We start from the raw sequence: 57671 nt of genomic DNA, 5'->3' as shown, positions 1-57671 counted from the left end.
CGTGGTGATCACGGTCATGTGATGCCTTCCTCGAACGGCACGTCGCAAAGAAGGCACGGGCCGCAGGCCACGGGACATCGCAAGAACGAACCTGATCAAATGATGATAGATGAAACGCCGAACGGCGGCCTGCTGAACCAGTCAGACCGCCGTTCGGGAAAGCGTGGATCAGAGCGAGCGGATGGCCGACGCCTGGGGGCCCTTCGGGCCCTGGGTGATGTCGAACTCCACGCGCTGGTTCTCGTCGAGGCTGCGGAAGCCGTTTGAGGAGATCGCCGAGAAGTGGGCGAAGACGTCGGCGCCGCCGTCGTCCTGGCTGATGAAGCCGAAGCCCTTGTCGGCGTTGAACCATTTCACGGTACCTGTAGCCATGTCTGCTCCTTCGCAGGCTGTTGGGGCCGCACTGTGCGGTCCCACGCCGCCGCGTTGATCACCCGCGTCGGAAACGACACAAACGAAAAAAGCGCCTGTATGGTCTTGGTTAGACCACCAGGCGCCGAAACGTCTACGGAAATCAAAACTGCAACTCGGTTACCGTAGCACACGATCGTTCGTTCGTCAGCACCATGCGCGCTGCTCCGTCACAGCACCGCACCGCGAGGCGCGACTTCGATGGCTGCGACTCCTCGGCCGTAGAGCACGACAAGCCGATCACCGTGTTTGGTGAGCAGCACTCCCGAATCCTGTGCCAGTGTCGAGGTCACGTGTTTCACCAGCTCGTCCACGTCGGGCAGGTCTGGGTTGTCGTACGTGACATCCACGCGGTCGCCGCCGATTAGCCGTACGCGTAGCACCGTGGTTGCCATGTCATAGACGCTAGTCGAGTGAGGATGCCGGCGACAGTCGAGCTTTCGCGGCTCCTCGATCAACTCGCGCAGCCGGACGTACCAACGTGCAACCGCCGCTGTAGGTCGCAGGTCGCCGACACCTGCGAGGCGCCTAGATGGGTCACACCCGGACGCGCATATGACACGAGACGGGGTCGAGTCGGTCCTTGCCGAGTGGGAGCCAGGTCCATCGCTGGCATCGGCTTGCAGAGTCGGCGGCGTCAGCGCTGCGTTCAGTGCGCGTAGAGTGGGCGGCGGATCATTTCGTCAACATCGTTGGCGGGCCAGCGCCCACAGGGCGCGCTGCCAGTCTCGGCAGTGTCCACAGGACAACTCCGAGGTTGGAGGGCCGAGCGTTGGCAGACCACCACCCGATCGCCCCCCCGACACTTCAGTGTGCGGACCGACAACGCCGCGTCCGCTACAGGCGACGCCCAGCGCCGCCGGGCATCCGATCATGATCGGAGCGTAGCGGGCGTCCGATGGCAGATCTTCCCCCTCGGTCGGCAGCCCTTCGAGAAACGTCCGCCCCGGGCACAACCAGGCGCGGCGTCCCGCCAGCGATCAAGCCAGGGTCATCAGCTTTACCCTTGCTGGGAGCAACAGCCGATTCCGCAGGGCTGCGCAGGAAGGCCCCAATCCGGCTGGCCCGATCGGGCACGCCGACACCACAGAAGAAGGACAAGACATTCGTGTTAGCCCCGCCCACGTTCTCTCCCCCACTGTTGCGTGAGCCCGTCAAGACCCTCCGCGAAAGAGGGGCTGACAGTTTCCACGCCTCGCTCGCCGCGGTCTTGGCCACCGGACTGGAGAATGCTCTTGAAGCGGGTGACCACCCGAGAGCAATCAGCTTCATCAACCGCGGCTTCGCGGAGGGAAGTCCGCAGCTGGGCTGCGAGCTGCTCTGCCGGGCAATGGCGGTCGTCGGGACAGCCCGGACTTGGACCGTACAGCTCGCGTCCCTACGGTAACCGTGGCTGCCTGGATTGACGCAGACCGCCGTGCTGTGATCGCTGCGGCTGCACGAATAGCGTCCGGCGTTCCACGACGCCCTCACCGATCTTAATCTTCAATCGGGTGTCGATGCTGTCCAATGCCGCTCAATGCATCGAGTGCAGCTGGAACGCGGCCGGAGCTCCTCGTTCTGCTACACGCCCCACCCGGTGGGGCGTGTAGCCGGACCAGTCGACTTGATAGTCCGGCTGTCAGCTGGCGGCGACGTCGACAATCCGCACCCCGTAGGCCCCACCGCGTCCGCCCCCCGGCTCAGCTCACGGTCGACGCCATCCGCTCGCTACTGCGCCGATGATGATCGCTATGCCGTGACGGTACGGTCGGCTCGATGACCCGCGGACACGGATGCCTACCTGGCCGACGTCCGCCAGACGCGCCGCGGTGCTCACCCGGAGCCGGGACCTTGGGCCCGGTTGAGGCGCAAGGCTTCCTCGAGCTGGTCTTCGAGAATGATGATGCGGCAGGCGGCGTCGAGGGCGGTGCCCTGGTCGACAAGCTCGCGGGCGCGGGCGGCCAGGCGCAGCTGGTAGCGGGAGTAGCGGCGACGCCCCCCGGCGGAGCGCTGCGGGGTGATCAGTTTCGCCTCGTCCAGGCTGCGCAGAAACCCCGGTGTGGTGCCGAGCATCTCCGCGGCCCGGCCCATGGTGTAGGCGGGGTAGTCGTCGTCGTCGAACATGTCCTGCGGTTTTGACTCATTCACACCTTCGTGACGAGGGCCCCGGCGCGGAAGCGCCGGGGCCCAGGGTTACGGGGTAGAACACCATCACCGGCTAACAGCGCCGGTCTGTCGTATCCGCACCGGCTGCCGTGAACGGCGCCAGGCGCGAGGATCGCGTAAGCGTGACCGAGACCACCTTTCGTACGGATGGAAACAGCGGCGACCGGCAGACTCAACAAACAGCCTGCAACGGGCGATCCAACGGTGTACCTGCCCTCCCTTTCCTCTGCTTTCCACTTACCTTGCTGTCGTGCGATCCGCCGGCGCTGGAGCCCCACGCAACTTCATGGCCCCACCACGTACGGCGGACTGTCGAACCCAGGCGAAGCCCCAAACCGCTTCCTGGCCTCGCCTGCTGACACCCGGTGGTACTACCCGGGCTGTACCCGTACTGCCACTTGCCTACTTCCGCCGGTGCCGGAGCCCCACTCGACTTCGTGGCCCCACGCACGTACGGCCCATCTCTTGCCCCGGTGAAACCCTGAAAAACCTGGCCTCACCGGCTACACCCGGGCCCAACCGCGACCCGGTACTGCTGTTCGGTACTGCTCGGGCGGTGCCGTGAACGTGCTCGGCGCCAGCTCCGCGTTGGTCCAGTACCCGCATGGGCGGGCAATGTTTCGTCGGCGTCTTTATGTTCCTTCGTTGACTCCAGGAACTCTAACGAACGACTCTGCGGATGTCTACTACGGCCACCACATATTTTCTGGCGGCCTGCCGTGAAGGTCGTTGCGACTGGTGCGCCACGTTCTCGGTCCTGCGTGTTCCGCTGGCACCGAGGGCCACGTCGTCAGCGAGCACGTCACCGGCACTGAGCCAGATGATCGAGGGCCGGTGCCGCGATTGTGACTCGTGGACATGATCCGCAGTTCCTGCGTACGACGTCTGTCGGCCCGCAGCAAGGGCCGGGACCTCGTAAGCTTGCCTGCTGCGGGGTCGACGGCGTCGGGGCAGACCCGGCCGCGAAAGAGCGCGCCATCCGGCGTGGTCTGACGCCCGTCCGTAACGGGTAGGACTGCGGCGTGGCCAGCGGCGATCGTGATCCTGCCAGTTGACGAGCGGCCCGGAGACGGCCGAGAACTTGACGGCGTCCTGGATCGCTTCAAGGAACTCACTACCCGCGCCGGACGGGAGATCGCCGCACTACAGGCCACCATTGCGCAACTCGCCCGACTTTGCGCGGAGATCGAGCAGCACGGCCGGCGCTGGAATACGGCGCCGGCGTCCACTGGCCCGGCAATTCGCTCGCCGCAGTCCCGCGGGGCCGAGGGTCGGGCGGATCGCCACAAGGCACTGCGTCGAGATCAGGAGGCCCTGAGCAATCGGGTCAGGAGTGCTGCAGGTGGCGGCGGGCTTCCTGAAGTTCGTCTTGTAGGGCGATGATGCGGCATGCCGCCTCCAAGCCGATACCCTGGTCAACCAGTGCGCGGGCGCGGGCAGCCAGGCGCAGTTCGTGGCGGGTGTAGAACCGGTGTCCGGCGGCGGAGCGTTGTGGATTGATCAGGTTCATCTGGTCGAGGCTGCGCAGAAAACCGCGCGTCGTGCCGAGCATCTCGGCGGCCCGGCCCATCGTGTAGGCGGGGTAGTGCTCGTCTGTCAATCTGTCGTCCGGGTTTTGGCCCATTCTCACCTCCATGACGAGGGCCCCGGCGCGGAAGCGCCGGGGCCCAGGGTTACGGGTCGAACACCATCCACCGACCAACCGCGTCGGCTTGTCGTCACGCACCGGCCGACCAGCGGCTCATAGGGTGCGGGGATCGCGTAAGCGTGACCGCAGACCACCTCCGACACGACGGGGTGCTGCGGTAATCCGCCCGACCAGGATTCAGGTCGATCGCGGGCGATCCAGTGGTGTTACGGCCCTCCCTTTCCTCTGCGTCCTCTGCCACTTGCTTCTCGATCCGCCCGCAGCGCTCTGGTGGCCACCGGCCTCCGGACCTGAGGCGGATCTGCGTACTCAGGCGGAGACCTGAACCTGCTTAGTCCCCACCTGCCGTGCTGGAGCTTGATCCGCGTCCTGCGCACTGCCGTGGTGTGTGGCAACTGGTTCTGCCTCACGTCTGGCGCCGTAGGACGGGCCGTCGCCGCCGTCTCACCGACTCAATTGATAGCAGCAGAAACGTTAGCCAAGAATGGAGAGCAAGTCTAGTGTGGCCAGGCTAGATTTTTTGCACTGCCGCTCGTAACCTGTGCATCCGTGACACGACGCGCGGGAGGGTGGTTCGGGTGACACTGCAGATCACGACGGACGTCGACCAGAGCGGCGTCGCCATCCTCGGCGTCGTCGGGGACATGGAGGACGGTGCCGACCTCACCGCTGCCATCACCGCAACCCTCGACACACACCAGGTCACACAACTTGTCGTCGACCTCGCACGGGTCTCGTCGCTCGCCACGGCAGGCTTGGACGCCCTACTGCGCGGCCGGGCAGCAGTCCTGCAGGCCGGCGCGGCCTTCCGGGTCATCCGCCCCCAACACCCGGTGCGCCGAGTTCTGGACCTCACCGGCACCTGTCAACTCCTCACCCGCGGACTCGCGACCGCATCCGAACCGACCGGCGCCTAGCCCCCACCTCGCGATGGAACCCCCGAGGCTGTCCGGGTTCTGGCAGACGAACCACTCGTGCCTGGCGGTCGCCTGCCGCACGCTGCCGACAGGGTCGTCGGTCATCCACCGCCAACCAGGCCACGCCGACCACGGCCGTGGCACCCCTCGCCAAGGCGATCCCGAGGACTCCGGAGCCTCCAGCGTCGCCATCACCATGGGCTGCGGCGACGGGAGCCCTACTTCTCCCGCCAGACTCACCTGGATTGGGAAGTCGATGACCCTGCCGGGCAGAGGGTCGATGCCGTGTGCCCCATCTGCGACGAGATCCGAAACAGGCCGAGGCACTGGTCATGGATCTCCTCCTGCCGGCACGCATCTCAGGACATCCGCTTAGGGGAGCAGGTTGGTGCCAGCCTCCACCCGCCTGGGTGTACCGAGACGCGACCCCACGAGCCGGAGAAATCGGCAGCTGAACAGCGGAAACACGGTGGAGGCGCAGGTCCATCTCGATGGCGGGATACATCCTTAAACTGCTCCCCATTCGGTCGCCTGGTCATAGCCGCTGACCTGCCCATCGGCTAGCGTCCAGTCGTCACGACCTGCTAGTCGCGCTGGCGTTCCCACGGTCTATCGGGATGCCAGCGTGGTGAAGATCCTGGGAAACACCCAAGTTACGATGCGAGCGTGCCAGCTTTCGAGAAGTTGGACGACGTCCTGTCCGTGGTTTCGGTCGGCACGTCGGGCGGGATCGTCGGTCAGGACCAGGTTGAACTCTTACGACAGCTAACCTCGCTCTTTCATGAGCGCCGGGCCGCATAGCCGATCATGAAAGCGAAAGTGCCTCTCATCTGGAACGATAGGACCGGTCTAGGGTTCACAACCGTTGCAGGAGAGGCACTTTCCGCGTGCACACTACTTTTGTCTCGCCTCAAGCTCGCCGTCACGGCCGACTGGCTCTGTTGGTGAACGATGGCCCCATCTACGTGCCATCGCTGGCCCCACGGTCTCGACACTGGGATTCGTGCGAGCGAGAACTGGCCCCACCGAGGCCAGCAGGCATCGCCGACATTTCGACGTTACGCACGGTGACGACCGAGGTTCCTGGTCGGCGATCGGTCGTACCAGACTGCCCACAGGATCGCGACAGCTCCGTATGTACGTGGCGGTCAGTTCGGCGGGCTGACCCGTAGGATCCCGGACGTGTCCGACCTTGCAGCCCGGTTCGCCCAGCTCGCTTCCGAGTACCACTCCCGAAAGAGAGCGGCGACCGCGCTCGTTAGGCGCTGGGAATGGTACACCTGGCCAGGCCTTGATCTTCGGCCGTTGCACTTCGAACGGGAACTGCTCAAGGCCGGCCGCCGCCTGGACGCCCGACCGCCGGTCGATCGGGATGTACTGCGCATCGGGTTCGACGCCGAGGGCCGTGCGGCGGTGACCGAGCGGTACAGCGGCTTTCTTCACGGCCGTCTGCACTACGAGACGTTCCTCCGCCACGACGGTGACGTGGTCGAGGCGGCGCACTTCGACACGGACGGGCCAATCTACCTGCACGAGTACCGCTTCGTGGACGGGTCGATGCGCTCGGCCGACATGGTCGCGCGGCGCGGTTCAGGGCGGGAGGCGTACGAATATACAGACGGGAGGATCAGCCGCGTCGAGATCGAGCACGACGGCCGGGCGCGTTCGGTCCTTACGGCCGAGCACGATGACCGCGGCCTGGTCCGTGTCGTCGAGGTCATGGGGCGTCGGTCGGAGGTGCGCTATGAGCGGCCGCCGGCCGGATTCGACCTCGTCGCGGCGTGCCGCACTATCGAGGATGCATTACTTACGCTGATCCCGGACGCCGTGGCGCGCCTGGCGGTCGATGGCCCCGCCGCCTGTGTCGCGCTTAGCTATACCCGATCGAACGCGCTGTGCTTCGATGTAGCCGCAGCCACGGAGGACGAACGCGGCGCCCTGGCGGCGATCGACGTCCATGCCGCATGGTCGCCGGAGGACTTCGATGCCAGTACCTACGTCGACATCGACGACGCAGGATCGGTGCAGCTGGTACGACAGGAACTCGCCCTGCTCGATGCCGACGACCTCGCCGCCGCCGCCGGATCAGAGGTCGGCCGGCGGCTGTTGTGCGCGGCGGCGGCACGGCTCAACCTCCGCGACTGGTCAGACACCCTGCCGATCGCCGACGACTTCGTGGTGTACCCGGTAGACCTTGAGCTGGTCGACCTGGAGCGGAACCTGGCCGACTGCCTGCCGCCAGACCGACTCACCCGGCTACGCAAGCGCGGCCTCCTGTGACCGACCTTGGCGACGCCGGACCACCGTATCCGCGCATCGGCACATCCGAAGGCGCTGGCTCTCGGCAGTAACGCCACCCCCGCGAGCAGTCACCGTCAGTAACTAGCGCCCGCGTCGAGGACCGGATCCGCTGCGGCAAGACCACCGGCATCGGCCGCCTGCCCTCGCGCGTGTTCGCGATCAACGCCGCCTGGCTCGAACTGGCATTGACCGGCTGCGACCTGCTCACCTGGACCCAGCGCCTACTCCTGGACGGCGAAATCGCCCGCGCCGAACCCCGCAGGCTGCGCTACCAGATCCTGCACGTCGCCGCCCGCATCACCCACGGCACGCGACGCGTCTACCTGCGCATCCACGCAACCTGGCCCTGGGCCGCCGACCTGGCCACGGCGTTCGCCCGCCTGGCCACACTCCCCAGACCCGCGACCTGATCAACGCCATTCAGATCTCGCCCCCGACAGGACACGGAGAAACCCGGCCGTAGCCTAAAGGAAGCCAGCGGGGGCGCCTTCCCCGCGAATGTCGGCCTCTGTCGCGATCCGCAGGACTTCCTGGAGCGCGGCCGCGACCGCGATCTGGAAGGACTCTTTCGGAGGTAGCGGCTGCGGGTTCAGCTCTGCCAGGCTGCGGGAGAGCGGTTCACGCTGGATCTCATTCCAAGGCGAGAGGATTTCTTCTCCGACTGGAATGTCGGAGGTTTTCGGTAGCTTCCCGGTCTGTGACGACGGGCAAGAGGCACAGGATCACGGCGGCCGAAGCTGAGGCTGCGGCAGCAAGAGCGGGCCTGGAGCCGAACTCGCCATATCCCGGCCATACGAAGGAGTTGTGGCTCTGTCGGTGTCGGTGCGGCGGCGAGATCAGAACGTCGTATAACAAGGTGCTGCGCGCGTTACGTGAGGAGCGCCTTCTAGGATGCCGTCCATGTGGCGACGTGAATATGCGTACAGCGAGGCGGATCGCGCCAGATGTAGCTGAGGCTCAGATGATTGCAGCTGGCGCCCTCCCCTTAGTCCTGTATCCGGGATCCGACACACCCTGGCTGTGCCAGTGCATGACCTGTCGGCGAGAGATCACTCCAACTTTGCACAACGTCGCACGCCAGAGTGCGTGCGCGTACTGCACGGGGCACAAGGTAGACGTCGACGAGGCATACGAGCTCATGATCGCGTTTGGCGGAGTGGCGCCAGTCGTGGCGTTCCCCGGCTCCGACGAGCGGTGGACGTGTGAGTGCCTACGGTGCCACCGCCACGTAGAGCCGTCGTACACGAGCGTGAAGATGGGCCGGGGCGGGTGCCGCTTCTGCGCTGATCGCGCGGTCGACCCTGCGGTAGCGGACAACGTCATGCGCTCTGCCGGCCTGATTCCGCTTGTCGATTATCCGGGGTTCAACAAGGCGCCGTGGAAGAGCGAGTGCACCGGCTGTGCAGAGATTGTCTTCCCTTGCTACAACCTTGTTCAGCAGGGAGGGGGCGGCTGTCGGAGCTGTGGCATTGTGCAGTCAGGTCTCTCCCGACGCATACCTGAGTCGCGAGCGCGAGCTGTCATGCTCGCCGCCGGTTTAGAACCTCTGGATCCCTATCCGGCAGGTAGATTTCCATGGCGAAGCAGGTGTCAGGGCTGCATGAATGTGGTCCGGCCCACATACCACAACGTGAGCCACGGCCAAGGCGGATGCTGGTATTGCTCGCCGCGGTCCGACCCGAACGAGCCGGGCATCGTCTACCTCGTTTACTCCACGCTGCACGACGCGATCAAGGTCGGAATCATGGCGGCGAGATCGGGTCGCCTCGATCAGCATCGGCGAAATGGCTGGATGCCGTGGCGCGACGACGACGCCGTCACGGGCATCTGGAACCTGCCCACAGTCTTGTTAGCGCGGACCGTCGAGCGGGAGATCCTCTCGTGGTGGCGTGACGACATGCAGATACCTCCAGCCGTCTCCTGGTCTGATATGCCACAGGCCGGAGCGACAGAAACCGCCTCAGCGACCCTCGCGGACCCGGCAGGCACCGCTGGCCGCATCGCCCGCCTTGTGGCAGCTATCGTCCATAACAGACGATGATCTCGCGATAATTCGTCGATATGACCTTTCGGATGACGAGTGGCAGTTGCTGGCCAGGTACCTGCCACGTTCGGTGACCGGTGGTAGCCGCAGGTCGGAGGATCGGCTCGTGCTGAACGGGATCGTGTGGACGATCCGTGCGGGTGCGGCCTGGCATGACGTACCGGAGCGGTACGGGTCCTGGCAGACGCTCTACACCCGCTTCCGCAGGTGGGCGTTGGACGGCACGTTCGCGGCGAAGGGAACCGGGGTCGGCGCGTCCCGCCCAAGTTGTCTATCCTGACTCGCGACGCGGGGTCGGCCTTCCGACCAGGAGCGGCGACGTCCCCGTGCGATACCGACCACGGGGAGCAGACATGGCACGGCAGCAGCCGCGCACCCGCGCGACGCGCCCTCGGGCGCTCCTCACGACGCTGGCGGCGGCCGTCGCCGTCTCGCTGGCCGCCTGTGGCGGCCAGTCGCCCGCGGCGGACCCGGTGACCGAGCCCTCGCTGTCCACCCTCGCGGGCACGCCGCAGCAGCTCGCCGGCGGCTGGCAGGTCGTCGCCGGTACGGGCACGGTGCTCGACCGGGCGCAGCGCCGCTACGTGCCGCTGGACCTGCCCCCGAACAGCCAGCTCGACCCGACCGGCCGGCGTTATGCCGTCGAGGACGACACCGGTGTGACGATCGTCGAGCTCGCCGCGGGCGCGCAGATGTTCGTCGACCACCAGGGCGCCAACCTGCAGCTGTGGCTCGAGAGCGGCCTGCGCTGGTCTCCGGACGGCAACCGCCTGGTCGGCATGCTCCTTCGCAAGGAGCCCTTCGCGATCGGATTCGCGGTGATCGACGCGAAGACGGCGAAGCTCACCGAACACTGGATCGATCACAGCGCCTACGACTGCAGCTTCTGCGCTTTCACGTTCACCCGGGACGGCCGCGAGGTCGCCCTGTCGCTCGCCGACCGGTCCGGCGGCGAGGCACACGAGTACACGCGAGCCGTGCAGCTGTTCGACGCGGCCACCGGCGCACCGACCCGCACGGTGCCCACGCGGGTCTTTCCCGACGGCCCGTTCGCCTGGTCGCCCGACGGCACCCGGCTGGTCGGCCGCCGCGACGTCCACGTCTCGGCATACGAGCTGGTCGACACCGCCACCGGCGAGGGCCGACCGTTCCCGGGCGCCGCCGTGTGGGCCACCGACGGCCTGCTGCTGTCCGGCACCGGTGACATGGTGGAGACGCTGCGCCCCGACGGTGGCGTCGTCGCGCGGGCCACCCTCGCGGACCCGCTGCACGGCCCGGTCACCCTCGGTCCCTCCCCGTCCTGAGCCGCGGAACTCGTCTGATCGCGGAACTCATCTGATCGGCGTCGTCCTGGCTGCTGGACATCGGCGGATGAAGCTTCCCCGGCGTGCTCGGTCAGGACAGGATCTCGAGGTATCCGTGGGTTCCGTGCACGCGGATCCGCTGGCCGTCGAGGATCAGCCGGGTGGCGTCCACCACGCCGACGACAGCCGGCAAGCCGTACTCCCGTGCGATCACCGCGCCATGGGTCATCAGGCCGCCCACCTCCGTGACCAGGCCTGCGATCGCCACGAACAGCGGTGTCCAGCTGGGGTCCGTGTACGCCGTGACCAGGATGTCGCCCGCTTCGAGGTCGGCCTGCGCCAGGTCCAGGATGACGCGGGCCCGCCCTTCGACGACCCCGGCGGAGACCGGTAGGCCGACCAGGGCGCCGGTCGGCACGTCGTCGCGTCGGTACGCCCCGGTGACGGCCTCGCCGTCCGAGGTGAGCACCCGGGGCGGCGTGAGCGCTTGATACGACGTGAACGCGTCCTTGCGGCGGCGGATGAGCTGATCGTCCACGTGATTCGTCCGCGCGACGTCGCGGAGCTCCGGGAACGTCAGGTAGAAGAGGTCTTCCCGCTCGCGGAGCACGTCGGCCCGCACGAGGCGGTCGGCCTCATTCAGCAGGGCCTGCTTGTACACGAAGTAGCGGCTGACCATGCCGTACTTCGGGTACTCCCGGTACCCGATGAAGGTCCGCACCCGGTCGATCATCCGCTTGGCCTCTTCGGACTTGCGCTCCCCGTCCGGCAGGGCCCGCAGTCGCCCCAGCACGTCCTGTTCCTTCGCCCACGCCTCCCGCCGCCCCTGCTCGAAGCGCCGCGCGCCGGCGCCGGGCTCGAAGTTCTTGATGTTGCCGAGGATCAGGGGCACGAGCGTGGCGGGGCGCTCGCGCCAACGCGGCCGCGTGATGTCGATCTCGCCGACGCAGCGCATGCCGTACTTCTCCAGCCACGCCTCGATGGCGGCTCGCGCTTGCGGCCCGCCCGAGAACTCGGCCAGCCCGTCCAGGAATCCCCCGTCCTCGACGTGGTGTAGAAACGCGACCACCTCCGGGTGCGGGCGGATCGCGTCCGCGACGTCCAGCAGCGCCAGCCCCATCTCCGAGGTGACGTTGTGGGGAACAGACTGCGTGAGCGTGTCAGCAGCGTTCTTCTCCCCCAGCCACGCCTGCAACCGATCGTTGAGCCACCACACGGCCTCCATCGCCGACATGAACACCTGATGGCTCCGCGGATCGAACAGGATCCGCCGCAGCTCCTGCAGGTCCGCCTGGATGAAGTCGAGCAGCGCCGCTCCGGACAACGTCGCGATGTCGCGTTCCAACGCCGCGATCGATGCCTGGCTGTGCTCGATCAGCTCGGTGACGATGGCCGGATCGGTCTCGATCGGATCCGGCGCACCGCCGAACAGCGGCCCGGGGGCACCCTCGTCCGGCAGCGTCCGGATGAAGCCGTCGCGCTCGAGGATGGTCTGCAGCGCGTCCCCGGTCAGCGGATCGGATCTCCCCAGGGCCTCCAGGAGACCGGCCCGGCTCGCCGGGGTGGCCAGCCTCTGGGTGACGTCGACGAACAGGCGGCCGCCTGCCTCGGCCATGGGCGCGGGGGTCGTCATCTGCCAGAAGGACAGCCCGAGGGGCCTCATGGGGTCGGTCATCATCTGCTGGTGACCGACCGAGACATAGACGTGGTTCTCCCGGTCGCGGGACTCGGGGATGGGAAACAGCGTGGTGATCGGTCGGCTCTGCACGATCCGGAAGTCGTCGTCGATGAGGCACCATTCGATGTCCTGGGGGCGGCCGAAGTGCGCTTCGATCCGCCGCCCGATGCGCACGAGCCGCACGGCCTGCGCATCCGTCAGCGCCGGGTGTTCCTGCCGCCGCGCGTCGATCGCCACTTCCCGCGTCCCGCCCGCCGGCAGTGCCTGAATGGCACGCTCTTTGGTGGCGATCACCTTGGCGACGACTTCGTCGTCGCGCACCCTGAAGACGTCGGGATTCACCCGGCCGGAGACCAGGGCCTCACCGAGGCCGAAGCTGGCGTCGACGGTGGCGACCCTCCGGTTGCCCGTCACCGGGTCGGCCGTGAACAGAATGCCCGCCGCGTCCGGGAAGACCATCTGCTGCACCACCACGGCCATGTGGACCTTCCGATGGTCGAAGCCGTTGCGCAGGCGATAGGTCACGGCCCGCTCGGTGAACAGTGACGCCCAGCACCGGCTGACATGCCGGAGGATCGACGACGGCCCCACGACGTTCAGGTACGTGTCCTGCTGGCCGGCGAAGGAGGCCGTCGGCAGGTCCTCGGCCGTCGCACTGGATCGCACGGCGTAGGCGGCCTGCTCGCCGAGCCGGGCCAGGGCGCGGGTGATCGCCGCCGCGAGATCGTCCGGGATGGCGATCTCCTCGATGGTCCGGCGGGTCTCCGCGCTGAGCGTGCGGATCGCCTCCCGGTCGTCCGGGTTCAGGCGCGACAGCCGATCGAGCCGGTCGTCGATCGAAGGCGCTTCCGCCACGATCCGCCGAAACGCGCCGGTCGTCACGCAAAAGCCGGACGGCACGCGGACGCCCTCGATCCGCGACAGCGCCCCGAGGTGGGCGGCCTTGCCGCCAACGACGGCAACCTGCGTCTGGTCGACCTCTTGAAGACCCAACACGTGCTGTTCAGTCACCGCGACACCGCCCCGGCGGTCATGCTCCATCGCACTGCGGCGGCCGATCCGAGCACCGGCTCCGTCCGCCGCATCGCCAGTCCCACCAACGGTTCCTCACCGTGTCCCGCATAGGTCGACAACAACACACACACGACGACTGCCCCCATGTCTTGGTCCGTTCCTGGTCCGGCCGCCGATTCTGCGGCACCACCCGGGTCTTGCCACAAGCCCCCCAGCCTGCTATACGTTGAAGGTGGCAAGGAGTGAACTCTCCTTGCCATTACCTTTGTCGTCACCGGGCACTGACGACCTGCCAGCCGCAGCGTCGCCCAGGGATCAGCGGGTACGGGTGCGGAACGTGCGGCGGTAGGCATCCGGGGGCACGCCGACCGTGCGATTGAAGTGCCTGCGTAGCGTGGTGGCGGTGCCCATGCCGGTCGCCGCCGCGATGGCGTCCACCCCGGCGTCGGTCTTCTCCAGCAGCTCCTGCGCGTGGCGGATGCGCTGGTGCAGCAGCCACTGCAGCGGGGTGGTGCCGGTCGCCGCCTTGAAATGGCGGCCCAGGTGGCGGGAGCTCATCCGGGCCTGACGGGCCAGCTCCGCCACGGTCAGCGGCTGGTCGAGCCGCTCGACGATCCACGGCAGCAGGGCGGCCAGCGGGTGGTCGTCCCGGGCGGGCACCGGGGTGGTGACGAATTGGGCCTGGCCGCCGGCTCGGTGCGGCGGCACGACCAGGCGGCGGGCGGCGATGTTGGCGACCGACGAGCCGTGGTCGAGCCGGATGAGGTGCAGGCACAGGTCCAGCGCGGCGGCCTTGCCCGCGGCGGTGAGCACTCGGCCGTTGTCGACGTAGAGCACGTCCGGATCCACTTCCACCAGCGGATGGCGGGCGGCCAGCTCCTCGGTGTGCGCCCAGTGCGTGGTCGCCCGTCCGCCGTCCAGCAGACCGGCGGCGGCCAGCACGAACGCGCCCGTGCAGAGGGACGCCACGCGGGCGCCCGCCGCGTGGGCCGCGCGCACCGCGTCGACCAGCTCCGCGGGCGGGTCCACGGCGACATCGGCCCAGCCCGGCACGATCACGGTATCGGCGTCCCGGAGCCGGTCGAGCCCGGCGTCGGGCTCCAGCAGAAACCGGCCGACCCGCACGGCGGCCGGACCGCAGACGGTGACGTCGTACCAGGGCACTGTCACGCCGTCCGGCGCGGAGCCGAAGACCTCGTACGCCAGGGACAGCTCGAACTGCAGCATCCCCTCGGTGGCGGCCAGTGCGACAGTGCCCATGTCCGAAATTGTATGGGAGATGGCGTTCCAGACACTCACCGGCCGTGCTCCCCGCCCACCAGAATGTCCGTAGTAGATCTTCCGAGCGCCGAGGAGCGGTCATGAATGCAGGTCAGACGGTCGCGGTGTACGGGGCGTACGGGCACACCGGCCGGTTCGTGGTGGCGCAGCTGCGCGAGCGCGGGTTCGTCCCGGTCCTGTCCGGACGGGATGCCGGGAAGCTGCGCGCTCTGGCGGCCGAGACCGGGTACGAGGCCCGGCCCGCGTCGATCGACGATCCGGACGCGCTCGACCGCGTGTTGGCCGGTGCGGCCGCGGTGGTCAACTGCGCCGGACCGTTCGCCACCACGGCCGCGCCGGTGATCGAGGCGGCCCTGCGCGCCGGGATCCCGTACGTAGACGTGGCGGCCGAGATCGAGGCCAACGCTGACACGTTCGCGCACTTCGCCGACCGGGCGCGCGCCGCCGGGGCGGTGATCGTCCCGGCCATGGCCTTCTTCGGCGGTCTCGGTGACCTCATGGCCACCGTGGCCATGGGCGACTGGACGGCGGCCGACGAGGCACACGTCGCGTACGGGCTGAGCAGCTGGCAGCCCACCGACGGGACGCGCGTCTCGGGCACGGTCTCCCGGCAGCGGCGCGACGGCGCGCGCGTGGTGTACCGAGACGGACGGCTGGACTACCGCCGCGACGCCGCGGCGACCCTCGACTGGCACTTCCCCACGCCGCTGGGCACCCGGGCGGTCATCGGCGAGTTCACCATGGCCGACGTCGTCACCATCCCCAGCCACCTGCCCATCCCCGAGGTACGCACCTACATGACGGTCGAGGCGGCCGGCGACGTCGTCGCGCCGGACACCCCGGCACCCACCGCGGTCGACGAGCACCGGCGGTCCGACCAGACCTTCCTCGTCGACGTCGTGGTCCGCTCCGGCGGCGCGCAACGGCGCGTCGTGGCACGAGGCCAGGACATCTACGCCGTCACCGCGCCGCTGGTGGTCGAGGCGGTCCACCGGATCCTCACGGGACAGACCAGCAAGGTCGGCGTGCTCTCCGCCGGCGAGGTCTTCGACGCGCCCGGCTTCCTGCACGCGCTGTCCCCGCACATCACCGTGGACTCCCGTGCCTAGGTGCTGCTGGTTCGGTGCGGCCCGCCCGGGTTCAGTGCTCGGTCGGGTGGATGACCGCGACCGGGCTGTGGGCGTGGTGGACCAGCGAGCCGCTGACGGAGCCGAGCAGCAGTCCGGCGAACCCGCCCCGGCCGCGGCAGCCGACGACGGTCAACGCCGCTGCGCGGGAGGCCTCGACGAGGCTGTACTCGCTGTTGAGGCTGCGGATGGCGCGGGTCTCCAGCTTCAGCCGCGGGTGAACGGTGCTCAGCGCGGAGGTCGCGTCGGCCAGCAGCCGCTGAGCGCGGTCCTCGGCGGCGCGTTCGGCTTCGGCCTGCCCGGCGCTCTCGTCGGCACCGAGCTCCAGCCAGGGCTGGGGCCAGTACACGTGGGCGACGACCAGAGTCGTGTCGCGGCTGACGGCTTCGTCGGCGGCGAAGGTCAGGGCGGCCTGCGCGGCGATGGAGCCGTCGATCCCGACCACGACCGGTCCGCGCGGCGGGTCGGCGCGCTTCGGCGCGTCCGGGCCGGGCGCGGTGGTGCCGTCGGGCACCGGCGGGCGCACGACGATGACCGGGCAGTGGGCGTGCGCGGCGACCTGTGCCGACACGGAGCCGAGCAGCAGTTCGGCGAACCCGCCGACGCCGCGACAGCCGACGACCGTCACCGCCGCGGTGCGGGACTGCTCGATCAGGACCGGGGCGGGGCCGCCGGTGATCTGCCGGGCGTGGATCTCGCCGAGTTCGGGGTGCTGCTTGCGTAGGGTCTCGACAGTGTCGGTGAGGCCGCGGTCGATCGCGGCGCGGGTGTCGGCGTCGTCGTAGTAGGGTTCGGCCAGCCCGACGGTGCCGTACCCGAACAGGGGGCTGAGGTAGCCGTACACCAGGTGCAGCGGCGCCTGGCGGTGCACGGCGAGGTCGGCGGCGTAGGACGCGGCGGCGAGGCTTGACGGTGAGCCGTCGACGCCGACGAGGATGGGCCGGTGGGCGGTCATGTCGATCTCCGGTCAGGGTGCGGGATTGATGGACTCTTCGTATGGCCGCCGCGTGCTCGGCGCCGGTGGACTCGGCTGGGCGTAGCCGACGCGGACGCAGACCTGCGGCTCGCCGAGGCCGGGCAGCAGGCTGCGCAGCTCGTCGCGGGTGCCGGGCACCTCGGTGACGTCGCTGATGGGTGCGGTGCCCAGGCCTTGGCTGGTCGCGGTGAGCAGCACTGCGGACAGGGCCTGCCCGGCGTGCAGCCAGGCGGCCGGGGTGTCGTCGTCGGTGAACACGAGCAGGTAGCGGGCTCCGGCGTCGGTGTCGCGGCCGGGGTGCATGGTCTGGCCACCGAATGGTGCGTAGTCGCGGATCGGGACCCGCCGCGGCACGGCCCGCACGGTGGTGTCGCTGGACACGCCCTCGCCGCTCCATGGCGGCCGGTGCGTCCAGTCGGCGAGTTCTGCCCGGTAGTCGGAGTCGGACAGCTGCAGCGCCCCGGCACGGACCGCCGCGAGGGCGAGGACCGCGACCTGTCCGTCGCCGACGAGGTGGACGTGGGCGTGCTCCAGTTCACCGGCGACGATCAGCGCCCGGCAGGTGGCATCAGCCACCGGCTGCGGGGTGAACGGCCGCCGGTCGGTGTGCCGCCGCGTGATCGCCGCGCATCCCTGCAGGTCTGCCAGGGTTGGTTCGTGTGGCTCAGCAACGCGGACCTCGGCAAGCAGGTCCGGGTTGGCGGGGTCGGGCAGTTCGCGGACGTCGGCCTGGTGACCGGCGGCGGCCAGTGCGGTGCGGGCGTGGTGCAGTGCCGCGCCGCAGCTGACGGTCAGGAGCCTGCCTTGCGGGTCGGCGGTGGGCAGTTGGCGCTGCCGGTCGGCGTACAGCCGCAGCACGTCCGGGCCAACCTGCCAGCGCCACGGCTGGGTGTTGAAGATCGACGGCGCGGCGAGCGCGGTGCGGGCCGCGTCATACAGCGCCTGGACGCCGATCGTCTCGTCTGCTGTCATGACCTCACTGTCCGCCCGGGTCAGCGGGTTGGGTCAGTGCCGGCGGGCCTGGCCGGGCCGGGGCGGGGGTCCTGTCCTCGGACGGGTCTTTGGTCCCTTCCCCACCGCGCCCGGTGGGCGGAGAATCCCGGTGTGATCCGTGTCTTTCTGCTCGACGACCACGAGGTGGTCCGCCGCGGCCTGTGTGACCTGCTCCAGGCCGACGGCGACATCGAAGTCGTCGGCGAGTCGGGTTCGGCCGCCGAGGCCACGCGGCGTATCCCGGCGCTGCGTCCGGATGTCGCCGTGCTGGACGGGCGGCTGCCCGACGGCAGCGGCATCGACGTGTGCCGTGACGTCCGTTCGGTCGACCCGCAGATCAAAGGCCTGATCCTGACCTCGTACGAGGACGACGAGGCACTGTTCGCCGCGATCATGGCCGGTGCGGCGGGCTATGTCCTCAAGCAGATCAAGGGCACCGACCTCGTCGACGCCGTACGCCGGGTCGCGGCCGGGCAGTCACTGCTCGACCCAGCCATCACCCAGCGGGTCCTCGAGCGGATCCGCAATCCTCAGCACGAACCTGATCAGCTCAAGTCGCTGACGGAGCAGGAGCGGAAGATCCTGGCCCATGTCGCCGACGGGTTGACCAACCGGCAGATCGCGGCGCAGATGTTCCTGGCCGAGAAGACGGTCAAGAACTACGTGTCGAGCCTGCTGGCCAAGCTGGGGCTGGAGCGGCGTACCCAGGCCGCCGTGTTCGCGGTGAAGCTGACCGGGCAGCCGCCCCATTAGACGGTGGGCACGCTCCAGCGCAGCACCGTGCCGGTGGGGTCGCCTGCTTCCAGCGTGAGCCGGCCGTCGTGCAGGGCCGCGCGCTCGGCGAGGTTGAGCAGTCCACCGCGCGGGGTGGCGCCACCGGTGCCGTTGTCGGTGACGGTGACGGTGAGCCCACCGCCGTCGACCGCGATCGCGACCTGGACCCGGCCGGCGTGCGCGTGGCGTACCACGTTGGACAGTGCCTCGCGGACCACGGCGAGCAGGTCGGCGCGCAGCTCGTCGGGCACCGCGCTGTCCAGGGGCCCGTCCAGGACTAGGTCGGGCCGGAACCCCAGCGATTCGGCCGCGCCGTCGGCGAGGGTGCGCAGCTCGGCGCGCAGCGACTGCCCGGCCGGGCTGCGCAACTCGAAGATCGCGCCCCGGATGTCACGGATCGTGCTGTCCAGCGCGTCGACCGCAGAACCGATCTTGTTCGCCAGTTCAGGACGGGTGGCCGCCATCGACGCGGCGGTCTGCAGCTGCAGGCCGGTGGCGAACAGCCGCTGGATGACCACGTCGTGCAGGTCGCGGGCGATCCGCTCGCGGTCGGACAGCACCAGCAGCTGCTCGCGGTCCTCCCGGGCCTGGGCGCGCAGCAGCGCCAGGCCTGCCTGTCCGGCGAACGCGGTCAGCAGCAGTTCGTCGTCGGCGCGCGTCGGACCGGCGTAGGCGACCAGTAGGACGCCCTGACCGGCGGCAAACGGTGCGGCGATGCCACGGATGTCGGGCACGGCGACCGGCCAGGGCGCGGCCTTGCCGAGCTGCTCGAGGGATACGACCTGCTGGTTGGCCAGCACCGGTGCGAAGCCGGTCTGCGCCACCGGCAGGATCGCGCCGGTCAGGCCGGGCACGGGTTCGGCCGCGTCGACGACTGCCACGGTCAGGGTGGCGTCATCCTGGTCGTGGAGCAGAACGGCGACGAGTTCGGCTTCGGCGACCTCGCGGGCGCGCCGGGCCACCAGTTCCAAAGCTTCGGCGGTCGAGGTGTCCTCGCCGAGCGAGTTGATGATCTCCGCGGTGGCCGCCAGCCACCGCTGCCGTCGCTGCGCCACGGCGTACAGGCGGGCGTTCTCGATGGCGGCGCCGGCGGCCGCCGCCAGCGCGATGGTGATCTCCTGGTCGTCGTCGGTGAACTCGGCCACGTTGCGTTTGTCGGCCAGGTACAGGTTGCCGAACACCTGGTCGCGGATGCGGATCGGCACGCCGAGGAAGCTGTGCATCGGCGGGTGGTTGGCCGGGAAGCCGACCGAGCGCGGGTGGGTGGAGATGTCGGGCACCCGGACCGGCTCGGGATGGCTGATCAGCAGGCCGAGCACGCCGTGACCGGTCGGCAGGTCGCCGATGGCGGCGTGCTGCTCCGGGGAGATGCCGTGGGTGATGAACTCGACCAGGCGGTCGTCGGGGCCGAGGACCCCGAGCGCGCCGTATTGGGCGTCGGCCAGGTGGCAGGCGGCGACCACGATCCGTTCGAGGGTGGAGCGCAGGTCCAGGTCGGTGCCGATGCCGACGACCGCGTCCAGCAGGCTGCGCAGCCGCTCGCGGCTGGCCATCACCTCGGACACCCGGTCCAGCAGCTCCTGTAGCAACTCGTCGAGTTGCACGCGGGAGAGGGGCGAGAGGCCGAGCGATGCCCACTGTTGTTCCACGGCCACGATGGTATGCCCCGGTCAGGGTGCGGCCGTGCCAGGTTCGTGGTGCGGCCGGGCGCAGGCCTCTGGCACACTTCTCCCACCGGATATCAGCGGGTGAGCAGGGTGACGAGGTCGCTGCCGGTGATTATGCCGATGGCGCAGCCGCGGCGGTCCACCACCGCCACCGCGTCGACGTGGGTGCCGCACATGAGCCGGGCCGCGTCGACCACGGCGGCGTCCGCGCCGACGGTGGCCGGGGTGGTGTCCAGCACGCTTGATACGCGGCGTTGGGACAGGCAGCCTGGTTCGGCGGCCCACGCGGCGACGATCGTGCGGTCGCCGAGCACCCCGGCGCAGCGACCGGTGTCGTCGACGACGACCAGGTGGCGCAGTCCGGTCCCGGCCATCGTGGCCAGGGCCTGTTCCAGCGTCGCCGATGCGTTCACCTGCGTCGGCGGTCGGCTCATCACCTCGCGGACCGCGCGTTGCGGCAGTGTCCCGGGTGCGGCGGGCCGCTGGGGCGGATCGGGTGTCTCGGTCATGGTGCTCCCCCGTGTTCAGGCGCCGTCGGTCAGGACGTGCGGTCGGGTCGTGGGTCCGGGACGACCAGGACGGGGCAGGCGGCATGGTGCAGGGCCTGCTGGCTGACCGACCCCAGCAGCAGCCCGGCGAAGCCACCGCGCCCACGCGTACCGACGACCACCAACTGCGCCAGCTCGCTGAGCTGCACCAGGGTGCGTCCCGGACCGCCGTATACCAACTGCTCACGCACCTCGACCTTGCGATGGCCGTCCAGCAGCGGGGCCATGGTCTCGGTGAGGATCCGACCTTCGGCCTGCTCGACCGGTCCGAGGTCGGACGGCACGGGCGTGGTGTAGGGCGTGGCCATGGCCGGGTGGGTCCAGGAGCGCACGGCGAGCAGTTCGGCGTGGCGCTGCTCGGCGGCGGCGAAGGCGGCCTCCACCGCGGCCGTTCCGGCGGGCGAGTCGTCGATGCCCACCACGACCGGGCCGTCGGTGTGTTCCTCACCTCGGGAGACGAGGACCGGGGTGGTGCTGTGCGCGGTCGCCTGTACGGCGACCGAACCCAGCAGCAGTCCGGTGAAGCCGCCGAGTCCACGGTCGCCGAGCACCAGCAGGTCGGCGTCGCGTGCCGCGGCGAGCAGCACTGCGGCGGGTGCTCCGGTGACCAGTTCGGCCACGGTGGTGACGTCGGGCTCCGTCGCGGCGGCGGTCGTGGCGGCCTCGGCGAGCAGCCGTTCGGCGTCGTGGCGCAGACCGCCTTCGGGTACGGCGTCGGAGGGGCCGACGTCGACGTTCAGCAGCGGCCAGATGAACGCGTGGACGATCCGCAGGCGCCGGCCGCGGCGGGCTGCCTCCCGTGCGGCGAGCCGGACGGCGCTGAGAGCGGCGGCCGATCCGTCGACACCCACCACCACGTCGGGTGCTGTGTGCGAGGTGCGGCTGTCCATGGCTGACTCCTGTCCGTTGTACGAATTATCGACCGATACCGGCGCACCGGTGGACGGTCTGCCAGATGGCGGCGAGGGTTCCGGGCAGCAGGGCGGCCGCGGCGCACACGGCGAGTTGGGTGGGGTCGAGTGCAGCGGTGCCCAGCAGCGTGCGCAGTGCCGGGACGGCGACCGCGGCGAGTTGGGCCAGCGCGGACAGGGCGACGGCGGCGAGCAGGCCGGGGTTGGCCCACCGGGTGCCGCGCGGTCGGGTGGCCCGCGAGGCCAGGGCGATGCCGAGCTGGGCCAGGCCGAGCACGACGAAGACCATGCTCTGCCACGGCCAGCCCGCGGCGGCCGCGTAGCGGCCGGTGCCGACAGTGACCGTGGTCAGCAGCGCCCCGAGGGCGAGGACGTCGCGCAGCAGGCCGCCGCCGAGGATCTGCTCGTCCGGTGGGCGAGGCGGGCGGCGCAGCACGTCGGGTTCGGCGGGTTCGGCGCCCAGGGCGAGGCCGGGCAGGCCGTGGGTGAGCAGGTTGATCCACAGGATCTGACCGGGCAGCAGTGGCACCCCGAGGCCGAACAGGGGGCCGACGAGCATGACGGCCAGTTCGGCGGTGCCGCCGGCCAAGCCGTAGCGCAGGAAGCGGCGGATGTTGTCGTACACGCGGCGGCCCTCGGCCACGGCGTGGCTGACGGTACCGAGGTTGTCGTCGATGAGGACGAGGTCGGCGGCCTGCCGGGCGACTTCGGTGCCGCCGCCCATCGCCACGCCAATGTCGGCGCGGCTGAGCGCGGGGGCGTCGTTGACGCCGTCGCCCGTCATCGCCACGACGTGGCCGTGGTGCTGGAGTTCGGCGATGATGTCGAGCTTCTGCTCGGGCTGGGTGCGCGCGAACACCCGGACCTGGTGGGCCTGTTCGGGCCGGTCGCCGGTGGCGATCGGGTCGCCGGGCCGCCAGATGCCGACCTGGGCGGCGATGTGCGCGGCGGTGCCGGGGTGGTCACCGGTGATCAACATGAGCCGGATGCCCGCCTGGGCGAACTCGGCGGCTGTCGCCGCGGCGGAGGGCCGCAGGGGATCCTCGATGCCGATCACGCCGAGGGGCCGCAGCCCGGTGGGTGCGATGGGATTGGTCGGCTCGGCGGTCGTGGCCGCCGCGATCACCAGGACACGAAGGCCGGCAGCGGCCAGGTCGGCGGCAGCCTGCCGGGTGGCGGCCACCACCGGGTCGGCCGGGTCGATCACAGGCGCGGCCAGGACGCTCTCCGGGGCGCCTTTGCAGATGGTCAGGAAGGCGCCGCCGTCGCGGTGGACTGTGGTCATCTGCCGAGTGGCCTGGTCGAACGGGTGCTCGGCCCAGCGGGGCGCGCTCGCGCGGGTCGACGCGGGGTCCAGGCCGCACCGGGCCGCGAAGGTGACCAGCGCGGCTTCGAGCGGGTCCCCGACGGCGGTCCAGGCGGGCCGGTCGACTGTCGGGGCGAGAACGACGGCGTCGGAGCACAGCAGCCCGGCGCGGGCCAGATCGAGCAGGGGTCGCGGTAGTGGCCGGTCGATGCCGTCGACGCGCCCGGCGGGGTCGTAGCCGGCCCCGGTGACCGACACCGCGACGTCGGCCGCGACGGCCCGACGCACGGTCATCCGGCCTTCGGTCATGGTGCCGGTCTTGTCGGACGCGACGACGGTCACCGAACCCATCGTCTCGACCGCGTGCAGGTTGCGCGGGATCGCCCGGCGGCGGGCCATCCGGCGGGCGCCGAGTGCCAGCGACAGGGTCACCACGGCGGGCAGCGACTCCGGGACCGCCGCGACGACCAGGCTCACCGCGGTCAACGCCATGAACAGCAACGGCCGACCCGACGCCAGCCCGACCGCGAACACGACCAGGCACAACCCGACCGCGGTCGCGCCCAGGACGCGGCTGAGGCGGGTCAGACGCCGCTGCAGCGGCGTCGGTCCGGCGTGGGTGTTGGCGACGAGTTCGGCGATGCGGCCCAGGGCGCTGCGGGCGCCGGTGCGCAGCACCGTGCCCACCGCGCGGCCGGTGACCAGCACCGTCCCGGCGGACAGTTCGTCACCGGCGGCACGGGACACGGGCACGGACTCCCCCGTCAGGGCCGCCTCGTCGGCCTGGCACCGGTGCGCGTCGTACAGCAGCAGGTCGGCCGGGACGATGTCACCGGCCTCGACCCGCACCACGTCACCGCGCGCCAGGTCGGCGGCGGGCAGCACCAGCTCCGCCCCGTCGCGGGTGACTCGCGCGGTGGGCGCGGTGAGGGTGTCCAGCGCCGCCACGGCGTCGTCGGCACGGACCTGCTGCGCGACGCCGATGGCGGTGTTGAGGACGACGACCACGACGATGATCGCCGTGTCGGCCCAGTCGCCGAGCAGGCCGGTGACCGCACCGGCGACCAGCAGCAGCGATACGAGCGGATCGGCCAGCTGCGCCAGGATCCGCCGCAGCAGGCGCGGCGGATGCGGGCGGGCGACGGCGTTGGGGCCGTCCTGCGCCAACCGTGCCGCGGCCTCGCCCATGGTGAGGCCGCGCAGCCGCCGCCCGGCGTCCGTGGCGAGGGTCTCGGTGAGGGTCATGTGCTCAGACTCCCGCCATTGCCGAGCAGCGGCCCAGAGCAGATCGCCCCGCCGCGGCGGGCCCCTGGGGCATGGCGACCGGGTCGAAAGTCCCGAGCTCACGGCCGGTCGCGACGGCGCGCCCAGCGTACGGCCCAGGCCCGCCTCACGACGGGCCGAAGGTCCCGGACCACGCGGGCTGCCGGACCCTACGCCCCACCGGCCACAGTGGCCACGCTGATGAACATGCATATCGCGCAGGGCGCCCCGCTGGGCGCGCAGGAACTCGCCCGCCTCGACGCGCACTGGCGCGCCGCCAACTACCTGTCCGTCGGTCAGATCTACCTCATGGCCAATCCGCTGCTCACCGAGCCGCTACTGCCCGAACATGTCAAGCCGCGGCTGCTCGGCCACTGGGGCACCACCCCCGGCCTGAACCTGCTCTACACGCATCTCAACCGGATCATCGCCGCCCGCGGCCAGGAGACGATCTTCATCACCGGCCCCGGCCACGGCGGCCCCGGCCTGGTCGCCAACACCTGGCTGGAAGGCACCTACAGCGAGGTGTACCCGCACATCGGCCTCGACGAGCGCGGCATGGGCCGGCTGTTCAAGCAGTTCTCGTTCCCCGGTGGGGTCCCCAGCCACGTCGCGCCGGAGACCCCCGGGTCCATCCACGAGGGCGGCGAGCTCGGCTACAGCCTGTCCCACGCCTACGGCGCCGCACTCGACAACCCTGATCTGCTCGTGGCGTGCGTGATCGGTGACGGCGAGGCAGAGACCGGCCCGCTCGCGGCCTCCTGGCACTCCAACAAGTTCCTCGACCCGGTCGGCGACGGGGCGGTACTGCCGATCCTGCACCTCAACGGCTACAAGATCGCCAACCCGACGGTGCTGGCCCGGCTGTCCGACGAGGAGCTGACCGCGCTGCTGACCGGGTACGGGCACAAGCCCTACCTGGTCGCGGGCGACGACCCGGCGATCGTGCACCAACTGCTGGCCGCGACCCTGGACACCGTCTGCGACGAGATCGCCGCGATCCAGGCCGCCGCCCGCGCCGGTGAGCTCGTCGACCGGCCCCGCTGGCCGATGATCGTGCTGCGTACCCCGAAGGGCTGGACCGGACCGAAAGAGGTCGACGGGCTGCCGGTCGAGGGCACCTGGCGGGCACACCAGGTGCCGCTGTCGGCCGCCCGCGACGACACCGACCACCTGGCCATGCTCGCCGACTGGATGCGCTCCTACCGGCCTGACGAGCTGTTCGACGCCACCGGCGCACCACGTGCGGAGGTCGTCGGCTGGCTGCCCGCCGGGCCGCTGCGCATGGGCGCCAGCCCGCACACCAACGGCGGGCTGCTGGTCCGAGACCTGGAACTGCCCGACTTCCGGGCGTACGCGGTCAAGCCCGGCCCGCTCGCCGAACCGACCCGGGTGCTGGGCTCCTGGGTGCGCGACGTGATGGGCGCCAACGCCGCATACCGCAACTTCCGCATCGTCGGGCCTGACGAGACCGAGTCCAACCGGCTCGGTGCGGTGCTCGACGTCACCGGCAAGGCCTGGCATGCCCGTACCGTCGGCACCGACCTGCACCTGGATCCGCACGGCCGGGTCATGGAGATCCTGTCCGAGCACACCTGCCAGGGCTGGCTGGAGGGCTACCTGCTGACCGGCCGGCACGGGCTGTTCTCCTGCTACGAGGCGTTCGTCCACATCGTCGACTCGATGGTCAACCAGCACGCCAAGTGGCTGAAGGTAACCCGGGAACTGGACTGGCGCAGGCCGATCCCGTCGCTGAACTACCTGCTCACCTCGCACGTGTGGCGCCAGGACCACAACGGCTTCTCACACCAGGACCCCGGGTTCATCGACCACGTCGTCAACAAGAAGGCCGACGTCATCCGGGTGTACCTGCCGCCGGACGCCAACACGCTGCTGTCGGTGGCCGACCACTGCCTGCGCAGCCGCGACTACATCAACGTCGTCGTGGCGGGCAAGCAGCCCGCGCCGACGTTCCTCGACATCGACGAGGCCGTCGCGCACTGCACCCGGGGGCTGGGCATCTGGGAGTGGGCCGCCGACGATGGCGGCGACCCGGACGTCGTGCTGGCCGCCGCGGGCGATGTGCCCACCGTGGAGGTCCTGGCCGCGGCCGACCTGTTGCGCGAGCACCTGCCCGAGCTGCGGGTCCGGGTCGTCAACGTCGTCGACCTGATGCGCCTGCAGCCGCGGACCGAGCACCCGCACGGACTGCCCGACGCCGAGTACGACGCCATCTTCACCACCGACCGGCCGGTCGTGTTCGCCTACCACGGCTACCCGTGGCTGATCCACCGCCTCACCTACCGCCGCCACGGCCACGAGAACCTGCACGTGCGCGGCTACAAGGAGGAAGGCACCACCACGACCCCGTTCGACATGCTGGTCCGCAACGACATGGACCGGTTCCACCTGGTCATCGACGTCATCGACCGGGTGCCGGGCCTGGCCCGCAAGGCCGCCGCGCTGCGCCAGGCGATGGTCGACAAGCGCACCGAGCACGCCGCCTACATCCGTCAGACCGGCCAGGATCTGCCCGAGATCCGCGACTGGACCCCGACGCGCCGCTGACCGGCCGTCATCGAGGAAATGGGGACATCGTATCCAGGGACGTCATGGGGCAGGTGCCGACCGGGGTCGACGACCTCGCCGGCACCGCCCCGGCCGTCGAGGCCGCACCGGCCACGGGACGCCGTACCGGTGCGGGGGATCGCCCGGGGGACACGCCTTCGCCGACCCGTCCGCGTCGAGACCAGCCGGTGGAGGCTTCCGGGTCGAGCGCAGGTCCTGCGGACACGGGACCAACGGCACTGACCCGCTGCACCTGGGGCACGGACAGTGGAGTGCATGATGACGCCAACAGCCCTGCAGGCGGCCCTGCCGACGGCGGTACGCGCCGCCGTGCGGGCGCCGTCGGTGCACAACACCCAGCCGTGGCGGTTCCGCCTCGACGCCGACACGATCAAGGTCTACGCCGACCCGGACCGCCTCCTGCCGATCGCCGACCCCTCCGGCCGCGCTCTGCGCGTGTCATGCGGCGCGGCGGTCTTCAACACCCGGATCGCCCTGGCGCACTCCGGCTGGGCGAGCGAGACGGTCCTGCGACCGGACCTCACCGACCCGTTGCTGCTGGCCCGGATCCGCGTGACCGCCCCGCATACCGCCACACCCGGCGACGAGGAGCTCTACCGCGCGATCGAGCGCAGGTCCAGCAACCGTGGCCCGTTCATGGACGCCGCCGTCCCGCTGGACGTGCGGGCCAGGCTCGTCGCAGCCGCCCGCGTCGAGGGGTGCTGGCTTGATCTGATCCTGGGACCGTTGGCCCAGCAGCTGGTCGCCGAACTCGTCGACACCGCCGACCGGCTGCTGCGGGCCACCCCCGGCTACGGCGCGGAACTCGCCTGCTGGGTCCGCGAGCAGGCAAGCTCCGACGGGGTGCCGCGCGACGCCGGCGGCTTCAGACCCGAGCCCCAGGACCTGCTCACCCGCCGCGACTTCGGCGGACCGCCCCGCCAACCGGGCCGCGACTACGAGAACGACCCGTTCCTGGCGGTGCTCGGCTCGTACGGCGACACGCCATACGACGACCTGCAAGCGGGCCAGGGTCTGCAGCGGGTCCTGCTCACCGCCACCTCCTGTGGCCTGGCCACGTCGCTGATGTCGCAGCCGGTCGACGTGCCCGCGATCCGCGAGCAGCTGCGCTTGGGTCTGCACCGCGGGGCACCGCCGCAGATCCTGCTCCGTGCCGGGTACGCCGTGGCCACCGGGACGACACCGCGCCGTCCTCTGGCGGAGGTGATCGCTCCCGTGCCGGTCGTCTCGCCGGGCGCGAGTCCTTAGTCCCGCCGGGAGGCCGACCGGTGCCGACGTCGTCGGGCGACACGCGGGCGAATGCCGCGTCGCCGAAGCCCCGCCGTCCGCGGGCGGCCGCGGTGGTCGGCAGGGTCGAAGGTCCCGGCCGGAAGGATCCTTCGCTCCTGGCCGCGGCAGCACGCACAGCGTGCACTGGACGAGACGACTTCTGGAGGCACACCATGACCACGCCCACCGGCGAGCAGGACCGGCCCGCAGCGGCGTCCTACGCCGAGGCCGCTGAGGCGGCGCGGCGCGCACCCTCGATCCACAACACCCAGCCCTGGCACTGGCGGATCCACCCGGACCGGCTCGACCTGTATGCCGACACCACGCGGGCGCTGCCCCACACCGACCCCGACGAGCGGATGATGCTGGTCAGCTGCGGGGCGGCACTGCACCACGCTCAGGTCGCCCTGCACGCCGAAGGCTACGACGCCGCCGTACATCCGCTGCCCGACCCGGCCCGCCCGCACCATCTGGCGACCGTCACCATCACGGGTGTCACTCCGGTGACCGCGGACGCCATCCGACTGGCGCAGGCGATACAGCTGCGCCACACCGACCGGCGGCCCACCGTCGATGTGCCGATCACCGTCGACCAACTCGAGGAGCTGCGTCGGATCGCCGGCGCTGTCGGCGTCCACCTGCACCGGCTCACCCCGGACCAGGTCACCGACCTCGTCGTCGCGGTCTCGCACGCCGAGGACGCCGCCGCGGCCGAACCGGCCGTCCTGGCCGAGACGCACCTGTGGACCGGACCGAGCCGCCCGCCAGGCACGGGTCTGCCACCGGAGGTCATCCCGGACCGGCGCCCCGAGACCGACGTCGGCGAGCGTGAGTTCGGCTCGCGCGGCACGCTCACGGTCGGCGGCGGCCACGACAAGGCCTCCACCTATGTCGTGCTGTTCGGCGCCGAGGACGACCGCGCCGCCTGGCTGCGGGCCGGGCAGGCCCTGTCGGCGGTGTGGCTGCACGCCACCGTGCAAGGCCTGGCTGTGCTGCCGTTCAGCCAGGTCATCGAGATCGACGGCACCCGGACCATGATGCGCCGCATCCTGTCCCACCTCGGCCACCCCTACCTCGTCCTGCGCCTGGGCGTGGCCGACCCCGAACACGCGCTGCGGGGGCACACCCCACGACTGCCGTTCGACGCCACCGCCACCATCGACCAGACCGGCCGGTGACCCGCGGGAAATCCGGCCCGTCGGAACAGGGATCCGCCATGATCCGAGTCTTTGTCCTCGACGACCACGAAGTGGTGCGCCGCGGCCTCATCGAACTGTTGCAGCAACCAGGCGACATCGAGGTCGTCGGCGAATCCGGGTCGGCCGCCGAGGCCACCCGACTCATCCCCGCGCTGCGCCCCGACGTCGCGGTCCTCGACGCCCGGCTGCCCGACGGCAACGGCATCGACGTGTGCCGCGACATCCGCTCCGTCGACCCCGGCATCCAGGGACTGATCCTGACGTCGTATGAGGACGACGAAGCGCTGTTCGCCGCGATCATGGCCGGTGCCGCCGGATACGTCCTCAAACAGATCCGTGGCATCGACTTGCTCGACGCCGTACGCAGCGTCGCCGCCGGGCAGTCACTGCTCGACCCGGCGGTGACCACGCAGGTCCTCGACCGCATCCGGCGCGGCGTGCACCAGCCGCCCGAATTGGCCCAGCTCACCGAGCAGGAACGGCGGATCCTCGGCCACATCGCCGACGGGCTGACCAACCACGAGATCGCCGAGAAGATGTTCCTGTCCGAAAAGACGATCAAGAACTATGTCACGAGCATCCTGGCCAAACTCGGCCTGGAACGCCGAACCCAGGCCGCTGTGCTCGCCGTGCGGCTGCTCGGCGGCACCCGGCCCTGAACTCTCCCGGCGCGCGATCGCCGGTGTGCCCACGTCGCTGCGGCGGGCCGACGCGGGCACAAAGACGGACCGGCAGGAGACCTTCGACCCTGCCCAGATCGCCGTGGCAAGGCCGAGTCTGGCGACGCACCATCCATCCCCGCGCCGCGACAGCGGCACCGAACAGAGGTGACACCATGGCCACCGTCGTCATCCAAGCTGGACGCGAAACTGCGAGTGGCCATGCGCGAGGAACTGATGCGAGGCCACCGCCACGGCCGCGTGACGGGCGCCCGCGCGTCGGCATTCGGCCCCTACCGGGACGAACGTCCTGTCGGACAGGTCCACCGCCTCATGACCGCTGCCCCGCCCGGGACGAGGCTCGGAGGTGAAGCCACCGAGAGATGATGAGGAAAGGAGCCGTCATGCGCGCCTGCGTGGTCACCGACTTCGCCGCCCCGCTGACCGTCGGCGAGGTGCCGATCCCCCAGCCCGGCCCCGGCCAGATCCTGGTCCGGGTTGAGGCCAGCGGGTTGTGCCACACCGACATCCACGCCGCCCGCGGCGACTGGCCGGTCAAGCCGGCGCTGCCGTTCATCCCCGGGCACGAGGGCGTCGGCATCGTCGAACGCCTCGGACGCGGTGTCACCGAGGTCGCCATCGGCGACCGCGTCGCGATGCCGTGGCTGGGCTACACCTGCGGCACCTGCGAGTACTGCGTCAGCGGACGGGAGACTCTGTGCGAGTCGCAGCGCAACACCGGCTACGGCTTCGACGGCGGCCACGCCGAGTTCGCCGTCGCGTACGCCCGCCACGTGGTGCGGGTCCCTGAAGGCGTCAGCCCGTTCGATGCCGCGCCGCTGACCTGTGCCGGCGTCACCACGTACAAGGCGATCAAGGTGGCCGGGGTCCGTCCCACCGAACGGGTGGCGATCTTCGGCATCGGCGGGCTGGGGCACCTCGCCCAGCAGTACGCCCAGCTCTTCGGCGGTGACGCCATCGCCGTCGACGTCACCGAGGAGAAACTGTCGCTGGCGCGAAAACTCGGCGCCGCCCACACCGTCAACGCCGCCCGCACCGACCCGGTGGCCGCGATCCAGGCTCTCGGTGGCGCCGACGTCGCCGTCGTGCTCGCCGCCAGCCCCACCGTGCTGGAGCAGGCCCACACGAGCCTTCGCCGCGGTGGCAGGCTCGTACTGGTGTCGCTGCCCAAGGACAACATCATGCGGCTGCCGGTCTTCGAGACCGTCCTCGGCGGCCTGACGATCATCGGCTCGATCGTCGGCACCCGCGCCGACCTGGCCGAGGTGTTCGCCCTGCACGCCGCCGGACGTACCACCGTCCAGTACGAGATCCGCGACCTCGAGGAAATCAACGACGCCATCGCGGAAGTCCTCGACTCCCAGGTGCCCGCCCGGATCGTGTTCCGCGTCTAGCCCCACCCGGACGGGCCGCCGCAGCGCGGCCCGTCCGGCCATCACCGCACCTGATCCCGCATCGGCTTCGACCAACGGGCCGGAAAGCACACTCAGCCGACCGGGCACCGTGGATGATCAGGACAGGCCACGAGCCGGCCACCGCGGGTTACCTCAGGAGACCGTCATGACCACCGCGCTGACCCTGACCGACACCGCGTTCCGCGACGTCGTCGCCGCCGCCGTCCGGGCCCCGTCCCTGCACAACAGCCAACCCTGGCGTTTCCGCAACCGCAACGGCACGATCGAGGTGTACGCCGACCCCACCCGGTCGCTGTTGGTCGCCGACCCAACCGGCTGGGCGCTGCGCATCGCCTGCGGGGCCGCGACCCTCAACGCCCGCCTGGCACTGGCAGCCATGGGCCTGGCCGCACACGTGCGGCTGCTGCCCGACCCGGACGACCCGCTACTGCTCGCGCGGCTCACCCCGACCGCGGCCTGGCAGACCACTCCGGCCGAGGAGGCGCTGTTCGCGGCGATCGAACGCCGCTTCAGCAATCGGGAACCGTTCCATCCCGCGCCGGTGCCCGTCCACGCCATCGTGCGAATCGAGAACGCCGCCCTGGCCGAAGGCGCCTGGGTCGAACTCCACAGCGGCCAGGCCTCCCTCGAGGTCATCTCCGAGATCGTCCGCGCGGCCGACAGCGCCTTGCGCAGCGACGGCTCCTACCAGGCTGAACTGCGCGCCTGGACCCGATCCGACCGTGATGACCGCGACGGGGTGCCCGCCCCGGCCGGCGGCCCTGTCCCGCAGGCGGACGACCTACTGCCACGGCGCGCCTACGGCAGCCGCGAGCCCTCGCCCGGCGGTGACTTCGATCCCGAACCGCTGGTCGTCGTGCTGGGCACGGCCGCCGACAGCCCTGCGCAGCAACTGCAGGCCGGTATCGCCCTGCAGCGGGTCCTACTCACCATCACCGACGCCGGCCTGGCCGCCTCGATGCTGTCGCAGCCGATCGAGAACCAGGCCGAACGGGACAGGCTACGGCTGGCGTTGGGCCGCTCCGACGTGCCGCAGATGGTGCTGCGCGTCGGCGTCGGCCGGCCAGGTTTTCCCACACCCCGCCGCGACCTGGCCGAGGTCATCGACGAGTCCTGACCGTGGGGCGGTCATCCGTGCGCTCCGGGCGCACGGTGATCGACCCGGCCGAGGGCGCCGCGACTGTTCGGGCCGCGCCCGACGGATGGCGCGCCGTACCGGCCAGACGGCATGCAGACCGGGAGCCTTTGGTCCCGTGACGACAGGTCCTCCAACTCTGCTGTGACAGCAGAGGCGCACGGGATTCTTGGTGCAGACCCCGATCCCCCCACAGGAGACCACCATGAAGCGCAGGACCCTCGACCTGATGTTCAGCCTCGGCGGCGTCGCCATCGCCATCCTGCTCACCGTCGCCGGCGTCGTCCTGACCGCCAACGCGAACTTCGCCACCAACTACGTGAGTTCGCAGCTGGCCGAGCAGAACATCACGTTCAAGACCCTCGACACCCTCACCCCCGAGGAGCGGACGCAGCCCGGCCTCGTCGAGTACGCCGGCCAGAAGCTGACCACCGGCAAGCAGGCCGAGGTGTACGCCCTGCAGTTCATCGGCCTGCACCTGAAGAACACCGCCGGCGGCCAGACCTACGCCGACCTGGGCGTGCCGCAGAGCCGACTCCGGGCCCAGGTCGCCGAGGCGACCAAGAACAACGACCCGAACCTGACCGCCCTGCAGCAGCAACTGACCGACGTCACCGCCCAGCGCGAGACCATGTTCAAGGGCGAGACCCTGCGCGGCCTGCTGCTCACCACTTACGGATTCAGCGAGTTCGGCGTCAAGGCCGGCCAGGCCGCGCTGGTCGCCTACCTCGCCGCGCTGGTGATGGCGCTGCTGTCGATCGCCGGCCTCGTGCACGCCTACCGCACGCCCCGCACCGAGGCCTTCGCCCCGGTCGAGGCGGGCCCGGCCCGCGAGAAGATCAACGCCTGACAGTCCAACCCCCTGTGGGGCGGCACGCCGGGAGGCGAGCCGCCCCACAAACCATCGATGCCGCGGAGCTGGCTGGCCGCGGGTTTGGCGAGCTGCCCTGACCGCCCGGCTGCGCCGCCGCCGGACTGTGACGTTCAGTACCGGCGCGGGCACATCCTGCGAGCTGCTCCGGCAACTGGAGCTGGACCAGGCGGAGAAGATGGTGTCACCCGCCCCAACCGAAAATCTCCAGTGGCGCTGATAGACATCCGCTCTCGCGATGTGTAGTGTTCCAGTTGTTGCGAACGAAGATCTATTGAGTGCGGCAGGCGAACTGGCGCATGAAGTAGGAAGCAAGACCGCCCGACAGGTTCGGGTCGCGAGGCCAGGTAGTTGAAAGGGGCTTCGGGGCCGCAGGTCGGGCGAGGGACCACATCGATTCCGGTCCCCGCAGTTTGGCAAGTAGCACGACCGCAGTACCAGTAGTTGATCAGTGACAGGTGAAGGCGAGAGGAGTAGTGCCATCGGATCCCCGCCCGGCATGCATGCCGGCGGGCCGCAGACCCCGAACGGAAGGTGGTCCCCGGTCGTATCCACGAGATGCTCGTACCCCGTGCTGGCTGGCGGGTGCGAGAAGACGGTAAGCCGGTGTACGTGACCGGCGATGGTATGTAACTCGTTTCTCCCCAAGGATCCCGGCGCTTAAGCGCCGGGATCCTTACCTGCGTTCTAGGAAAGGTGCCTATGACCTCAGCTGACAGGGTCCCGGCCGACAAGTTCGACGACGACGACTATCCCGCGTACACGATGGGTCGGGCCGCCGAGATGCTGGGCGTCACCCAGGCTTTCCTCCGCTCGCTCGAAGGCGGTCTGTTCGTCCCGGCTCGCTCCGACGGCGGCCACCGCCGCTACTCGCGCTACCAACTGCGCCTGGCGGCCCGGGTCCGTGAGATCGCCGACCAGGGCACACCCGTCGATGCCGCGTGCCGCATCATCATTCTCGAAGACCAGCTCCAGGAAGCGCTCGAACTCAACCGGCGCTACCAAGCCGAAGGCCGACCCACCCCGGGCGGCGCCGAATAGCGCCCCCGACCGCGAAGGTCTTGGAGCGGCGCGCTGGGATGCTACGGCGTCCCACTGGCCGCCGCAGCATCTCGCTCAGCTGTTGGTGCCGGTCACCGAGGTGCCCGCCTTGGTGATGCGGTAGGTGACCTGTGTGCCGCTCCAGAAGTGGAACGTCAGGGTGACCGTCCCATCGTTGACTTCGTCGAAGAACTCGGGCTTCAGCAGGATGGTGTTGGCCGTGTAGTCGGGCTGGAAGTGGGTCCAGAACTCTTTGTACGAGGTCCAGTTGGCCGGTCCGGCGTTGGTGCCGTCGGCATACCTGGCCTCCATGGTGGCGAGTTGGTCGCCGCGGAACTGGGTGGGGATGGCGAACGAGCTCGTCGTGCCGGTCGCTGCCGCCTGGGTCGGCGGGTCGTAGGTGATGATGTTGATCAGCCACGGTTCCCCTTGCGAGAACCTGGCCTCGATGGTCGCGTTGACGCCGTAGGCGCGGTTGCCGACCAGTCGCGTCACGGCCGCCGCGGTGAGCGTGAGCGTGTTGCCGGACACGGTGTAGTCGCTGCCGCTGACCAGGTCGGTAGTGCCTTGGCGCAGGCCCCGGAAAGCGGTGCCGTTGAGGTTGAGCGTGAGGGTCTTGCCGGTGATGGCGGCGTTGCGGGCGACGTAGACCTGGTCGGCGGAGGCGGTCGCCGATCGGGTGGTCCAACTGGTCTTCATCATCGCGAACACGCCCGGGTCGCGCCAGCGCAGCTCACCGCGGTTGAGGAACTGGCCCGCGTCCCAGAGCATGGTGGTGAGGTTCCTGATCCGGGCGTGGTAGCCGACGGCTTCGAGATATTTCAGGAACTCGCCCCGTTCGATGATGCCGGGCCGGGTGTGGTCCCAGCTGAGCAGGGCCCATTCGCCGATGATGACCGGGATGCCGCGGGCGACGAAGGCGGCGCGTACGCGGTCGAACGAGCCGACCAGGTCCTGCTCGACGGCGGCGTCGTAGCGGGTGCCGCCGGCGATGTTGACGCTGAACGGCCAGTATCCATAGAAGTGGACGGTGGCGGCGAGGTTGCGGTCGTTCAGCTGGTTGAACGTGGCCGTCAGGGCGTCGAGTCGGCCCTGGTCGGCGTTGGTGTAGAGGGTCGGCAGGACCAGCAGTCGGGTCGCGTTGTTGCCGCCCGACTGACGCACGGTCCGCACGAAATCCGTGTTGAGTTCCTGCAGTGCCTGGTAGTTCTGCTCGTCGCCGGAGGTGCCGGCGAACTGCGGTTCGTTGATGCTCTCGAACACCAGGCGGGGCGAGTGATCGCGGAACGTGGCGGACAGCTGGGCCCACAGGGCGTGATAGCGGGCCAGCACGTTGGTGCGGTCGCTGGGGTAGGTGTTGATCCACTGCCAGGAGTCGTGATGAAGATTGATCATCACATAGAAGCCCTCCGACAGCGACCAGTCGACGATCTGGCGTACGCGGCTCAGCCAGGCGGTGTCGATGGTGTAGGCCGGGCCGGGGCCGTGGTGGTTGCTCCAGGTCACCGGGATCCGGATGCTGTTGAAGCCCTGCTGCCGCACGTGGTGCAGCAGCGCCTGGGTGGTCAGCGGGTTGCCCCAGGCGGTCTCGTCGGGAATGGCATCCAGGGTGTTGCCGAGGTTCCAACCCGGTTGCATCGCCGCGACGGTCGCCATCGGGTCACCCGGCTGCCCGGACGGCGACGGCGATGGCGATGGCGATGGCGATGGCGAGCTGGATTGTGATGGGCGGGTGGACGCGCTGACCGACGCCGAGGGTGTGCCACCGATGCCGCCGGTGCACGTCACGCCGTTGAGGGCGAAGGAGGCGGGTGCCGCGTTGCTGCCCGACCAGGAACCGTTGAAACCGAAGGAGACGGTGCCGTTCGTGCCGATGGCCGGGTTGTAGCTCGCGTTCACGGCGGTGTGCCGGCCACCACCGGAAGCCGTGACGGTGGCGTTCCATGCCTGGGTGACCTGCTGGCCGGAGGTGAATGTCCAGGTGAGGTTCCAGCCGTTGACGGGGTCGCCGAGGTTGGTGACGTCTACGTTGGCGGTGAAGCCACCGGGCCACTGGGCGGACACGGCGTACCCCACCCGGCAGCCAGCCGCCGCCTGGGCGCTCACCGCCGCGGCCATTCCGGCCGTGAGCAGCGCGGCGACGCCGGTCGCCACGACAGCGGCGCGCCAGCGGACTCTTCGCATTCTGTGCAGACTCATCGTGATCATCCTTGCGAGGTCGAATTGTTCCGGTCGTCCAGCCGCGCGTCCCGTAGCGGCGTCGCGATACAGCCGATTCGGGGTTCACCGCTTGTGCCGAGCCGAGAATCGAGCAGGGACACCGCTTGCGCGTGTGGGTGCGACGTGCGGCGCGGCTCGACGGATCGGCCTGCGTATGCCGCGCGCCCGGCGCGGACGGTGTTTCGCGGACGCTGCCCTGGCCTCCGCGACGCTGCTTGGCTCCCGCAGCGTGATCTACTTTCGCCTTCACAACACGAAAGTTTCGCGCCGGACACTACTCCCTTAGCCATCCCTCGTCAATGGAATCAATCACCGTGCCCTCGCTGAACGGGCCCATGGTGGAGGACGCCATTCTGTCCCAGACCTGGCGACAGGGGATTGACCGAATCGCCTGCCCTAACTACGCTCCGGCCGAAAGTGTCGTTCGAAGTAGAGAAAATTTCCGCACAGCCTTCGATCTCGACCGGCCGCCGCATGACGCCACACCTGCCCAGCCGCCCCACCGACGGAAGTACCCAGATGAACTCAGCTCATTGGCACCCCGGCTCCCCGATCACCGGCTCCGGTCCGGACGGCTGGGCCGAGGGCGCGTTCGCCAATCCGGTGATACCCGGGTTCCATCCGGATCCCAGCGTCTGTCGGGTCGGCGACGACTACTACCTGGCCTGCTCCAGCTTCGAGTACTTCCCCGGGGTGCCGATCTTCCACAGCCGGGACCTGGCGCACTGGGCGCAGATCGGCAACGCCCTGGACCGGCCGAGCCAGCTCACCCTGCCCATCGAGACACCCTCGTCGGCCGGTGTGTACGCGCCCACGCTGCGCCACCACGACGGCCGCTTCTGGCTGATCACCACCAACGTCGCGCCCGGCGGCGGGAACATGCTCTTCACCGCCACCGACCCCGCGGGGCCCTGGTCCGATCCGGTCCGGCTGCCCGACGTCGGCGGCATCGACCCGGACCTCGCCTGGGACGAGCAGGGCCGCTGCTGGTGCACGGTCGCCGGAATCTCGCAGGTCCGCATCGACCCCGACACCGGGCAGACGATCGGCGAGCCGCGTGGGTTGTGGTCCGGGAAGGCCGGTGTGCAGGCGCCGGAGGCCCCGCACCTGTACCGGATCGGCGAGTTCTGGTACCTGATGATCGCCGAAGGCGGGACCGAACGCGGTCACGCCGTGTCCATCGCACGTGGACCGGCTCCGGACGGCCCGTTCGAGCCGCACCCGGACAACCCGATCCTCACCCACCGCGGCACCAACCATCCGATCCAGAACACCGGCCACGCCGACCTCGTCCAGGCACCCGACGGATCGTGGTGGATGGTGTTGCTGGGCGTCCGGCCACGTGGCGGCACACCGGGCTGGCACGTGCTGGGTCGGGAAACGTTCCTGACGCCGCTCACCTGGGCCGACGGTTGGCCCGTCGTCGCCCCGGTGGAGACGGTCATGGCCGCACCCGCTTGGCCGTCCTGCCCGGTGGCGGTGCCGGAGATCAGGGACGACTTCGACCATGACCGGCTGGCGCCACAGTGGGTCTCGGTTCGGTCCAGGCCCGACGAGCTGTGGTCGCTGACCGACCGTCCGGGCTGGCTCACCCTGCGGGCGCGCGGCGCCTGCCTCGACGACCCGGACGTGATGTTCGTGGGCCGTCGCCAGCAGCACCACTCCTGCCGGGTACGGACGTTGCTCGACCCCGCCGCCGGACGCGGCGGACTCGCGGTACGCCTCGACGAGGCGCACCACTACGAGCTCGAGGTAGGCGACAGCCAGGTGCGGGTCCTCGCGCGGACGTCCTCGCTCCGGTCGACCGTCGCCACCAAAGCCGTGCCGGACGGACCGGTCCGGCTGCGGATCGATGTGCTGGCCTCCTCCCCCGACCGCTGGGATCCGCGCAAGGAGCCCGACACGATCCGGTTCGGCATCGAGTCCGACGACGGCACGCTCGAGCTGCTGGCCGAACTCGACGGCCGCTACCTGTCGACCGAGGTCGCCGGCGGCTTCACCGGCCGGGTCATCGGCGTGTACGCCGCCGCCGGCACGGTCGGGTTCGACTGGTTCGACTACGAGCCGACCGAGTAGCACAGCGACGTTCGACTTCTGCCCCAGCGGCTATTCTTGCGCCTGGAACGCGGCTCGCTCGCATCCGCGTCAGCACGCAAGCAATGCGGGATCGTCGAGGAAGGAGCCGGGTTTTGTCGCACGTCGAATCGGATGAGCCGGTCGCCGACAGCGAAGGCGCCCACGACGACCCGGCCGGGCCGGTGACGATCTCCTACATCGCCGAGTCCGCCGGGGTTTCGATCCCGACGGTGTCCAAGGTGCTCAATGGTCGCTCCGGCGTGGCCGCCGATACCCGCGCCCGCGTCGAGGCACTCGTCCATCAGTACGGCTACCGCAGGCCCACCCCGGCGATCCGCAGCAACATGATGGAGTTGGTCTTCGAGGACCTGCGGCACATGTGGGGCCTGGAGATCATCCGCGGCGTGGAACAGGTCGCGCGGGAGAACCGGATGGGCGTGGTCCTGACCGAGTTCGGCCCCCAGCGCAGCGCGATCCGGTACTGGATCGACGACACCCTCGCCCGCAGGCCCGCATGTGTGGTGACCGTGGCGCAGCTGTCGGACAGCCAGCGCAGCCAGCTACGGACCAGAGGCATCCCGTTCGTGGTCATCGACCCTCCCACGGAACTGCCTGACGACGTTCCGTTCGTGGGCGCCACGAATTGGGCCGGTGGCCGATCGGCCGGTCGCCACCTGATCGAGCTCGGCCATCGACACATCGCCATGATCAGCGGCCCCGATCGCCTCCTGTGCTCCCAGGCCCGGGCGGACGGCTTCCGCTCTGCCATGGTCGGCGCCGAGCTGCCCGCCGACCTCGTCGTACGCACCGACCTGACGCAGGAAGGCGGTCGGCGGGCGGCCATGCTGCTGCTGGACCGGCCGGACCGGCCGACAGCCATCTTCGCCGGCAACGACCTGCAGGCACTCGGCGTCTACCAGGCCGCCCGATCGCTGGGCCTGCGTATTCCGGCGGATGTGAGCGTGGTCGGCTTCGACGACCTGCCAGTCGCCGCACTGGTCGATCCGCCGCTGACCACGGTGCACCAACCACTGACAGAGATGGCCGTGGCCGCCACCGAGATGGCCCTCGCGCTCGGGCGTGGGGAGAAGGCGCCGCAGCCGGGCCTCGAGCTGGCGACCACCCTCACGGTGCGGGGCAGCACAGCGCCACCGGTCGACCAACCCCGCAGGTGACCGCGGACCGCCGAACTCGACTGGATCGCACGCTGCGCGGCGTTTCAGTACGCGTTGGACGCGCAGCTGCCCGCGTACCTGCCGCTCTTCGTCAACGTCGAGCCGGTGTCGATGCGTTCTGCCTGTCCGACGGATCTGACGGACCTGAACGAGCGAGCCTACCGAGAGCTTCAGGCATAGGCCACCCCGGCGACCGGTCAGGCGACGAGTCGACCAGTGCTCACCATGCGGCGGCTGGCGGGGACATCGCTGTCACCGCCAGCCGCACTCCCTGCCCCAAGTTCACCTGACGTCAGGCCGCGAACCCGGCGCGGTCACATTGCCGCGCCAGGCGCCGGTCTCCAGTCCTCGCTGCTCGATGAACTCCTTGAACCGCTCGGTGTCCTTCTTCACCTGACGGCTGTCGGCGCCGATCGCGCTGCCGACGTTCTCCACCAGGCCCTCGGGCTCCCAGTCCAGCTGCACGGTCACCCTGGTGTCGGTGTCGCTGAGCCGGTGAAAGGTGACCACTCCGGCGTGGCGCGTGTCGCCGCTGGTGCTCTTCCACGCGATGCGCTCATCGGGATGCTGCTCGGTGATCTCGGTGTCGAACTCGCGCTTGGCGCCGGCGACGCTGACGACCCAGTGGCTATGGGTGTCGTCGACCTGCCTGATCGAGTCGACCCCGCCCATGAAGTTCGGGAAGGATTCGAACTGAGTCCATTGGTTGTAGGCGGTGTGCACCGGGACGTGCACATCGACCGATTCGGTAACCGTACTCATCTGCAACCCCCACAAAGTCGGACGAAGAGCTGATACCCCGCCGGGTAGCTGCTTCAAACGGCTTCGAGCCGCCGTACCGACGCCATCGCGGCTCAGCTGATCCGGTCGATCAGTCCTGCCAGCAGTGCGACCCGCGGAATGACCGAGCCCAGGTCGAGCCACTCGTCCGGGCCGTGGTCGCCGCCCCCTACCGGGCCGAGACCATCGAGCACCGGCGCCCCGGACTCGGCCAGCAGGTTGGCGTCGGCGCAGCCGCCGGTAGCGGCGTGGGTGACAGTCAGGCCGAGTTCGGCACCGACCTTTGCTGCCACCCGCAGCAGCGCCGCGGTGCCTGGACCGCCCGGCCAGGGCGGGGTCGGCGCGACAATGCGGATGGTGGCGGTGACCCCGTCGACGAGCGGTGTTTCGGCCAGTCGGGCGATGTCGGCCAGGGCCGCCTGGTACGCGTCTGGCTCGGCGGCGCGGACGTCGACGACCAGGCGGGCGTGCCCGGCGACGACGTTGGGGCGGGTGCCGGCCTGAAGGACGCCGACGTTGACGCTGTCGAGGCCCTGCGAAGCCCTGCGCGACGGCGCCAAGCCCGGCTACTTCGCCGACCCCGACCTCGGCGGCTACTGGCCGGCCGGCGGCTTCGGGCTGCTCACCTCCGGTCTGATCGACACCCACGTCTCCGCATACGGCCGCCTGGGCCGCGCCGTCGAACTGGCCAGCCGCACCGGCCACGAGCGCGTCTACGGCCTCGACCCCGACACCGCACTCCGGTCACCTCGCCCGCAGCCCCGACGAGCGCGGCCGCGTCATCGGCACCGGCGGGGTCAATATTCTCGACCTGCGCGAAGGCGTGCGCTGGAGCCACCTGGCCGCAGGCTTCACCTACCGGCCACGCACCTGGCAGGAGTACCCGCCCGACGACATCCACCGCCTGCGCGAGGGCCGCAGCGGCCCTGTCGCCGCCGCTCGGCCGCCTGCCGACTGTGCCCGCGCTCGTGGCGACCACCCGCATCACCATCGTCGAGCGCAGGACGGCTCCGTTCAGACCCGGGTGTCCGACGAGGCAGTGGTGCTGCCAAGCCGACCGGCGGCGTTCGCGTCGAGCATCGCCGGGTATCGGGCAGAGTCGGGCGACCGCCACAGTCCGGCGGCCAACCAGGCGCAGCCGATCAGCATCAGGCCCCCGTGGGCGATCCGAACCGCCTCGCCCGCGAAGAACTGCGGTATGAACAGCACGAACCCCGCCGCGAACGCGATGGCGCCGAACCGGGTCAGGGTGGCGGCTCGCCATACCGCCACCGCCGCCCAGACCGCCCCTAGGCCCAGCATCAGCAGCCCGGCGAGGAACGTGACGGCGGCGGCCGGGTGGTAGCGGACGCCGTCGGCGATGTCGAGCAGATCGATCTGCCGGCCGGCCGCGACTTTCGTCGCCACGGTGTTCAGCGCGAAGTCCTCGGCGCCGTAGTACGGCAGGGTCAGTCCGGCACCGATCCACATGATGGCGGCAGCGACGGAGTTCACTCGCAACAGTGCCAGTGGGACGAGGATGAAGCCGATCATCGCGAAAAGATGGGTCGCGACCCACCACGGTGACGCCATCGCATGCAGCGCCCCCTGCGCCGTGGACTCGTCAGCCCAGGGGCGAAGTGCCGGATACAGCAGGAAGAGGACGCCTGACGCACCGAGGGCGGCAGCGGCGACACGGTTCCGTGAGAGCAGCATCGGAAGCTCCATTGAGGATCGAGGAGTGGAGACAGTCGGCGAGGACAGCCGCAGCACGTCTCGCGTCGACAAGAGGCTATGCTCCATAGCCGAAAAGCTACTGTCATTAGCTTAGGAAGTCAACGACGGAGTAGGCCAGATCTCGTGCCGGCGCACTATGCCGTTGCGGCGTCGCGACGCCGGCCCTAGGCTTGCGGCCAGCCCCGACGACATACCGGGCAAACAGGAGCGACCGTAGACATGGCACTTCCCGCCTCATCAGCGCCGGACCCATTCGGCGTACACCTCCCGACACCTCGAAGTTCAGGCGGCACGTGTCCGACGGTCTGAGTATTCGACTACGCACGCTGGCCGGTTCCCTCAACCTGATCGTCACAGGCGAGGTCGAAGCCTCCAGCGTCTATCTGCTGGCCAAAGTCGCCGACGCGGTGATGCGGACCAAGGCCGCCACCGAACTGACCCTGGACATGTCAGCGGTGACATACATCGACCGCGCCGGAGTCGCCGGAGTGGACGCGTGCCGCCGCCAGGCGACCGCCCGCGGCCTCGGATTCCTGATCGTGAACCCGTCGGTCGCAGCGGGAGCGGCCCTGAACGCCCATGCTGGCCGAGCAGCGACGAGCGAGCCGCCTGGCCTCCTGGCGCCTGCCACCGCCCGCCCCGGCAGATCCCGGGCACGCGGCCAGGGCGGCCGATCGCGGTGCGCCCGGCGCGGGCCGCTGCCACCGCACTGACAACGGCCGACGCGCGCCGAGGTCGAAACCGTCGGGCGTCGTCTCAAGTCGCTCGACGTCCCGGCGCAGGCCTCCCGGGCAGTCGGCATGCCGAGGGAGGCGCGGAGCCGAACCGTCGCCTCCAGCATCGCCGCGCCCTTCACCGCGCCGACATCCCGCGTGAGCAGCTGACTCGCAGGCGCACTGCGCGTGCCCGACCCCACCGGCCCCGTCCCCGGCGTGTTTGCGGGGCCGCTCGATGGGAAGCTAGTGACTCGACCGGCCGGACCATTGGAGGGACTGCTCATGGCTGATGCGGTTACCGTGGATCAGCTGAGGGTTGGTGATCATGCATGTCTGACGTTCACCGAGCCGGAGGAGCGGTGGGATCTCGTCGCGGAGTTCGTGGCCGACGGCTTGAACCTGGGCCAGCGGATCGTGTGCTTCACGGACCTGGTCGCTCCGGATGACGTCACGGGAGAGCTGGTGGTGCGCGAGGTCGCCGCGGGCGCGGCCCTGAAGCGGGGTCAACTGGTACTGCGCGGGGGTCAGGATTCGTGGCTGGCGGGCGGGCCGGTGACCGCGGAGCGGATGGTCGCGGCGATCGCCGAGGAGATCGAACGTACGACGTCGGGTGGTTTCACGGGCCTGCGGATCACCGCTGACATGTGTTGGGCGACCAGGGCTGTGGTCGCGGCCGATCAGCTGGTCGCGTTCGAGCGGCAGGCTGCGCGGCTGTTCAACGCGGGCGAGCTGACGATCAGCTGTCAGTACGACCGGGACAGCTTCGATCCGGTGACGCTGGCGTTCGCCGCCGACGCCCATCCCAAGACCGTGGCGGCCGTGGTGTACCACGACACCCCGATCCTGCGGATCTGGCGCCAGCATCGCCCAGCGGGGGTCCGGATCGCAGGCGAACTCGACTTCACTCAGCTGGAGCCGCTGCAGCAGGCGTTGGCTGAGGCCTTCCGCCTTGACGACTCGATCCACCTGAACCTGACGAAACTGCTGTTCATCGACGGAGCTGCGGCGATGGCCGTCGCGAAGGCGGCGCTGACGTTGCCGCCGGACCGAGAGGTGATCGTGGAGTGTTCGCCTGAGGTGGCGATGGTCTTCGACGCCGTCGGGGCGTCCGACGTCGAACAGCTGCGGTTCAGAGCGCGATGACCGGCGCTGAGCGACCGACGACAAAGCCGGAGTCGGGTCCGGCGACCGATGCGGAACTCGTCTGCGAGTTCACCGCACCGGACCTGTACTCGCTGCGCGCAGCCGTCGGCGCACACGCCGCCGCGCACGGCATGGTCGATGGCCAGCTGAGCAAACTCCTGGTCGTGGTGACGGAGCTGGCCGCCAACGCGATCCGCCACGGTGGCGGGAGGGGCCGTCTACGGCTGTGGCGGGTCGGGGACGCATTGCGTTGCGAGGTCACCGACGGCGGCCCCGGCATCGGCGACCCTGACGCAGCCGGTGTTCGGCCGGTCCCGGTCAGGGCCGATGGGGGTCGCGGTCTCTGGATCGTGCGCCAGTTCAGCGACCAGGTCACCATCATCAGCGATCTTTCCGGTACTGCGGTCACCGCCGTCCTGCACCTTTGACGGGCGGTCTGCCCCACCTGGCCCCTCCCCACAGGCTGCGTAAAGTCGCGCCGGGCCGCTGACTGCCACCGCTCGGACGGCATGCTTCTCGCCAATCGGGGTATGTACGTCCGTGGTGCGGCGTGGCGACCGTGCCGAGGACGACATGGTGATGGCACATCGGGGGATCACGTGACAACCGATGACATACTCCGCGACACCGAACTCGGGCCGCAGGACGGCAACCGGAGCTTCGTCCGGGACAACCTGCTGTCCATCGTCATGTTCGGGGCGTTCGTCCTGTTCATCGTGCTGCAGAGCATCTTCGGGTGGCAGGTGCGCAACGAGGAACTCGCCGAGTTCGGCCAGGCCGCCGACTCGTACTGGCACTACCTGACCACCGGGCACTTCGCCGAGGCCGTCTTCGAGAACTGGGAGTCGGAGTTCCTCCAGATGGGCGCGTACGTCCTGTTGACAGCTTTCCTGGTGCAGCGGGGCTCGGCCGAGTCGAAGAAGCCCGAGCAGAAGGACCGTCCCGAAGACGAACCCGACAACGCCGGACCCGACTCCCCAAAGGCGGCCAAGGGCCACGGCATCGCCCAGGCCCTGTACCGCAACAGCCTCGCCATCGTGCTGCTGGTCTTCTTCGCGCTGTCGTTCGTCAGCCACCTGCTGGGCGCCACCGCCGACCACAACGAACAGCAGGCGCTGCGCGGGCAGCCCTCGGTGCCCGCGTGGGAGTTCCTGGGCACCTCCGACTTCTGGTTCCAGTCCATGCAGAACTGGCAGAGCGAGTTCCTCGCCGTCGGCGCACTCGTCGTGCTCAGCATCTTCCTGCGCCAACACGGTTCACCGGAGTCCAAACCGGTGACCGCGCCCCACCGGCAGACAGGCGAATGAGACCGGACACCTACCCCGGGTCGAGGCCCTAGGCCCGAACGCGGAGAACCCGAACAGCCCGCGCTCGGCATCGACGGCACTCCGGCCAGCCGGCGACAGCCGCGTCGAACGGCCTTCAGCTGCGGAAACCGCGGCCGAGCCGATCAGCTCGCGGTGGGCAGGAGGTCGTCGACGAGGGCTTGGACTCGGTCACGGATCTCGTCACGGATCGGGCGAACGGCGTCGATGCCCTGCCCGGCCGGGTCGTCGAGCGTCCAGTCCTCGTGGCGCTGGCCCGGGAAGTAGGGGCACACGTCACCGCAGCCCATGGTGATGACCACGTCTGACGCTTCGGAGTCGTCGGGGGTGAGGATCTTCGGAGTATGCCCGCTGATGTCGATGCCGACCTCGGCCATGACCCGCACGGCGACAGGGTTGATCTGGTCGGCGGGCGCCGAGCCGGCCGAGCGGACCTCGACGGCGTCGCCGGCGAGGTGGCGCAACCAGCCCGCCGCCATCTGGGAGCGGCCGGCGTTGTGCACGCATACGAACAGCACACTGGGCTTCTTGTCGATCATGGCGGTTCTCCTGGGATGAGTTCTTCGATCAGTGCGCGGACGCGGACGCCGATGTCACCGGCGATGCGGTGGTGGTCATGGCGTCGATCCCGCAGCCACGGCCGCCGGCTGGGGCAGCGGCTGGGCGGCCGCGGTGGTGCTTGCCTTCGGGTAGAGGGCGACGGCCAGGCCGAGCCCCAGCAGCGCGCCGACGATCTGCGCGGCGATGAACGCCGGGACGGAAGCCGGGGCGATGCCGGCGAAGGTGTCGGTGAACGCGCGACCGATGGTGACGGCCGGGTTGGCGAAGCTGGTGGAGCTGGTGAACCAGTACGCCGCCCCGATGTAGGCCCCGACGGCGGGTGCGGCCAGGGCGACGCGGCCGGTGCGGACCAGGGCGAAGATGAGCAGCAGCAACCCGGCGGTCGCGACGGCCTCGCCGAGCCAGAGCTGCGGCGTGGCCCGGTCGGTGGCCGACAGACCCTGTGCCACGCCGAACATGGCGTTGCCGAGGATCGAGCCGCCGATCGCGCCGATGGACTGAACGGCGAGGTAGGGGCCGACGTCCTTGCCCGCGAGGCCGGTGGGCTCACGGCGGTCCGACCACCAGGCCGCGATGGTGACGACGGGGTTGAAGTGCCCGCCGGAGACCGGCCCGAGGACCAGGATCAGCACCGCCAGGGCGAACACGGTGGCGGTGGAGTTCTCCAGCAGTTGCAGGCCGGTGTCGTGCGGGGACAGTTTCGTGGCCATGATCCCGGAGCCGACGACGGCGGTGACCAGCAGCATGGTGCCGAGCAGTTCGGCGAGCAGACGGCGGGGCAGGGTGGCGGGCATCAGCACTCCCGGCGGTTGGCGTCGGCGGCACGGGCGCGGGCGGCCAGGTCGGTCAGGTGCCCGGCGGCGGCGTCGAGGGCGTCGGCGTTGAGGTGGTAGTAGGTGAAGCGGCCGTACGGCTCTGCTTTCACCACGCCGGCGTGGCGCAGCGCCCGCAGGTGGTTGGACACGTTGGGCTGCGACAGGCCGAGGTCCTCGACGAGATGGCAGGTGCAGGCGGGGCCTGCGGCGAGGGCGTCGACGATGGCGGCACGGGCGGGGTCGGCCAGCAGCCGCACCACCTCCGATGGGGCATCACCTGAAACTGATATCACCACGTGGTTATAAAACAGTGCGCCAGGTCAGCGTTACAACTTCACGATCATGAACATTGGGTGACGGGCCGTCGGGCAGACCCGGTCAAGTCAGCCGGAGGGCGATGTCCAGCAGCGCGGATCTGCACCCAGCTTGACAGGATTCGAAGCGGGCGGCGGCGGGGATTGCCCCGGCTCCGCTCAACCATTATCATCGTCTATCGGCGATGTGCGATGATGTTGGAGAAGCGCGTGATGGCAGACCTGCTCGACCGAGAGGTCGCCCAGCGGTACGCGTCGTGGTTTCGGGCCCTGGCCGACCCGACCCGGGTGCAGGTCGCGGAACTGCTCGCCCGCAGGCGCGAGGCGATGAGCGTCGGTCAGATCACGGCCGCGGTGGGCCTGGCCCAATCGACGATCTCCCAGCACCTGAAGATCCTCGCAGAGGTGCGCTTCGTGCTGGTGGAGGCCTCCGGCAACGCGAACCTGTACCGGATCAACCAGCACTGCCTGAGCTGCTTTCCCACCGCCGCCGACGTGGTGATGGGCCGCCCGGTCGCCGCACCTGGAGACACGCCGTGCTGACCATCAGGCCCATGACCGCCGCCGACGCCGACACGGTGCTGGCGATCTACCAGCAGGGCATCGACGGCGGCAACGCCACGTTCGATACGGCCGCCCCCACGTGGGCGGCGTTCGACGCCGGGCGGCTGCCCGAGCACCGTCTGGTCGCCTGCGACGAGTCCGGGCGGGTCCTCGGGTGGGTCGCCGTCAGCAGGGTGTCGGCGCGAGCGGCGTACGCGGGCGTGGTCGAGCACAGCGTCTACGTCGACCCGGATGCCCGCGGCCGCGGCGTCGGCCTGGCCCTGATGCGTGCGCTGATCGCATCGACGGAGGCAGCCGGGATCTGGACGATCCAGTCCGGGATCTTCCCCGAGAACACCGCCAGTCTGGCTTTGCACCGGGCGGCCGGATTTCGTGAGGTGGGCGTACGCGAGCGGCCGGGATGCCTGCACGGGCGGTGGCGCGACGTGGTGGCGATCGAGCGGCGCAGCACCGTGGCGGGCACCACCCCACCAGGTAGGTCGACAGGCTTCCAAGCGGGCGGCAGCCCGTCTGCAACCGAGCCGTCGACGACCACCGGCGGCTGTAGCTGACCAGGTGGGCAGTCCGGATCATCAGCGCCGATGCGGTTCTCACGCTCGCCGCCTGTCGTCCGGCCCAGCTCAAAACAGTCGCGGCGGTAAACTCGACGTCAGAGGGTCACGACTCGGCCTTCGCGAGGCGCGTTGGGGTCGGCGTAGCCACACGTCAGGTTCCGCCACGAGTCATACGTCAGCTCTTTCCGGCACGTCCGGTCGACCTGGTCGGGCGTTGAGACGGAAGGCCGATCATGCCTGAATCGATGCGGGCGCTCGTGGCCGACAAGGTCGGCGAGCCTGCCGATGTCCTGCGGCTGGAATCGCGGCCTGTACCCACGCCGGCAGCCGGTCAGGCGCTGATCCGGGTGAAGGCGACCCCAATTCACGCCAGTGACCTGCACGTAATACGTGGCCGCTACGGGTTCACGCCCGAGTTCCCCACTGTGGGCGGCCACATGGAGTGCGTGGGCCGTGTTGAGGCCCTGGGCCCGGACACCGAGGGACTGACGATCGGCGAGCGGGTGGTGGCGGTCGCGGTCCCGGCGGTTCCCGGGCCACATGTGGCAGGCACGTGGCAGGAACACCTTGTCGCCGATACGCGAAGGCTCCTGTCGGTCTCCGGCGATCTGAGCGACTCCAGCGCCTGCCAACTCGCGGTCAACCCGTTGACCGCGCTACTGCTGGTGACTCGCGAACTCGACGTGCAGCCGGGTGAATGGTTGTTGCAGACGGCCGCGGGCTCCACCGTCGGCCGGCTCATCATCCAGCTGTGCGGGCATCTGGGGATCCGCACGATCAACGTCGTGCGGCGGCGCGATGCCGTTGCGGAGATCAAAGCGCTCGGTGGTGACGAGGTCATCTGTACCGAGGACGAGGATCTGCTGCAGCGTGTGGCGGAGATAGCCGGACCGGGCGGCGTACGCAAGGCCGTCGACTGCGTCGCGGGCCCCGTGGGTGCCCAGGTTTCCCAGGCGTTGGCTCCGGGAGGGAAGGTCGTGGTCTATGGGGCGCTTTCCACCCATCGGCAGACCGACCCGGCGGCGTTGACGATCCCGCTGTCGGCACGCTCGCTCATCTACGAGACCAAGACAGTCCGTGGCTTCTGGCTGAACCGCTGGTTCGGCACCACCTCTGCTGAGGACGCGTTGCACGCGCTGTCCGAGGTTCGCAGTCTCGTCGCTGATGAGGTGCTGACCATCCCCCAAGGCCAGCCGTTCCCGCTCGAACGCTTCGCGGTGGCCATCGCGCTCGCCGAAGCGCCCGCGCACGGCACCAAACCACTGTTCGTCTTCGACGACGGCCGAGACAACGACGGCAGCCAGGGCGTCCGTCGCTAGCGGCGGGGCGCTCGAAAACCGGTGGACCGGCGCCACCGCGCCCATTAGCGTGCTGCCGAGCCATGTCGTCCAGCCGAGGACCTGCCGTTGTACACCCTGTGAGACCTCCCGAGCGCTGATCTTGTCGCGCGTCGCGCCTGTGCGCCGCGCTCCTTTCTGCTGCGGACTTCTCACTGAAACCGGTGTACTTCCATGCTCGAAAACTGGGTGATCGCACCCACCTGCCTGCCGCTCGTCCTCCGCCGTTGCCACGCCTGGCCGTCCGAGCGTTCGCTGGGCGGCGGCGATTTTCGCGTCAACGCCAGCCACCGGCTTCTTGACGCCTGGCTCCTCGCGCTCTGCGCCGCCTGCGGGGACCCCGCGAAGCTCACGCTCCTGGAGCGGATGAATGTACGGCTCCACACGACCCGAGGTGCTGGACCGGCCACACGACAACGACGTCGGACCGACGGCCGAACCACTCTTGGCTTCGGTCGCGCAATGCCGCGATCGCATCGGCCTCGACTGGGACAACGCCCGGCGCCTCAGCACCGGCGGATCGGATCGCTCTGACCGCGAGGTGATCGATGTCTGGATCCGCTGACGCATCACAGTGACGTCGACCCCGGGGTGATGGCGTGGCAAGCGCCGCGCCGTCACCCCGGCGTCGGGTCGCGGACGCTAGGTTGTCGTCACCGCGAATCCGTCGAGTACCGCGTATGAGCCGGACAGTTTGGTGACCACGATCGTGTGCGGACCGGCACTCAGGCCGGTTCTGCTGTACACGGGAACGTTGGCGTGACGCACGCCGTCGGCGGGCACCGTGCTGACGACCTGCGGCGCCCCGCCGTCGATACTGACACCGAGATTGCCTTGATCGATGTTCTGCTCGCCGTACACGGTGACACCGGTGCCGGAGAAGGTGAGCGTGGCGGTCGACCATTGACGGTGGCGTAGTGCACGTCACCGTTGAGGTCACCGAACGTCCGGCCGGACTGCGGGCTGAAGCCGCTGTAGCCGATCCGGCTGTCGGTGTCGTCGATGCGGCCCGAGGTCACCGGGCCGCCGCCGTCGCCGACGCGGATGTCGGCTGCGGTGGTGCCGGCCGGGATGGGGACGATGAGGAATCCGCCGGAGACGAACCGCACCCCGGTGACCCTCACGTTCTTGACGTACACCGGGGTCGTCGCGGTGAAGCCGTGCCCGCCGATGAGTACCTGGGCGGCGTTCGTCGGGGAGATGTATCGGGCCTGCGGTGTGCCCGCGACGGACTGAGCGACGTACGCAGAGGTCAGCCCAGCCGCCGCGAGGATGCCGGTCGGGATGGGGCCGGGTCCCGGTGTCGCCGGTATCGAGACGTTGCCGGAGGCGTTCGAGTCGACCGGCGGGTTGCAGGCGTACGACTGGCGGGGCGCGGAGAAGTAGTTGTTCCGGATCCAGAAGTGGCCGGTGGCGCTGCACCCGCCCTGCGCCGCGCCCCCGGCGCTGAAGGCCACATTGCCTTCCCAGTTGATCCACTCAGAGCCCGCGTCGTCGTAGTAGGTGAAGTTGGTGGAGCGGCCGTTGAAAGCGACGTTGCCCTTGACCTGCAGACCCTTCGCGAGCGTGGCGACGGGGTCGATGGACCCGTCGGTTCTGTACACATAGCCGGCCTGGTGGCCCTCGGCGTAGATCGCGCCGCCGTCCTGACGTACCGACATGTAGTCGTGGAAGAGGTTGTTGCTGATGGTGTTGTTCTCGTTGATGTTGGTGGAGTTCTGCGGAGTGCTCGCCTGATCCACGTGTCCCTGGATGACGCCGGCGGTGATGGCGGTGTAGGGCAGGTCGAAGAGGACATTGTTCGTGATCTTCGTGCCGCGCGAGAACAGCAGCGTGATGCCACATGCGGAGGAGTAGTCGGTGCCAATGTGGTGGATCACGTTGTCGGAGACGGTGGTGTTGGTGAGGACCTCGTTGAGACCGATGCTGTCCCCGCCGACCGCCGCGGGGTCAGGTGTGCAATGGCCCTTGATCGCCTGCGCCTCGGACGCGTTGGTCGGAGTCGGGTCGTAGGTGCAGCCCAGCAGCAGCGCCGTGGAGGAGATGCCGGTGAACTCGTTGCCTCGGATGAGGGTGCCGCGGGCGCCGTACATGACGCTCAGCCCGGCTCCGCCGAGGTTGAGGAAGCGGTTGCCGGTCAGGGTGAGGTTGGTCGTGGCAGTGAACGCGACGTTGCCCAGCGGCTGGGTCAGCGCTCCCCACGGACAGCTGCCCACCGGGTTCGAGAACGTGCACATTCCCTGGTTACGCCCCTCGGTGAGGCGCAGGTTGCTCTGCACGTCGGAGAAGCCGGGTGGCCGCGACGGGTCGTTCCACGTCGCGTAGGAGAACTGCAACCCGGTGAACGTGATGTCGTGCAGCGGGTTGGCGAGGGTGCCCGCGCCCTGGAGCAGCGTCTCCAGACGCGGCAGTGCCACGTCGAGATTCTGCGTCTGCTGCCAGGACTCCGGCTGGTAGTACAGCTTGCCCGCGCCCGAGTCCAGGAACCACTCCCCTGGGCTGAGCAGCGCCAGGGCGTTTTCGACCCGGGACGGCTTGGTGTTCACCGACATCGACGGCAGGCCGCCGCTGCCCTGGCTGAAGCCTGCCCGGTTGGTCACGTTCGTCCAGCACGGCTGAGCCATCGTCAATGTCGATGCCGCGGCCGAGTAGCTCGCGACCCGGCAGCGCGACTGTGTCCACGGGCCGTTGCCACCCGGATAGTCGAACTCCACCTTCGCCACCTCGGTCGCCGATCGCGCCCCGAACCATGCTTTCGCGACGGCATCACCGCTGATGTTGTATCCGGAGGACGACCCGGCCCAGCTTCCGTTCCAGCCGAGGTCGGCGAGCGAAGCACCCGCCACCGGCACCTTCTCGCCGTCGACGTACAGCTGTCGGGTCTCGCTGCCGGTCGGTACCGGCGCGGACCACCGGCCGCTCGAGCCTTCCTGCACCCAGCCGGTCACCCGGATCGCACCGGAAATCACCGGGTATGCGCCGGGCGCGGCTCGCCACACCACGGGATGGCCGGTGCTGCCCGAGTCGGCTGCGGTGAACTTCCATGTGCTCGACAGCCGATACGTGCCATCGGCCAGCTGTACCTGCACGTCCGCGCCGGGATCGGCGGCCAGCTTCGCGCGTACCGCGCTCTGCGCACCCGCCACCGAGCATGGCGACACCTGCGCGCACGACGACCCGGAACCGGCTGGGGACGCGTAGAAGGTTGCCGCAGTGGCAGCGGACGCCTGCGAAATGGGCAGGATCAGCAGGCACCCCAATGCCGCCACCGTGGTGACCGCCGATATCCCTGCGAGCAAAGGTTTGGAGCGGGACACGATCGCCTCCTGGCTATCGTCGATCCAATAGGATATACGATATGGATGGTCCCGCTCACCGCCGCCGAGTGTCAACCACCTCCTCGCCCAGCGCGTGGACGCCCAGTTCCGTGCGGACCTACCACAACTGGGGCCGGAAAGGCACTCGGTCGCCGTGCCCAGCAGGGTGATGAGCAGGCCACCGACGACGACCGCGTCACGGCCTCGGTGTCCTGGCGCACTTCACCGACCACCTCGGGCGTTCTCACCGCGGAGGCGGGGCGCCAACCTCCGCGCGATCCTCACCAGCCGATTCCGGCCGCCACCGGCAGGTGGTCGCTGCCGGTGGCGGGCAGCACCCACGAGCTCTCCGGCTGCACACCTCCGACCAGGATCTGGTCGATCCGCACCACCGGGAACTTCGCCGGCCAGCTGAAGCCGAGGCCGTCCGCGGCCGCGTCCTGGGCGGAGAGCAGCTGCGAGGTGATGTCGACGAACGCACGGTCGTCCATGGTGCCGTTCAGGTCGCCGAGCAGCACCACCCGTTTGTTCTGCTCGGCGGCGATGGCCTCGCCGAGCGCCCGCGCGCCTCTGTCGCGCGAGTCCGTCCAGAAGCCGCTCCCGAGATTCACTCGTGCCGACCCCAGGTGGGCCACGTATACCGCCAGCGGACCGTGGTCGCCAAGTCCATCTGCGTCATCGTCTCTCCTCGCTCGCCGCCGGTCACTTACCGCCCACTTCATCACGCAGCGTGTTACCGGATCGTGAGCTGATCAGCGCACAAGTTCTTCACACCGCCGACGAGCGAGCCCTCCCACGACCGCCGTCCGGGCAGCCGACACCCGCATCAAGTCACGCTCATGAATAACTTTGTTAACGATCACATGCGGCACATCGATGGCCCACGGTCCACGGGCAGCTGCCCAGATGGCAGTTTCAAGGGGGTACCGTCGATGAAAACTTGGTGTTGCGAAACCATTTCGACCCCAGTATGTTAGCGCTCACAAGTGGTCGCGCCATTGCCTGCGCGCCCGGCCACGGTGCGTCGGCGTTCCCGATGAGAGGAGGTTGCGCAGCCCTGCCACCGAGCCGTCGCACCCGTTGACCACATAGCTCTCGCCGCAGCGAACCCGTACTGACGGACCAACCCAGCCTGCCGCGCATCGCCCGATGCGCCGATGAACCGTGCCCGGGTCCAGGTCCCTAGGTCTCCAACGCAACGGAAGAGGTAGCAATGGCACTTGACGCAAAGCATCGGCACCTGCGCACGGCCGCCCTGGCGGCGGCCGGTGCGGTAGCGCTCATCGCGACCGTCCTCACGGGCGCGGGCACCTCCCTGGCGGCCACGACCGGCCCGTGCGACATCTACGCGGCCGGCGGCACCCCCTGCGTCGCCGCGCACAGCACCACCCGCGCTCTCTTCGGCTCCTACAGCGGCTCGCTCTACCAGGTGCGGCGCTGGTCCGATGGTGCGACGACCAACATCGGCGTGCTCAGCACCGGCGGTTACGCGAACGCGGCGACACAGGACTCGTTCTGCTCGGGCACGTACTGCACGATCGTCCGGATCTACGACCAGACGTCGCGTCACAACGACCTGACGATCGCTCCGGGCGGCGGCGCCAACCCGACCGCCGACCAGGGCGCGAACGCCGCGGCACTGCCGGTGACCGCCGGCGGCAACAAGGTCTACGGCGTCTACATCTCGGCGGGCAACGGCTACCGCAACAACGCGACGAACGGCATCGCCACCGGCAGCCAGCCCGAGGGCATGTACATGGTGACCGAGGGCACGCACGTCAACGACCGGTGCTGCTTCGACTACGGCAATGCCGAGACGAACAACATGGACACCGGAAACGGCGACATGGACGCGATCTACTTCGGCAAGCTGTGCTGGTTCTCGCCCTGCGCGACCGGCCCGCGCGTAGCGGCCGATCTGGAGAACGGCCTGTTCGCGGGCGGCAACGGCTCGTGGACCGCGAACACCGGCCGCAGCAGCGCGTTCGTGACCGCGATGCTGAAGAACAACGGCACCACCACGTACGCGATCAAGGACGGCGACGCGCGGTCCGGTGGCCTGAAGACCCAGTACAACGGTGGGCTGCCGACCCAGTCCGGCTACAAGCCGATGACCAAGCAGGGCGCGATCATCCTCGGCATCGGCGGCGACAACAGCAACGGCTCGGTCGGCTCGTTCTTCGAGGGCGTCATGACCAGTGGCTACCCCAGCGACGCCACCGAGAACTCGGTGCAGGCCAACATCGTCTCGGTCGGCTACAACAAGAGCGTGACGTTCCCGGTGAACGGGGCCACCTACCGGCTCACGAACCTCGCGAGCGGCAAGGTGCTCGACGCCGTCAACTGCGGCACCGCCAACGGTACGGGAATCCAGCTGTGGCAGTCGCTGGGCAACACCTGCCAGCAGTGGCGTTTCAACAACGTCGGCCCGAACAAGTGGACCATCACCAACGTCAACGCCGGTAGGGTGCTGGACGCGGTCAACTGCGGGTTGGCTCTCGGTACGGCCACCAACCTGTGGGATTCGCTCGGCAACACCTGCCAGCAGTGGGCAGTGATCCCAGCCGGCAACGGCCGCTACGAACTGGTGGTGGAGAACAGCGGCATGGTCCTGGACGGCCAGAACTGCGGAACCGCGAACGGCACCAAGGTGCAGATGTGGATGTGGCTCAACAACACCTGCCAACTCTGGTCCATCGCACCGTGAACCCGCGCTGTGGCGCGGTCACCAGACCGCGCCACAGCGAAGGTGGAATGCCTTGACCCGGCTCGGCACCCCGCAGATGTCACGGGTGTCAGTGTCCCTCAGGAGGGATTGCCCTGCTGAAGGATCCGGACGGGGTTGCCGAACGGGTCGCGGATGCCCATGTCGGTGCCGTAGAAGTGGTCGGTGGGCTCCTGGGTGAAATCGGTGAAGCCGCCCGCTTTGAGGGTCTCGTACAGTCCACGGACATCGTCGGCGATGAAGACGAGACCGGTCAGGGCACCCTTCGTGATCAGCTCGCGAAGCTGCTCAGCCGTCGCCTCGTCATGCAGCGGCGCACCCGGCTGCTCCAGGGCGATCTCGGTGCCACCGGTGCCCGGGACGCGAACCGTCAGCCAGCGGTAGGAGCCCTGCTGGACGTCGTTGCCCTTCTCCAGCCCGAGCTTGTTGACGTAGAAGTCCAGCGCCTCGTCCTTGTCCAGGACATAGATCGACGCGACGTTCAGGTTCGTGATCATATCGGGTGCTCCTCGGTGACCAGTGATCGACAGTTGGCCAGGCTAGGCGAACCGTCTCATCCTCGGCTTATCCAGAACTGCTCGATCATGTCGCGGTCGAGGCGGCCGCGGCCCGTGGTCGGGTGTTGGCCATCAGGACACAGTTGGGCACGTCCGCCGGTCTGTTGCCGCTGCGGTAACCCGACGGCGTCTGCCCGACGATCTCCCGGAACGTTCGGCTGAAGGTCCCCAGGCTGGCGAAGCCGACATCGAAACAGACCTCAGTGACGCTGCGGCCGGTCTCCCGCAGCAGGAACATCGAGCGCTCCACTCGCCGCCGCTGCAGGTAGCGGTGCGGCGTCTCGCCGAACAGGCTGCGAAAGCAGCGGCTGAAGTGCGCCGGCGAAATATGGGCCACCGCCGCGACGGCCGGGACGTCGAGGGGCTGGGCGTAGGCGCGGTCCATCGCATCGCGGGCGCGGAGCAGGCGCCGGTTCAGTTCCTCGACCTCTCGGCTCACGCCGCAATGCTATAAGACCTGATCAGCGGCCGCGCCGAGCGCTTCCGGCGCGGGCCGATGTGTCGTCACCGACCACCTCGCGGGCCCGACGACGGCAGCGATCGCGAGATCATGCGGACGCGATGCGGGTCAGTTCCAGAACGGGGATGGTCCGGATGCCTTTCGTCTTCTCCGCGTATTCGGCGAAGCCCGGGTAGCGGCGGGCTTGCTCGTCGTATCGCCGATCGCGTTCGTCGCCGGTCAGCTCCCGCACGCTGACAGGATAGGTCTCGGCGCCGCGTTCGACGGCGGCGTGGCCGCCCGAGGTGAGGTTGTAGTACCAGTCGGGGTGCTGGGGTGCGCCAGCCTTGGACGCGAACACGTAGATGACGTCGTCGTCGTTTTCGTGAGGCAGGTACATCATCGGGTTGACGAGCTCGCGACCGCTCTTGCGGCCCCGGTGGTGGACCAGCACCATCGGGGCTCCGGTGAACGGCCCGCCGACGCGGCCCTCGTTCGCCCGGAACTCGTCGATCACCTTGGCGTTCCAGTCACTCATCGGTGTGCCTCACCTTCTCGTACCGAACAGAAGTGCGGATCCATCTTCACCCCTCCTACGGCATCAGATCGACTGCCTCGCGACAAAGCGACCTACGAGCCTCACCCGGGACCGTTGGCGCGCCGACCGCCCACTGGTCGCGGGCGGTCGGCTGCCTGGCAGGTCAGGCGATCTTGCGGTGGTAGACCCTCATGGCGAAGGCGTAGGCGACGATGAGGATGCCTGCGCACCAGCCGAGGGCGATCCAGATGTCGTTGCCGACCGGCTGCTGGTCGAACAGTGCCCGGAT

General features: G+C 69.5%; 49 protein-coding genes and 4 pseudogenes. 28 read left to right on the top strand and 25 right to left on the bottom strand.

Annotation, left to right across the window (positions count from 1 at the left end; genetic code table 11):
- Positions 1 to 168 precede the first annotated feature (168 nt).
- The 4 genes from KUA19_RS10155 to KUA19_RS10140 all read right to left on the bottom strand — a co-directional run bounded on the left by KUA19_RS10155 (position 169) and on the right by KUA19_RS10140 (position 4183).
- Positions 169 to 372: a cold-shock protein gene (locus tag KUA19_RS10155; protein WP_217395932.1), complete on the bottom strand. Its 204-nt coding sequence runs from the start codon at positions 370 to 372 to the stop codon at positions 169 to 171.
- A gap of 209 nt (positions 373 to 581) precedes the next feature.
- Positions 582 to 806, bottom strand: coding sequence for a hypothetical protein (locus tag KUA19_RS10150; protein WP_217395931.1), 225 nt, complete (start codon positions 804 to 806; stop codon positions 582 to 584).
- A 1420-nt stretch (positions 807 to 2226) separates the two neighbouring features.
- Positions 2227 to 2517, bottom strand: a complete 291-nt coding sequence (locus KUA19_RS10145) for a helix-turn-helix domain-containing protein (protein WP_217396321.1) — start codon at positions 2515 to 2517, stop codon at positions 2227 to 2229.
- A 1369-nt stretch (positions 2518 to 3886) separates the two neighbouring features.
- The gene (locus KUA19_RS10140; protein WP_217395930.1) at positions 3887 to 4183 is read right to left on the bottom strand and encodes a MerR family transcriptional regulator; all 297 of its coding nucleotides are present in this window, start codon (positions 4181 to 4183) and stop codon (positions 3887 to 3889) included.
- Between the two features lie 602 nt (positions 4184 to 4785).
- Here KUA19_RS10140 and KUA19_RS10135 point away from each other — a divergent pair.
- From KUA19_RS10135 to KUA19_RS10110, 6 genes and pseudogenes are all read left to right on the top strand, one after another.
- Positions 4786 to 5124 carry an STAS domain-containing protein gene (locus KUA19_RS10135; RefSeq protein WP_217395929.1) on the top strand — a complete coding sequence of 113 codons (339 nt, stop codon included), beginning with the start codon at positions 4786 to 4788 and terminating at the stop codon, positions 5122 to 5124.
- Between the two features lie 1182 nt (positions 5125 to 6306).
- Entirely contained in the window at positions 6307 to 7404 is a 1098-nt protein-coding gene (locus KUA19_RS10130; protein ID WP_217395928.1) for a hypothetical protein, read from the top strand.
- A gap of 107 nt (positions 7405 to 7511) precedes the next feature.
- Positions 7512 to 7835 (top strand): annotated as a pseudogene (locus KUA19_RS10125) (transposase); the annotation flags it as partial.
- A gap of 1190 nt (positions 7836 to 9025) precedes the next feature.
- Positions 9026 to 9466, top strand: coding sequence for a hypothetical protein (locus KUA19_RS10120; protein WP_217395927.1), 441 nt, complete (start codon positions 9026 to 9028; stop codon positions 9464 to 9466).
- A complete protein-coding gene (locus tag KUA19_RS10115; protein WP_302498973.1) occupies positions 9435 to 9749 on the top strand; it encodes a transposase in 315 nt (104 codons plus the stop codon). The genes KUA19_RS10120 and KUA19_RS10115 overlap by 32 nt, the downstream gene beginning before the upstream one ends.
- Positions 9750 to 9822: 73 nt before the next feature.
- Positions 9823 to 10773, top strand: a complete 951-nt coding sequence (locus KUA19_RS10110; protein WP_217395925.1) for a TolB-like translocation protein — start codon at positions 9823 to 9825, stop codon at positions 10771 to 10773.
- A gap of 91 nt (positions 10774 to 10864) precedes the next feature.
- Here the strand turns inward: KUA19_RS10110 and rph are convergent, their stop codons facing one another.
- Together rph and KUA19_RS10100 are read right to left on the bottom strand one after the other, a co-directional pair.
- Positions 10865 to 13492, bottom strand: coding sequence for a rifamycin-inactivating phosphotransferase (gene rph / locus KUA19_RS10105; RefSeq protein WP_254549173.1), 2628 nt, complete (start codon positions 13490 to 13492; stop codon positions 10865 to 10867).
- 288 nt (positions 13493 to 13780) lie between these two features.
- Positions 13781 to 14725 (bottom strand): helix-turn-helix domain-containing protein, encoded by a 945-nt coding sequence (locus KUA19_RS10100; protein ID WP_217395923.1) that lies wholly within the window; start codon positions 14723 to 14725, stop codon positions 13781 to 13783.
- A gap of 101 nt (positions 14726 to 14826) precedes the next feature.
- Here KUA19_RS10100 and KUA19_RS10095 point away from each other — a divergent pair, with 101 nt between their 5' ends.
- Complete coding sequence (locus KUA19_RS10095; protein WP_217395922.1) at positions 14827 to 15855, top strand: saccharopine dehydrogenase family protein; 1029 nt, start codon at positions 14827 to 14829, stop codon at positions 15853 to 15855.
- 31 nt (positions 15856 to 15886) lie between these two features.
- Here the strand turns inward: KUA19_RS10095 and KUA19_RS10090 are convergent, their stop codons facing one another.
- Both KUA19_RS10090 and KUA19_RS10085 read right to left on the bottom strand, forming a co-directional pair.
- Positions 15887 to 16828, bottom strand: coding sequence for a universal stress protein (locus KUA19_RS10090; RefSeq protein WP_217395921.1), 942 nt, complete (start codon positions 16826 to 16828; stop codon positions 15887 to 15889).
- Positions 16829 to 16840: 12 nt separating this feature from the next.
- A complete protein-coding gene (locus KUA19_RS10085; RefSeq protein ID WP_254549172.1) occupies positions 16841 to 17821 on the bottom strand; it encodes an Acg family FMN-binding oxidoreductase in 981 nt (326 codons plus the stop codon).
- A gap of 132 nt (positions 17822 to 17953) precedes the next feature.
- Here KUA19_RS10085 and KUA19_RS10080 point away from each other — a divergent pair, with 132 nt between their 5' ends.
- Positions 17954 to 18595: a response regulator gene (locus KUA19_RS10080; RefSeq protein WP_217395920.1), complete on the top strand. Its 642-nt coding sequence runs from the start codon at positions 17954 to 17956 to the stop codon at positions 18593 to 18595.
- Here KUA19_RS10080 and KUA19_RS10075 read toward each other — a convergent pair.
- From KUA19_RS10075 to KUA19_RS10060, 4 genes are all read right to left on the bottom strand, one after another.
- Positions 18592 to 20169 (bottom strand): GAF domain-containing sensor histidine kinase, encoded by a 1578-nt coding sequence (locus KUA19_RS10075; RefSeq protein ID WP_217396319.1) that lies wholly within the window; start codon positions 20167 to 20169, stop codon positions 18592 to 18594. The genes KUA19_RS10080 and KUA19_RS10075 overlap by 4 nt on opposite strands.
- A 188-nt stretch (positions 20170 to 20357) precedes the next feature.
- A complete protein-coding gene (locus KUA19_RS10070; protein WP_217395919.1) occupies positions 20358 to 20792 on the bottom strand; it encodes a CBS domain-containing protein in 435 nt (144 codons plus the stop codon).
- A gap of 29 nt (positions 20793 to 20821) precedes the next feature.
- Positions 20822 to 21721: a universal stress protein gene (locus tag KUA19_RS10065; RefSeq protein WP_217395918.1), complete on the bottom strand. Its 900-nt coding sequence runs from the start codon at positions 21719 to 21721 to the stop codon at positions 20822 to 20824.
- 25 nt (positions 21722 to 21746) lie between these two features.
- Positions 21747 to 24293 (bottom strand): cation-translocating P-type ATPase, encoded by a 2547-nt coding sequence (locus KUA19_RS10060; protein ID WP_217395917.1) that lies wholly within the window; start codon positions 24291 to 24293, stop codon positions 21747 to 21749.
- 219 nt (positions 24294 to 24512) lie between these two features.
- On the opposite strand from KUA19_RS10060, the gene KUA19_RS10055 reads away from it, so the two are divergent.
- From KUA19_RS10055 to KUA19_RS10020, 8 genes are all read left to right on the top strand, one after another.
- Complete coding sequence (locus KUA19_RS10055) at positions 24513 to 26879, top strand: phosphoketolase family protein (protein ID WP_217395916.1); 2367 nt, start codon at positions 24513 to 24515, stop codon at positions 26877 to 26879.
- Positions 26880 to 27158: 279 nt separating this feature from the next.
- Entirely contained in the window at positions 27159 to 28148 is a 990-nt protein-coding gene (locus KUA19_RS10050) for an Acg family FMN-binding oxidoreductase (RefSeq protein ID WP_217395915.1), read from the top strand.
- Positions 28149 to 28342: 194 nt separating this feature from the next.
- On the top strand, positions 28343 to 29347 hold the full coding sequence (locus tag KUA19_RS10045; RefSeq protein WP_217395914.1) for an Acg family FMN-binding oxidoreductase: 1005 nt from the start codon (positions 28343 to 28345) through the stop codon (positions 29345 to 29347).
- Between the two features lie 38 nt (positions 29348 to 29385).
- The gene (locus tag KUA19_RS10040; RefSeq protein WP_217395913.1) at positions 29386 to 30027 is read left to right on the top strand and encodes a response regulator; all 642 of its coding nucleotides are present in this window, start codon (positions 29386 to 29388) and stop codon (positions 30025 to 30027) included.
- A 404-nt stretch (positions 30028 to 30431) separates the two neighbouring features.
- Positions 30432 to 31442 (top strand): zinc-dependent alcohol dehydrogenase, encoded by a 1011-nt coding sequence (locus KUA19_RS10035; protein ID WP_217395912.1) that lies wholly within the window; start codon positions 30432 to 30434, stop codon positions 31440 to 31442.
- A gap of 166 nt (positions 31443 to 31608) precedes the next feature.
- A complete protein-coding gene (locus KUA19_RS10030; protein ID WP_217395911.1) occupies positions 31609 to 32580 on the top strand; it encodes an Acg family FMN-binding oxidoreductase in 972 nt (323 codons plus the stop codon).
- 223 nt (positions 32581 to 32803) lie between these two features.
- Complete coding sequence (locus KUA19_RS10025) at positions 32804 to 33448, top strand: hypothetical protein (protein WP_217395910.1); 645 nt, start codon at positions 32804 to 32806, stop codon at positions 33446 to 33448.
- Positions 33449 to 34171: 723 nt separating this feature from the next.
- Positions 34172 to 34510 (top strand): helix-turn-helix domain-containing protein, encoded by a 339-nt coding sequence (locus tag KUA19_RS10020; RefSeq protein ID WP_217395909.1) that lies wholly within the window; start codon positions 34172 to 34174, stop codon positions 34508 to 34510.
- Positions 34511 to 34585: 75 nt separating this feature from the next.
- On the opposite strand, the gene KUA19_RS10015 is transcribed toward KUA19_RS10020, so the two are convergent.
- Positions 34586 to 36709, bottom strand: coding sequence for a cellulase family glycosylhydrolase (locus KUA19_RS10015; RefSeq protein WP_254549170.1), 2124 nt, complete (start codon positions 36707 to 36709; stop codon positions 34586 to 34588).
- Between the two features lie 540 nt (positions 36710 to 37249).
- Between KUA19_RS10015 and KUA19_RS10010 the strand changes: the two genes are divergently transcribed.
- Together KUA19_RS10010 and KUA19_RS10005 are read left to right on the top strand one after the other, a co-directional pair.
- Positions 37250 to 38806, top strand: coding sequence for a glycoside hydrolase family 43 protein (locus KUA19_RS10010; protein ID WP_217395908.1), 1557 nt, complete (start codon positions 37250 to 37252; stop codon positions 38804 to 38806).
- Positions 38807 to 38919: 113 nt separating this feature from the next.
- The gene (locus KUA19_RS10005) at positions 38920 to 39981 is read left to right on the top strand and encodes a LacI family DNA-binding transcriptional regulator (protein WP_254549168.1); all 1062 of its coding nucleotides are present in this window, start codon (positions 38920 to 38922) and stop codon (positions 39979 to 39981) included.
- A gap of 282 nt (positions 39982 to 40263) precedes the next feature.
- Here the strand turns inward: KUA19_RS10005 and KUA19_RS10000 are convergent, their stop codons facing one another.
- From KUA19_RS10000 to KUA19_RS09990, 3 genes are all read right to left on the bottom strand, one after another.
- Complete coding sequence (locus KUA19_RS10000) at positions 40264 to 40743, bottom strand: SRPBCC family protein (RefSeq protein ID WP_217395906.1); 480 nt, start codon at positions 40741 to 40743, stop codon at positions 40264 to 40266.
- 92 nt (positions 40744 to 40835) lie between these two features.
- On the bottom strand, positions 40836 to 41321 hold the full coding sequence (locus KUA19_RS09995) for a M20/M25/M40 family metallo-hydrolase (protein ID WP_217395905.1): 486 nt from the start codon (positions 41319 to 41321) through the stop codon (positions 40836 to 40838).
- A gap of 454 nt (positions 41322 to 41775) precedes the next feature.
- Positions 41776 to 42456 (bottom strand): hypothetical protein, encoded by a 681-nt coding sequence (locus KUA19_RS09990; protein WP_217395904.1) that lies wholly within the window; start codon positions 42454 to 42456, stop codon positions 41776 to 41778.
- A 314-nt stretch (positions 42457 to 42770) separates the two neighbouring features.
- Between KUA19_RS09990 and KUA19_RS42555 the strand changes: the two genes are divergently transcribed.
- From KUA19_RS42555 to KUA19_RS09970, 4 genes are all read left to right on the top strand, one after another.
- Positions 42771 to 43190, top strand: a complete 420-nt coding sequence (locus KUA19_RS42555) for an STAS domain-containing protein (protein WP_217395903.1) — start codon at positions 42771 to 42773, stop codon at positions 43188 to 43190.
- A gap of 189 nt (positions 43191 to 43379) precedes the next feature.
- Positions 43380 to 44336, top strand: a complete 957-nt coding sequence (locus KUA19_RS09980; protein WP_217395902.1) for an MEDS domain-containing protein — start codon at positions 43380 to 43382, stop codon at positions 44334 to 44336.
- Positions 44333 to 44764 (top strand): ATP-binding protein, encoded by a 432-nt coding sequence (locus KUA19_RS09975; RefSeq protein WP_217395901.1) that lies wholly within the window; start codon positions 44333 to 44335, stop codon positions 44762 to 44764. The genes KUA19_RS09980 and KUA19_RS09975 overlap by 4 nt, the downstream gene beginning before the upstream one ends.
- A 171-nt stretch (positions 44765 to 44935) precedes the next feature.
- Complete coding sequence (locus KUA19_RS09970) at positions 44936 to 45643, top strand: DUF6766 family protein (protein ID WP_308167408.1); 708 nt, start codon at positions 44936 to 44938, stop codon at positions 45641 to 45643.
- A gap of 143 nt (positions 45644 to 45786) precedes the next feature.
- Here the strand turns inward: KUA19_RS09970 and KUA19_RS09965 are convergent, their stop codons facing one another.
- The 3 genes from KUA19_RS09965 to KUA19_RS09955 all read right to left on the bottom strand — a co-directional run bounded on the left by KUA19_RS09965 (position 45787) and on the right by KUA19_RS09955 (position 47297).
- Entirely contained in the window at positions 45787 to 46200 is a 414-nt protein-coding gene (locus tag KUA19_RS09965; RefSeq protein ID WP_217395900.1) for an arsenate reductase ArsC, read from the bottom strand.
- 75 nt (positions 46201 to 46275) lie between these two features.
- Positions 46276 to 47016, bottom strand: coding sequence for an aquaporin (locus KUA19_RS09960; protein WP_217395899.1), 741 nt, complete (start codon positions 47014 to 47016; stop codon positions 46276 to 46278).
- Positions 47016 to 47297 (bottom strand): ArsR/SmtB family transcription factor, encoded by a 282-nt coding sequence (locus KUA19_RS09955; RefSeq protein WP_308167407.1) that lies wholly within the window; start codon positions 47295 to 47297, stop codon positions 47016 to 47018. The genes KUA19_RS09960 and KUA19_RS09955 overlap by 1 nt, the downstream gene beginning before the upstream one ends.
- Before the next feature lie 246 nt (positions 47298 to 47543).
- On the opposite strand from KUA19_RS09955, the gene KUA19_RS09950 reads away from it, so the two are divergent.
- The 5 genes and pseudogenes from KUA19_RS09950 to KUA19_RS42550 all read left to right on the top strand — a co-directional run bounded on the left by KUA19_RS09950 (position 47544) and on the right by KUA19_RS42550 (position 50371).
- A complete protein-coding gene (locus KUA19_RS09950) occupies positions 47544 to 47894 on the top strand; it encodes an ArsR/SmtB family transcription factor (RefSeq protein ID WP_217395897.1) in 351 nt (116 codons plus the stop codon).
- Between the two features lie 11 nt (positions 47895 to 47905).
- Positions 47906 to 48364, top strand: a pseudogene (locus KUA19_RS09945) (GNAT family N-acetyltransferase); the annotation flags it as partial.
- 338 nt (positions 48365 to 48702) lie between these two features.
- Entirely contained in the window at positions 48703 to 49788 is a 1086-nt protein-coding gene (locus KUA19_RS09940) for a zinc-dependent alcohol dehydrogenase family protein (protein ID WP_217395895.1), read from the top strand.
- 192 nt (positions 49789 to 49980) lie between these two features.
- A pseudogene (locus KUA19_RS44940) lies at positions 49981 to 50136 on the top strand (DUF1062 domain-containing protein); the annotation flags it as partial.
- A gap of 40 nt (positions 50137 to 50176) precedes the next feature.
- A complete protein-coding gene (locus KUA19_RS42550) occupies positions 50177 to 50371 on the top strand; it encodes a hypothetical protein (RefSeq protein WP_254549166.1) in 195 nt (64 codons plus the stop codon).
- Positions 50372 to 50531: 160 nt separating this feature from the next.
- Here the strand turns inward: KUA19_RS42550 and KUA19_RS09930 are convergent, their stop codons facing one another.
- Together KUA19_RS09930 and KUA19_RS09925 are read right to left on the bottom strand one after the other, a co-directional pair.
- Positions 50532 to 52952 carry a right-handed parallel beta-helix repeat-containing protein gene (locus KUA19_RS09930; protein WP_217395893.1) on the bottom strand — a complete coding sequence of 807 codons (2421 nt, stop codon included), beginning with the start codon at positions 52950 to 52952 and terminating at the stop codon, positions 50532 to 50534.
- A 452-nt stretch (positions 52953 to 53404) separates the two neighbouring features.
- On the bottom strand, positions 53405 to 53845 hold the full coding sequence (locus KUA19_RS09925; protein WP_254549165.1) for an endonuclease/exonuclease/phosphatase family protein: 441 nt from the start codon (positions 53843 to 53845) through the stop codon (positions 53405 to 53407).
- A 491-nt stretch (positions 53846 to 54336) separates the two neighbouring features.
- Here KUA19_RS09925 and KUA19_RS09920 point away from each other — a divergent pair, with 491 nt between their 5' ends.
- Complete coding sequence (locus KUA19_RS09920) at positions 54337 to 55830, top strand: arabinofuranosidase catalytic domain-containing protein (RefSeq protein ID WP_217395891.1); 1494 nt, start codon at positions 54337 to 54339, stop codon at positions 55828 to 55830.
- Between the two features lie 98 nt (positions 55831 to 55928).
- On the opposite strand, the gene KUA19_RS09915 is transcribed toward KUA19_RS09920, so the two are convergent.
- The 4 genes and pseudogenes from KUA19_RS09915 to KUA19_RS42545 form a co-directional block, all read right to left on the bottom strand.
- Positions 55929 to 56345 carry a VOC family protein gene (locus tag KUA19_RS09915; RefSeq protein WP_217395890.1) on the bottom strand — a complete coding sequence of 139 codons (417 nt, stop codon included), beginning with the start codon at positions 56343 to 56345 and terminating at the stop codon, positions 55929 to 55931.
- A gap of 85 nt (positions 56346 to 56430) precedes the next feature.
- On the bottom strand, positions 56431 to 56844 hold the full coding sequence (locus KUA19_RS09910; RefSeq protein WP_217395889.1) for a helix-turn-helix domain-containing protein: 414 nt from the start codon (positions 56842 to 56844) through the stop codon (positions 56431 to 56433).
- Between the two features lie 109 nt (positions 56845 to 56953).
- Positions 56954 to 57382, bottom strand: coding sequence for a nitroreductase family deazaflavin-dependent oxidoreductase (locus KUA19_RS09905; protein ID WP_217395888.1), 429 nt, complete (start codon positions 57380 to 57382; stop codon positions 56954 to 56956).
- Between the two features lie 163 nt (positions 57383 to 57545).
- A pseudogene (locus tag KUA19_RS42545) lies at positions 57546 to 57671 on the bottom strand (ABC transporter permease); the annotation flags it as partial.

It is taken from the genome of Catellatospora tritici (assembly GCF_019083965.1).
GTDB classification, from domain to species: domain Bacteria; phylum Actinomycetota; class Actinomycetes; order Mycobacteriales; family Micromonosporaceae; genus Catellatospora; species Catellatospora tritici.
The sequence above is the reverse complement of the archived record's forward strand: the minus strand, read 5'-3'. Positions and strand labels throughout refer to the sequence as shown.

Bases quoted from the DNA above. Each gene is read 5' to 3' on its own strand.
- KUA19_RS09920 (WP_217395891.1), top strand. From the start codon at position 54,337: ATGGCACTTGACGCAAAGCATCGGCACCTGCGCACGGCCGCCCTGGCG.
- KUA19_RS10000 (WP_217395906.1), bottom strand. From the start codon at position 40,743: ATGAGTACGGTTACCGAATCGGTCGATGTGCACGTCCCGGTGCACACC.
- KUA19_RS09990 (WP_217395904.1), bottom strand. From the start codon at position 42,456: ATGCTGCTCTCACGGAACCGTGTCGCCGCTGCCGCCCTCGGTGCGTCA.
- KUA19_RS10095 (WP_217395922.1), top strand. From the start codon at position 14,827: ATGAATGCAGGTCAGACGGTCGCGGTGTACGGGGCGTACGGGCACACC.
- KUA19_RS10155 (WP_217395932.1), bottom strand. From the start codon at position 372: ATGGCTACAGGTACCGTGAAATGGTTCAACGCCGACAAGGGCTTCGGC.
- KUA19_RS10090 (WP_217395921.1), bottom strand. From the start codon at position 16,828: ATGACCGCCCACCGGCCCATCCTCGTCGGCGTCGACGGCTCACCGTCA.
- KUA19_RS10070 (WP_217395919.1), bottom strand. From the start codon at position 20,792: ATGACCGAGACACCCGATCCGCCCCAGCGGCCCGCCGCACCCGGGACA.
- KUA19_RS10035 (WP_217395912.1), top strand. From the start codon at position 30,432: ATGCGCGCCTGCGTGGTCACCGACTTCGCCGCCCCGCTGACCGTCGGC.
- KUA19_RS10045 (WP_217395914.1), top strand. From the start codon at position 28,343: ATGACCACGCCCACCGGCGAGCAGGACCGGCCCGCAGCGGCGTCCTAC.
- KUA19_RS10040 (WP_217395913.1), top strand. From the start codon at position 29,386: ATGATCCGAGTCTTTGTCCTCGACGACCACGAAGTGGTGCGCCGCGGC.
- KUA19_RS10020 (WP_217395909.1), top strand. From the start codon at position 34,172: ATGACCTCAGCTGACAGGGTCCCGGCCGACAAGTTCGACGACGACGAC.
- KUA19_RS10100 (WP_217395923.1), bottom strand. From the start codon at position 14,725: ATGGGCACTGTCGCACTGGCCGCCACCGAGGGGATGCTGCAGTTCGAG.
- KUA19_RS09905 (WP_217395888.1), bottom strand. From the start codon at position 57,382: ATGAGTGACTGGAACGCCAAGGTGATCGACGAGTTCCGGGCGAACGAG.
- KUA19_RS10110 (WP_217395925.1), top strand. From the start codon at position 9,823: ATGGCACGGCAGCAGCCGCGCACCCGCGCGACGCGCCCTCGGGCGCTC.
- KUA19_RS10055 (WP_217395916.1), top strand. From the start codon at position 24,513: ATGAACATGCATATCGCGCAGGGCGCCCCGCTGGGCGCGCAGGAACTC.
- KUA19_RS10025 (WP_217395910.1), top strand. From the start codon at position 32,804: ATGAAGCGCAGGACCCTCGACCTGATGTTCAGCCTCGGCGGCGTCGCC.
- KUA19_RS09925 (WP_254549165.1), bottom strand. From the start codon at position 53,845: ATGAAGTGGGCGGTAAGTGACCGGCGGCGAGCGAGGAGAGACGATGAC.
- KUA19_RS10120 (WP_217395927.1), top strand. From the start codon at position 9,026: ATGAATGTGGTCCGGCCCACATACCACAACGTGAGCCACGGCCAAGGC.
- KUA19_RS10150 (WP_217395931.1), bottom strand. From the start codon at position 806: ATGGCAACCACGGTGCTACGCGTACGGCTAATCGGCGGCGACCGCGTG.
- KUA19_RS09965 (WP_217395900.1), bottom strand. From the start codon at position 46,200: ATGATCGACAAGAAGCCCAGTGTGCTGTTCGTATGCGTGCACAACGCC.
- KUA19_RS09915 (WP_217395890.1), bottom strand. From the start codon at position 56,345: ATGATCACGAACCTGAACGTCGCGTCGATCTATGTCCTGGACAAGGAC.
- KUA19_RS10015 (WP_254549170.1), bottom strand. From the start codon at position 36,709: ATGAGTCTGCACAGAATGCGAAGAGTCCGCTGGCGCGCCGCTGTCGTG.
- KUA19_RS10085 (WP_254549172.1), bottom strand. From the start codon at position 17,821: ATGACAGCAGACGAGACGATCGGCGTCCAGGCGCTGTATGACGCGGCC.
- KUA19_RS10030 (WP_217395911.1), top strand. From the start codon at position 31,609: ATGACCACCGCGCTGACCCTGACCGACACCGCGTTCCGCGACGTCGTC.
- KUA19_RS10050 (WP_217395915.1), top strand. From the start codon at position 27,159: ATGACGCCAACAGCCCTGCAGGCGGCCCTGCCGACGGCGGTACGCGCC.
- KUA19_RS09975 (WP_217395901.1), top strand. From the start codon at position 44,333: ATGACCGGCGCTGAGCGACCGACGACAAAGCCGGAGTCGGGTCCGGCG.
- KUA19_RS10140 (WP_217395930.1), bottom strand. From the start codon at position 4,183: ATGGGCCAAAACCCGGACGACAGATTGACAGACGAGCACTACCCCGCC.
- KUA19_RS10010 (WP_217395908.1), top strand. From the start codon at position 37,250: ATGAACTCAGCTCATTGGCACCCCGGCTCCCCGATCACCGGCTCCGGT.
- KUA19_RS09960 (WP_217395899.1), bottom strand. From the start codon at position 47,016: ATGCCCGCCACCCTGCCCCGCCGTCTGCTCGCCGAACTGCTCGGCACC.
- KUA19_RS10065 (WP_217395918.1), bottom strand. From the start codon at position 21,721: ATGGACAGCCGCACCTCGCACACAGCACCCGACGTGGTGGTGGGTGTC.
- rph (WP_254549173.1), bottom strand. From the start codon at position 13,492: ATGGAGCATGACCGCCGGGGCGGTGTCGCGGTGACTGAACAGCACGTG.
- KUA19_RS09940 (WP_217395895.1), top strand. From the start codon at position 48,703: ATGCCTGAATCGATGCGGGCGCTCGTGGCCGACAAGGTCGGCGAGCCT.
- KUA19_RS09950 (WP_217395897.1), top strand. From the start codon at position 47,544: ATGATGTTGGAGAAGCGCGTGATGGCAGACCTGCTCGACCGAGAGGTC.
- KUA19_RS10060 (WP_217395917.1), bottom strand. From the start codon at position 24,293: ATGACCCTCACCGAGACCCTCGCCACGGACGCCGGGCGGCGGCTGCGC.
- KUA19_RS10075 (WP_217396319.1), bottom strand. From the start codon at position 20,169: ATGGCCAGCCGCGAGCGGCTGCGCAGCCTGCTGGACGCGGTCGTCGGC.
- KUA19_RS42550 (WP_254549166.1), top strand. From the start codon at position 50,177: ATGTACGGCTCCACACGACCCGAGGTGCTGGACCGGCCACACGACAAC.
- KUA19_RS10145 (WP_217396321.1), bottom strand. From the start codon at position 2,517: ATGTTCGACGACGACGACTACCCCGCCTACACCATGGGCCGGGCCGCG.